Annotated in this window: 57 protein-coding genes and 1 tRNA gene; 22 read left to right on the forward strand and 36 right to left on the reverse strand. The window is 56.0% G+C overall.

Features of this window, described 5'->3' with window-relative positions:
- On the reverse strand, positions 1-1,439 hold a 1,439-nt coding region (locus tag ACKVOS_RS04690; RefSeq protein WP_409210857.1), incomplete at its 3' end, for a carotenoid oxygenase family protein.
- Between the two features lie 16 nt (positions 1,440-1,455).
- Positions 1,456-2,946, reverse strand: coding sequence for an aldehyde dehydrogenase family protein (locus ACKVOS_RS04695; RefSeq protein WP_409210858.1), 1,491 nt, complete (start codon positions 2,944-2,946; stop codon positions 1,456-1,458).
- Positions 2,947-3,107: 161 nt separating this feature from the next.
- On the opposite strand from ACKVOS_RS04695, the gene ACKVOS_RS04700 reads away from it, so the two are divergent.
- Positions 3,108-4,292, forward strand: coding sequence for an acyl-CoA dehydrogenase (locus ACKVOS_RS04700; RefSeq protein WP_409210859.1), 1,185 nt, complete (start codon positions 3,108-3,110; stop codon positions 4,290-4,292).
- Between the two features lie 143 nt (positions 4,293-4,435).
- Here the strand turns inward: ACKVOS_RS04700 and ACKVOS_RS04705 are convergent, their stop codons facing one another.
- The 13 genes from ACKVOS_RS04705 to glmU all read right to left on the reverse strand — a co-directional run bounded on the left by ACKVOS_RS04705 (position 4,436) and on the right by glmU (position 14,434).
- The gene (locus tag ACKVOS_RS04705; RefSeq protein ID WP_409210860.1) at positions 4,436-4,852 is read right to left on the reverse strand and encodes a hypothetical protein; all 417 of its coding nucleotides are present in this window, start codon (positions 4,850-4,852) and stop codon (positions 4,436-4,438) included.
- 143 nt (positions 4,853-4,995) lie between these two features.
- Complete coding sequence (locus ACKVOS_RS04710; protein WP_409210861.1) at positions 4,996-5,916, reverse strand: Hsp33 family molecular chaperone HslO; 921 nt, start codon at positions 5,914-5,916, stop codon at positions 4,996-4,998.
- Positions 5,917-5,941: 25 nt separating this feature from the next.
- Positions 5,942-6,871, reverse strand: a complete 930-nt coding sequence (gene argF, locus ACKVOS_RS04715; protein ID WP_409210862.1) for an ornithine carbamoyltransferase — start codon at positions 6,869-6,871, stop codon at positions 5,942-5,944.
- Positions 6,868-8,055: an aspartate aminotransferase family protein gene (locus ACKVOS_RS04720; protein WP_409210863.1), complete on the reverse strand. Its 1,188-nt coding sequence runs from the start codon at positions 8,053-8,055 to the stop codon at positions 6,868-6,870. Before ACKVOS_RS04720 ends, argF begins: the two co-directional genes overlap by 4 nt.
- A 117-nt stretch (positions 8,056-8,172) precedes the next feature.
- A complete protein-coding gene (locus ACKVOS_RS04725; protein ID WP_409210864.1) occupies positions 8,173-8,592 on the reverse strand; it encodes an OsmC family protein in 420 nt (139 codons plus the stop codon).
- The gene (locus ACKVOS_RS04730; protein ID WP_409210865.1) at positions 8,589-8,711 is read right to left on the reverse strand and encodes a hypothetical protein; all 123 of its coding nucleotides are present in this window, start codon (positions 8,709-8,711) and stop codon (positions 8,589-8,591) included. The genes ACKVOS_RS04725 and ACKVOS_RS04730 overlap by 4 nt, the downstream gene beginning before the upstream one ends.
- Positions 8,708-8,908, reverse strand: coding sequence for a hypothetical protein (locus tag ACKVOS_RS04735; RefSeq protein ID WP_409210866.1), 201 nt, complete (start codon positions 8,906-8,908; stop codon positions 8,708-8,710). The genes ACKVOS_RS04730 and ACKVOS_RS04735 overlap by 4 nt, the downstream gene beginning before the upstream one ends.
- 13 nt (positions 8,909-8,921) lie before the next feature.
- Positions 8,922-9,755 (reverse strand): division plane positioning ATPase MipZ, encoded by an 834-nt coding sequence (locus ACKVOS_RS04740; protein WP_409210867.1) that lies wholly within the window; start codon positions 9,753-9,755, stop codon positions 8,922-8,924.
- Between the two features lie 213 nt (positions 9,756-9,968).
- Positions 9,969-11,792, reverse strand: a complete 1,824-nt coding sequence (gene glmS / locus ACKVOS_RS04745; protein ID WP_409210868.1) for a glutamine--fructose-6-phosphate transaminase (isomerizing) — start codon at positions 11,790-11,792, stop codon at positions 9,969-9,971.
- Positions 11,793-11,804: 12 nt separating this feature from the next.
- Positions 11,805-12,173, reverse strand: a complete 369-nt coding sequence (locus ACKVOS_RS04750) for a type II toxin-antitoxin system VapC family toxin (protein WP_409210869.1) — start codon at positions 12,171-12,173, stop codon at positions 11,805-11,807.
- A 3-nt stretch (positions 12,174-12,176) separates the two neighbouring features.
- Positions 12,177-12,422 carry a ribbon-helix-helix domain-containing protein gene (locus ACKVOS_RS04755; RefSeq protein ID WP_409210870.1) on the reverse strand — a complete coding sequence of 82 codons (246 nt, stop codon included), beginning with the start codon at positions 12,420-12,422 and terminating at the stop codon, positions 12,177-12,179.
- A gap of 189 nt (positions 12,423-12,611) precedes the next feature.
- Positions 12,612-13,001 carry a DUF3224 domain-containing protein gene (locus ACKVOS_RS04760; RefSeq protein ID WP_409210871.1) on the reverse strand — a complete coding sequence of 130 codons (390 nt, stop codon included), beginning with the start codon at positions 12,999-13,001 and terminating at the stop codon, positions 12,612-12,614.
- 86 nt (positions 13,002-13,087) lie between these two features.
- Entirely contained in the window at positions 13,088-14,434 is a 1,347-nt protein-coding gene (gene glmU, locus ACKVOS_RS04765) for a bifunctional UDP-N-acetylglucosamine diphosphorylase/glucosamine-1-phosphate N-acetyltransferase GlmU (RefSeq protein ID WP_409210872.1), read from the reverse strand.
- 166 nt (positions 14,435-14,600) lie between these two features.
- On the opposite strand from glmU, the gene ACKVOS_RS04770 reads away from it, so the two are divergent.
- Entirely contained in the window at positions 14,601-15,278 is a 678-nt protein-coding gene (locus ACKVOS_RS04770) for an HAD hydrolase-like protein (RefSeq protein WP_409210873.1), read from the forward strand.
- A gap of 254 nt (positions 15,279-15,532) precedes the next feature.
- Here the strand turns inward: ACKVOS_RS04770 and ACKVOS_RS04775 are convergent, their stop codons facing one another.
- Genes ACKVOS_RS04775 through ACKVOS_RS04790 form a run of 4 tightly spaced genes read right to left on the reverse strand, consistent with a single transcriptional unit; the run spans position 15,533 to position 18,121 of the window.
- Complete coding sequence (locus ACKVOS_RS04775) at positions 15,533-16,543, reverse strand: nucleotidyltransferase family protein (RefSeq protein ID WP_409210874.1); 1,011 nt, start codon at positions 16,541-16,543, stop codon at positions 15,533-15,535.
- Positions 16,540-17,394, reverse strand: coding sequence for an HprK-related kinase A (locus tag ACKVOS_RS04780; RefSeq protein WP_409210875.1), 855 nt, complete (start codon positions 17,392-17,394; stop codon positions 16,540-16,542). The genes ACKVOS_RS04775 and ACKVOS_RS04780 overlap by 4 nt, the downstream gene beginning before the upstream one ends.
- Positions 17,387-17,680 carry an HPr-rel-A system PqqD family peptide chaperone gene (locus tag ACKVOS_RS04785; RefSeq protein WP_409210876.1) on the reverse strand — a complete coding sequence of 98 codons (294 nt, stop codon included), beginning with the start codon at positions 17,678-17,680 and terminating at the stop codon, positions 17,387-17,389. Before ACKVOS_RS04785 ends, ACKVOS_RS04780 begins: the two co-directional genes overlap by 8 nt.
- 39 nt (positions 17,681-17,719) lie before the next feature.
- Positions 17,720-18,121 (reverse strand): hypothetical protein, encoded by a 402-nt coding sequence (locus ACKVOS_RS04790; protein WP_409210877.1) that lies wholly within the window; start codon positions 18,119-18,121, stop codon positions 17,720-17,722.
- A gap of 150 nt (positions 18,122-18,271) precedes the next feature.
- Here ACKVOS_RS04790 and ACKVOS_RS04795 point away from each other — a divergent pair, with 150 nt between their 5' ends.
- The 7 genes from ACKVOS_RS04795 (at position 18,272) to phoB (ending at position 25,628) form a co-directional block, all read left to right on the forward strand.
- Entirely contained in the window at positions 18,272-19,513 is a 1,242-nt protein-coding gene (locus ACKVOS_RS04795; RefSeq protein WP_409210878.1) for an ATP-binding protein, read from the forward strand.
- 98 nt (positions 19,514-19,611) lie between these two features.
- Positions 19,612-20,664 (forward strand): substrate-binding domain-containing protein, encoded by a 1,053-nt coding sequence (locus tag ACKVOS_RS04800; RefSeq protein WP_409210879.1) that lies wholly within the window; start codon positions 19,612-19,614, stop codon positions 20,662-20,664.
- A 126-nt stretch (positions 20,665-20,790) separates the two neighbouring features.
- A complete protein-coding gene (gene pstC, locus ACKVOS_RS04805; protein WP_409210880.1) occupies positions 20,791-22,179 on the forward strand; it encodes a phosphate ABC transporter permease subunit PstC in 1,389 nt (462 codons plus the stop codon).
- Complete coding sequence (pstA, locus tag ACKVOS_RS04810) at positions 22,172-23,437, forward strand: phosphate ABC transporter permease PstA (RefSeq protein WP_409210881.1); 1,266 nt, start codon at positions 22,172-22,174, stop codon at positions 23,435-23,437. The genes pstC and pstA overlap by 8 nt, the downstream gene beginning before the upstream one ends.
- A 22-nt stretch (positions 23,438-23,459) precedes the next feature.
- The gene (pstB, locus tag ACKVOS_RS04815) at positions 23,460-24,233 is read left to right on the forward strand and encodes a phosphate ABC transporter ATP-binding protein PstB (protein WP_409210882.1); all 774 of its coding nucleotides are present in this window, start codon (positions 23,460-23,462) and stop codon (positions 24,231-24,233) included.
- Between the two features lie 12 nt (positions 24,234-24,245).
- A complete protein-coding gene (phoU, locus tag ACKVOS_RS04820) occupies positions 24,246-24,917 on the forward strand; it encodes a phosphate signaling complex protein PhoU (protein ID WP_409210883.1) in 672 nt (223 codons plus the stop codon).
- Between the two features lie 15 nt (positions 24,918-24,932).
- Positions 24,933-25,628 (forward strand): phosphate regulon transcriptional regulator PhoB, encoded by a 696-nt coding sequence (gene phoB / locus ACKVOS_RS04825; RefSeq protein WP_409210884.1) that lies wholly within the window; start codon positions 24,933-24,935, stop codon positions 25,626-25,628.
- An 11-nt stretch (positions 25,629-25,639) separates the two neighbouring features.
- On the opposite strand, the gene ACKVOS_RS04830 is transcribed toward phoB, so the two are convergent.
- A complete protein-coding gene (locus ACKVOS_RS04830; RefSeq protein ID WP_409210885.1) occupies positions 25,640-26,962 on the reverse strand; it encodes a porin in 1,323 nt (440 codons plus the stop codon).
- Positions 26,963-27,156: 194 nt separating this feature from the next.
- Between ACKVOS_RS04830 and ACKVOS_RS04835 the strand changes: the two genes are divergently transcribed.
- Entirely contained in the window at positions 27,157-28,059 is a 903-nt protein-coding gene (locus tag ACKVOS_RS04835; RefSeq protein WP_409210886.1) for an SDR family NAD(P)-dependent oxidoreductase, read from the forward strand.
- A gap of 47 nt (positions 28,060-28,106) precedes the next feature.
- On the opposite strand, the gene ACKVOS_RS04840 is transcribed toward ACKVOS_RS04835, so the two are convergent.
- Positions 28,107-28,451: a DUF2794 domain-containing protein gene (locus ACKVOS_RS04840; RefSeq protein ID WP_409210887.1), complete on the reverse strand. Its 345-nt coding sequence runs from the start codon at positions 28,449-28,451 to the stop codon at positions 28,107-28,109.
- Positions 28,448-29,167: a serine O-acetyltransferase EpsC gene (gene epsC / locus ACKVOS_RS04845; RefSeq protein ID WP_409210888.1), complete on the reverse strand. Its 720-nt coding sequence runs from the start codon at positions 29,165-29,167 to the stop codon at positions 28,448-28,450. The genes ACKVOS_RS04840 and epsC overlap by 4 nt, the downstream gene beginning before the upstream one ends.
- Before the next feature lie 148 nt (positions 29,168-29,315).
- On the opposite strand from epsC, the gene ACKVOS_RS04850 reads away from it, so the two are divergent.
- On the forward strand, positions 29,316-30,215 hold the full coding sequence (locus tag ACKVOS_RS04850; protein WP_409210889.1) for a LysR substrate-binding domain-containing protein: 900 nt from the start codon (positions 29,316-29,318) through the stop codon (positions 30,213-30,215).
- A gap of 78 nt (positions 30,216-30,293) precedes the next feature.
- Here the strand turns inward: ACKVOS_RS04850 and ACKVOS_RS04855 are convergent, their stop codons facing one another.
- From ACKVOS_RS04855 to pgsA, 3 genes are read right to left on the reverse strand one after another with little or no spacing between them, the layout of a single operon-like run.
- A complete protein-coding gene (locus ACKVOS_RS04855; RefSeq protein ID WP_409210890.1) occupies positions 30,294-30,755 on the reverse strand; it encodes a molybdenum cofactor biosynthesis protein MoaE in 462 nt (153 codons plus the stop codon).
- Positions 30,752-31,003 carry a MoaD/ThiS family protein gene (locus ACKVOS_RS04860; protein WP_409210891.1) on the reverse strand — a complete coding sequence of 84 codons (252 nt, stop codon included), beginning with the start codon at positions 31,001-31,003 and terminating at the stop codon, positions 30,752-30,754. The genes ACKVOS_RS04855 and ACKVOS_RS04860 overlap by 4 nt, the downstream gene beginning before the upstream one ends.
- Before the next feature lie 5 nt (positions 31,004-31,008).
- A complete protein-coding gene (pgsA, locus tag ACKVOS_RS04865) occupies positions 31,009-31,581 on the reverse strand; it encodes a CDP-diacylglycerol--glycerol-3-phosphate 3-phosphatidyltransferase (protein ID WP_409210892.1) in 573 nt (190 codons plus the stop codon).
- Positions 31,582-31,705: 124 nt separating this feature from the next.
- Here pgsA and ACKVOS_RS04870 point away from each other — a divergent pair, with 124 nt between their 5' ends.
- Both ACKVOS_RS04870 and ACKVOS_RS04875 read left to right on the forward strand, forming a co-directional pair.
- Positions 31,706-33,001, forward strand: coding sequence for an MFS transporter (locus ACKVOS_RS04870; protein ID WP_409210893.1), 1,296 nt, complete (start codon positions 31,706-31,708; stop codon positions 32,999-33,001).
- Between the two features lie 689 nt (positions 33,002-33,690).
- Entirely contained in the window at positions 33,691-34,413 is a 723-nt protein-coding gene (locus tag ACKVOS_RS04875; RefSeq protein ID WP_409210894.1) for an SDR family oxidoreductase, read from the forward strand.
- Between the two features lie 23 nt (positions 34,414-34,436).
- Here the strand turns inward: ACKVOS_RS04875 and ACKVOS_RS04880 are convergent, their stop codons facing one another.
- The 6 genes from ACKVOS_RS04880 to ACKVOS_RS04905 form a co-directional block, all read right to left on the reverse strand.
- On the reverse strand, positions 34,437-35,027 hold the full coding sequence (locus ACKVOS_RS04880) for a mobile mystery protein B (RefSeq protein WP_409210895.1): 591 nt from the start codon (positions 35,025-35,027) through the stop codon (positions 34,437-34,439).
- Complete coding sequence (locus ACKVOS_RS04885; protein ID WP_409210896.1) at positions 35,024-35,488, reverse strand: mobile mystery protein A; 465 nt, start codon at positions 35,486-35,488, stop codon at positions 35,024-35,026. Before ACKVOS_RS04885 ends, ACKVOS_RS04880 begins: the two co-directional genes overlap by 4 nt.
- A gap of 181 nt (positions 35,489-35,669) precedes the next feature.
- Positions 35,670-35,754 (reverse strand) — tRNA-Leu (locus ACKVOS_RS04890).
- 73 nt (positions 35,755-35,827) lie between these two features.
- Entirely contained in the window at positions 35,828-37,249 is a 1,422-nt protein-coding gene (locus tag ACKVOS_RS04895; RefSeq protein WP_409210897.1) for a coniferyl aldehyde dehydrogenase, read from the reverse strand.
- 75 nt (positions 37,250-37,324) lie between these two features.
- Positions 37,325-37,966: a hypothetical protein gene (locus tag ACKVOS_RS04900; RefSeq protein ID WP_409210898.1), complete on the reverse strand. Its 642-nt coding sequence runs from the start codon at positions 37,964-37,966 to the stop codon at positions 37,325-37,327.
- Positions 37,963-38,178: a helix-turn-helix transcriptional regulator gene (locus tag ACKVOS_RS04905; RefSeq protein ID WP_158902645.1), complete on the reverse strand. Its 216-nt coding sequence runs from the start codon at positions 38,176-38,178 to the stop codon at positions 37,963-37,965. Before ACKVOS_RS04905 ends, ACKVOS_RS04900 begins: the two co-directional genes overlap by 4 nt.
- 152 nt (positions 38,179-38,330) lie before the next feature.
- On the opposite strand from ACKVOS_RS04905, the gene ACKVOS_RS04910 reads away from it, so the two are divergent.
- From ACKVOS_RS04910 to ACKVOS_RS04945, 8 genes are all read left to right on the forward strand, one after another.
- Positions 38,331-39,515 carry an acetyl-CoA C-acyltransferase gene (locus ACKVOS_RS04910; RefSeq protein ID WP_409210899.1) on the forward strand — a complete coding sequence of 395 codons (1,185 nt, stop codon included), beginning with the start codon at positions 38,331-38,333 and terminating at the stop codon, positions 39,513-39,515.
- 5 nt (positions 39,516-39,520) lie between these two features.
- Positions 39,521-40,195, forward strand: a complete 675-nt coding sequence (locus ACKVOS_RS04915; RefSeq protein WP_409210900.1) for a DJ-1/PfpI family protein — start codon at positions 39,521-39,523, stop codon at positions 40,193-40,195.
- A 356-nt stretch (positions 40,196-40,551) separates the two neighbouring features.
- On the forward strand, positions 40,552-42,741 hold the full coding sequence (locus tag ACKVOS_RS04920) for a PQQ-dependent dehydrogenase, methanol/ethanol family (RefSeq protein WP_409210901.1): 2,190 nt from the start codon (positions 40,552-40,554) through the stop codon (positions 42,739-42,741).
- 99 nt (positions 42,742-42,840) lie between these two features.
- Positions 42,841-43,191 (forward strand): ATP-dependent Clp protease adapter ClpS, encoded by a 351-nt coding sequence (gene clpS, locus ACKVOS_RS04925; RefSeq protein WP_409210911.1) that lies wholly within the window; start codon positions 42,841-42,843, stop codon positions 43,189-43,191.
- The gene (locus ACKVOS_RS04930; RefSeq protein ID WP_409210902.1) at positions 43,188-43,916 is read left to right on the forward strand and encodes an SDR family NAD(P)-dependent oxidoreductase; all 729 of its coding nucleotides are present in this window, start codon (positions 43,188-43,190) and stop codon (positions 43,914-43,916) included. The genes clpS and ACKVOS_RS04930 overlap by 4 nt, the downstream gene beginning before the upstream one ends.
- On the forward strand, positions 43,916-44,515 hold the full coding sequence (locus tag ACKVOS_RS04935; RefSeq protein WP_409210903.1) for a 2-hydroxychromene-2-carboxylate isomerase: 600 nt from the start codon (positions 43,916-43,918) through the stop codon (positions 44,513-44,515). Before ACKVOS_RS04930 ends, ACKVOS_RS04935 begins: the two co-directional genes overlap by 1 nt.
- Before the next feature lie 26 nt (positions 44,516-44,541).
- Positions 44,542-45,822, forward strand: coding sequence for a UDP-N-acetylglucosamine 1-carboxyvinyltransferase (murA, locus tag ACKVOS_RS04940; protein ID WP_409210904.1), 1,281 nt, complete (start codon positions 44,542-44,544; stop codon positions 45,820-45,822).
- Positions 45,823-45,888: 66 nt separating this feature from the next.
- Complete coding sequence (locus tag ACKVOS_RS04945; protein WP_409210905.1) at positions 45,889-46,515, forward strand: LuxR C-terminal-related transcriptional regulator; 627 nt, start codon at positions 45,889-45,891, stop codon at positions 46,513-46,515.
- A 282-nt stretch (positions 46,516-46,797) separates the two neighbouring features.
- Here ACKVOS_RS04945 and ACKVOS_RS04950 read toward each other — a convergent pair whose 3' ends face one another.
- The 5 genes from ACKVOS_RS04950 to ACKVOS_RS04970 form a co-directional block, all read right to left on the reverse strand.
- Complete coding sequence (locus ACKVOS_RS04950; protein ID WP_409210912.1) at positions 46,798-47,040, reverse strand: ribbon-helix-helix domain-containing protein; 243 nt, start codon at positions 47,038-47,040, stop codon at positions 46,798-46,800.
- A 55-nt stretch (positions 47,041-47,095) separates the two neighbouring features.
- On the reverse strand, positions 47,096-47,818 hold the full coding sequence (gene phbB, locus ACKVOS_RS04955; protein WP_409210906.1) for an acetoacetyl-CoA reductase: 723 nt from the start codon (positions 47,816-47,818) through the stop codon (positions 47,096-47,098).
- A gap of 91 nt (positions 47,819-47,909) precedes the next feature.
- Positions 47,910-48,908: a ferrochelatase gene (gene hemH / locus ACKVOS_RS04960; RefSeq protein WP_409210907.1), complete on the reverse strand. Its 999-nt coding sequence runs from the start codon at positions 48,906-48,908 to the stop codon at positions 47,910-47,912.
- Complete coding sequence (locus ACKVOS_RS04965) at positions 48,908-51,184, reverse strand: molybdopterin cofactor-binding domain-containing protein (protein ID WP_409210908.1); 2,277 nt, start codon at positions 51,182-51,184, stop codon at positions 48,908-48,910. Before ACKVOS_RS04965 ends, hemH begins: the two co-directional genes overlap by 1 nt.
- Positions 51,181-52,155 (reverse strand): Mrp/NBP35 family ATP-binding protein, encoded by a 975-nt coding sequence (locus ACKVOS_RS04970; RefSeq protein WP_409210909.1) that lies wholly within the window; start codon positions 52,153-52,155, stop codon positions 51,181-51,183. Before ACKVOS_RS04970 ends, ACKVOS_RS04965 begins: the two co-directional genes overlap by 4 nt.
- Positions 52,156-52,226: 71 nt before the next feature.
- On the opposite strand from ACKVOS_RS04970, the gene ACKVOS_RS04975 reads away from it, so the two are divergent.
- The coding region (locus ACKVOS_RS04975) for an SPFH domain-containing protein (protein WP_409210910.1) at positions 52,227-52,845 on the forward strand (619 nt) is incomplete at its 3' end.

Raw genomic sequence — 52,845 nt, forward strand, 5'->3', positions numbered from 1 at the left:
TCGACCCAATGGGCGTGGGTGCCGCTGGATATCTTATGCGGCAGGGCGATGCGGCATATGGGGCCGTCGGCGAACCGCTTGCAATCGATCAGGATACATTCCGACGTGCCGCGGTTTTCGTCGATCACGAAACTGACCAGATAGCCATCATCCTCGTCCTTTGCGTCGGTGCGCGGGGCGAAGGGGGCTTCGCTGCCGTAACGCCCATCCTCCAGCATCACCTGTTCGGACGCACCGGTTTCCAAATCATGTTTCACAAAACCATTGAAGAGGAACCAGCCTGGCTTCGACGTCGTGCTATAGGCATAGCGGTAAGGAAGACCCAGATAGCGCTGGTTCATCATCCCGAATTCGAGGATACGGTCGTCAAGCCGTTCCTCTTTCGTGGTCCCGTCCGCCAGATTGAAGCGCCAGCGGTGCAGCTTCGGCTTGAAGCTATGCTCATCCACATAGGCCATCATATGCGCATATTCGCCTGCGCTTTCGATCGGCGGCGGATAGGGATCTTCTTCGAAATAGCCGTCGAGGATGACTTCATCACCCGCTTCATAGGCGTTGATGAAATGCAGGACGAATGTGGGGTCGGCTTCGAACCAGCGGATCTCTTCGGGCTGGCCATAGCGCGGGATCAGCGCAAAGCGGGATGGCATCCCTTCGTGAAGGCGCGTGACGTGCACATCGCGCTTCAACAATTCTTCGTCCCAGAACAGCGGGAAGTCGCACAGGATGGACCAGTTCGGCGTGAACATCATATCGTGCGGAAGGCGCGGCCCCGGCAAGGGAACAGGAACATAATGCGCCAATTTCCCATCCGGACCGACAACGCCATAATGCATATAGGGCGCGTGCTTCGAATAGTTGAAAAACAGAAGTTCGCCTGTGCGTTCATCGACCTTGGGATGGGCCGAGATGCCATCAAGCGGAACCCAAGATGCGACGCCCGATTGGTCCAGCGTTTCGGGGTCGAGAACATAACCCTCCCCACATTGGTAAAAGGTCGACACGGCCTTGCCGGCATGGACGATAATGTCGGTGCTGGACGAATCCTTGAGGCCGCCATGCGCACCGAAGCCGGGGCGCTTGGAAGTGCCAGTGCGGTCCATCAGCCCGCCCCAAAGCGAGCCGCCCGCATCCTGCTCCGCCGCGAAGCAGCGGGTGCGGACGAAACGGTTGCGGTAACTTGCCTTGCCACCCGAAAAGTCAATCTGGTGGATCATACCGTCGCCATCAAAGGGGTGATAACGGCCAAGTGGCTGATGCAACTGGTTTTCGGTGTTGCGCAGATAGATGCCGTCAATATCGTCGGGAATGGCCCCTTCGATCACGTCAAGGTCAAAGGCGGTCACCTCCTCATGCTGCGGGGTCCACGCCCCGTTCAGATAAGGATGATTACTGGGCTGCAGCGTGGCCTTTACCGGCGGCAATTTTTCGACAAGCATAGATCTCTCCTGCCCGTCAGCCTAGGTCAAAAGTCACACCTTGCGCAAGCGGCAGTTCGTTCGAATAATTGATCGTGTTGGTGGCCCGGCGCATATAGGCTTTCCAAGCGTCCGACCCGGACTCGCGCCCGCCGCCGGTTTCCTTTTCACCGCCGAATGCACCGCCAATTTCCGCGCCCGATGTGCCGATGTTGACATTGGCAATGCCGCAGTCGCTGCCCGACGCAGACAGGAAGCGTTCGCATTCGCGCACATCAGTCGAGAAGATCGAAGAGGACAGACCCGCGCCGACGGCATTCTGCAAGGCGATTGCCGCGTCCAGATCAGTGTAGCGCATCACATAAAGGATGGGCGCGAATGTTTCGCGCAGCACCGGGCCTTCCTGCGCGGCCATCTCCAAAACCGCCGGGCGAACATAGACGCCGTTCCCCGGCAGGCGTTCCCCGCCGGACAGAATGCCGCCAAGGGCTTTCGCTTCCTCAAGTGCCGCCTGCATCGCGGTCAGGGCTGCCTCGTCAATCAACGGTCCGGCAAGATGTGCGCTGTCCAGCGGGTCGCCGATGGGCATCGAAGCCGCCGCGGCCTTCAATGCGGGAACGAAGCTGTCATAAAGCTTGTGATGCACAAAGAGCCGCCGCAAGCTAGTGCAACGTTGCCCTGTGGTGCCAAAAGCCGAAAACAGCACTCCGCGCAGGGCAAGCGCCACATCGGCCTTGTCGCTGATGATTGCGGCGTTGTTGCCGCCGAGTTCGAGGATGGACCGGGCAAAACGGCCGGCCGCCACCTGCCCCACTGTGCGCCCCATAGCCGTGCTGCCCGTTGCAGAAATGAGCGCGATGCGCGGGTCGGCGACAAGCGTGGCACCGACATCGCGTCCGCCCTGCACCACCTGGGAAAGATGCTCCGGCGCATCGCCAAAGGCGCGCACGGCTTGCTCAAAAATGGCCTGAACGGCGAGAGCGGTCAGCGGGGTTTTTTCCGACGGTTTCCAGATAACACTATTGCCGCAGACCAGTGCGAGCGCGGCATTCCATGCCCAGACCGCAACGGGGAAGTTGAACGCCGAAATAACGAGCGTCGGTCCCAGCGGATGCCATTGCTCCATCATCCGGTGGCCGGGACGTTCGCTGGCGATGGTCAGCCCGTGCAACTGACGCGAAAGACCGACGGCGAAGTCGCAAATGTCGATCATCTCCTGCACTTCGCCCAAGCCTTCGGACAGGGGCTTGCCGCAATCGATAGTGACAAGGCGCGCAATGCTGTCCTTATGGTCCCGCAACGCATTGCCGAAAAGGCGCACTAATTCGCCACGGCGCGGTGCGGGTACCGTGCGCCATGCCTGAAAGGCGGTGCCGGATTGCGTAATCGCTTTCTCGATCTCAGCCGGGCTCGCTTCGGCATAGGTCGCAACCTGGCTGCCATCGATAGGGCTATGCACCGGCTGCGGACCATGCGCGGCTACGCCTAGCCCATTTAGAAGATTTTCGACCTCATGTTGCAGCGGCACTGCATTCTCCTTCGCGTCATTCTGGCGGCGCCATATCCGCTTGTTGGGCCCGTCATAGCTTTACTATGGATGCCGAAACAAGTTCAGGTTGAAACTATAAACACAAACTTGTGGAACGCGCACAAAAAGTCTAGCGAGCGACCATCACTTGGAGACAATCTATGGCCGAAATGGCAGCTTTTAACTGGTCCGATCCGTTCAATCTGGACGCGCAGTTGACCGAAGACGAACGTATGATCCGTGATACCGCCCACGCCTTCGCGCAAAGCGAACTCCAGCCGCGCGTGATCGATGCCTATCGCAGCGAGCGCGACGCGCCCGAACTATTTCCGCTGATGGGCCAAACCGGGCTTCTTGGCGCGACAATTCCGGAACAATATGGCGGCGTTGGCGCATCCTATGTCGCCTATGGCTTGATCGCGCGCGAAATCGAGCGCGTCGATTCAGGCTACCGGTCGATGGCTTCGGTGCAGTCCTCGCTCGTGATGCATCCTATCTATGCTTATGGCTCCGAAGAACAACGCCGCAAATATCTGCCGGGTCTGGCGGCAGGCACGCTGATCGGCTGTTTTGGCCTGACCGAACCCGATGCAGGCTCTGACCCTGCCGGAATGCGGACCTTCGCCAAAAAGGTGGACGGCGGTTATGTGCTGAATGGCACGAAGACCTGGATTTCCAACGCACCCTTTGCAGATGTGTTTGTCGTGTGGGCCAAGTCCGAAGCGCATGGCGGTGGTATTCGCGGCTTTGTGCTGGAAAAGGGAATGAAGGGTCTGTCGGCACCCAAGATCGAAGGCAAGCTCTCGCTTCGCGCCTCCACCACCGGCATGATTGTCATGGACAATGTCGAAATCGGCGAAGATGCCCTGCTCCCAGATGTCCAAGGGTTGAAGGGACCTTTTGGCTGCCTCAACCGCGCCCGTTACGGGATCAGCTGGGGCGCACTGGGTGCGGCCGAGTTTTGCATGCACGCCGCGCGGCAATATGGCCTTGACCGGCACCAGTTTGGCAAACCGCTTGCCGCCAACCAGCTGTATCAGAAAAAGCTGGCCGACATGATGACCGATATCGCGCTTGGCTTGCAGGCCAGCCTGCGCGTCGGCCGTCTGATGGACGAAGGCCAGTTTGCGCCCGACATGATCTCGATCGTCAAACGCAACAATGTCGGCAAAGCGCTCGACGTTGCGCGCGCCGCGCGGGATATGCATGGCGGCAACGGGATCAGCGACGAATATCAGGTCATGCGCCACATGGTGAACCTCGAAACGGTCAACACCTATGAAGGGGCACATGACGTCCATGCGCTGATATTGGGCCGCGCCATTACCGGGATTGCGGCATTTTAAGAAAACAGGGACCGCTTGCGAAAATCGCCAGCGGTCCAAGGCTTAGGCGTGTCAGCCTGCTAGGGAGGAAAATGTATCTTAAAAAAGATACAATCTGCGTCTAATCAAATTTGGTAAATATCTGGTTATCGGAACTACGATCTTTAGCACGCCCCGACGTGACGCCCCTCTACCGCAAATGAAAATGGCGAATTGTTGCGGATTCCTTGTGACTGGATATGGATCAACTTGCCTGATTCCTTGCGGATCGTCGTCAGGCCTTGCCCGGCGCCTTTGCAGCTATAACTGACGGTCACCGATGTCGGGCTTGACCGAACCACATAATGTTCACACAGGGCCGTTCCGTGCTGAATCTGCGTCAGTTTTACAGGGTCGCCCACACAAATCTGGTTGACCGACGCGCCTGATGGTCCGCCGCCTACTGCGCGCAAATGCCACATTCCGCGATCAATGGATTGCAAAAGCGACAGGTCGCCCCCTTGCGCCCATGCCATCGCAGCCGTTCCGGCGCATAGCAATAAAACGCCGGTCATGGCCTTATAAACAATATTCATTTTCATAAGCTTCTGTACCGTAAACCCTAGACAGTTTTAGCGAAGCGGCCCCGTTATTACCTGCGTTGTAGCAGAGGTTGTTACAATTATCACGATAGAATGTGGTATATGAACGATGAATGACTGATATTTTGCGACAAAGGTCGAATTCAGTTATTCAGGCTGGCCAGACTGATCGGAAAACGACGCGAACAAAACTCGCAGTCGACGACAATATCGCCCGATTCATCGGCCATTTCAGCACGGTCTTCGGAAGGAAATTTTGCGATAACGTCCCGGATATGCACCGGATCGCAGCGACAACCCTTGGTCAATTTACCCGCCTGTTCAACGCGCACCTCATCCTCTTCATGGAAAAGTCGCCAGACTATTTCTTCTAACGGAAGCGTGGGATCAGCCAATTCTTCGGGTAAAACCGTGAAGGCCAGCATTCCAACATGCTCCCATTCGGGATGGTCGAGGCGGACGTGCAGGCGCTCGCGCCCTTCTTCACCTTCGGGCAGGTGCTGAACCAATATGCCACCTGCAACACAACGGCCGTTAATATGGTCGACGGCAGTTCGGATGAATGTCGGTATTTGTTCGGATTGCACAAAATAATTTTGCGCCGCTTCCGACAGGCAGGAACCTTCGAGGGGCACGATCCCCTGATATCGCCCGCCACCTTCTGATGCGGGCCTGACGCGGTCGAAAGTGATGGCAAGATAGCCTGTTCCGAAAATTCCAAACAGCGTCGAATCTGCGGGCAAGGCCGCAACGGTGGCGGCATCAAATTGTGCATATCCCCGCAATGCGCCGTCCTTGTAATCGCATACCAAAAGGCGAATGGCACCCTTTTCGGTTTGTACCTGCATCGTCATTTGGCTGCCCTGATCTTTCAACGATGCCCCCAACATCGCCGTCAGGACCAAGGCTTCGGCCAGCGTTTTTTCGATCAAAGGCGGATAGGCATGGGCCGCCAGAATCTCGTTCAGGACATTATCCAACCGCACCAATCGTCCGCGTGCATCTCGCGCGGGAATGGAAAATCGCAGAGGTTGGTCGCCAAAAGTTTCGGGTTGTGATGCCATCAGAACGCAGCGCCGCCGTGCAATTTCATGCCAATAATCCAAAGCACCACAGCAGAATTGACTTCTGGCCATGCAGACGATTTTCTGCCTCGTCCCAAATGACCGACTGCGGTCCATCCAGAACGGCGTCGGTGACTTCTTCGCCGCGATGAGCAGGCAGGCAATGCAGAAACTTGGCCTCCGGTTTCGCACCTGCCATTAAACGTTCGTTGACCTGAAAAGGCATCATGGCGGCGATCTTGTTATGGGCATGTTCCTGCCCCATCGACACCCAAGTGTCTGTAACCACGATATCCGCCCCGGCCACGGCCTCTGCCGCATCACGGGTCAGCGTTATGCGCGCCCCCGCGGCCTGCGCCACTTCGATGAAGCTGCCGTCGCTTTCATAACCCTGCGGAACTGCAATCCGGACGTTGAATTTGAATATGCCCGCTGCCTCGACAATGGAATTCAGGACATTGTTGCCATCCCCCAACCAGGCAACTTCCAATCCCGGCAAGGCCTTGCCTTGTTCGGTTATGGTCAACAGGTCGGCCACAATCTGGCAGGGATGCGACAAGTCAGTGAGGCCGTTGATAACTGGCACACTCGCATATTTGGCCAGTTCCTCAATCTTTGTATGATCGTCGGTGCGGATCATGATGGCATCAACATAGCGTGACAGCACCCGGGCCGTATCGGCAATGCTCTCGCCCCGCCCGAGTTGCATCTGCCCGGATGCCATGAAAATACTGTCACCACCCAGTTGTTTCATTGCCATTTCAAAAGATGTTCGGGTCCGCGTCGAGTTTTTCTCGAAAATCATACCCAGTGTGCGCCCCGCCAGAGGCGCATCGCTGTCGGGCTTCCCTTTTGGCGAGCCTATACGCGCCGCTTTCCTGTCTATTGCGTCCGCGAGCATCGCCGCAATAGCGTCCCCGCCAGCATCCGCCAGATTCAGGAAATGTCGTGTCATGCAGCTGCCGGCATCTGGTAGCTCGCGGCACCTGCCGACAGTTTTTCCATGAAGATCGAGATATGGCTGTCATCGATATTGAGCGGCGGCAAGACGCGGAAGGTGTTGTCCCCTGCGGCAACGGTCAGCAAGCCATGATTGTCGCGCAAATGGGCCACAAATGCGCGCGCTTCATGCGTCATCATGACGCCGAGCATCAGGCCCTTGCCACGCACGCCGATGAACAGATCGGGGTAGTTGCCGATAAACTGTTCCAGCGCCGAACGCAGCTTGTCACCCGTTGACCGCACTTGCGTCAGAAACTCTTCATTGGCCACTACGTCCCAAACCGCCTGACACGCGGCCATGGCGAAAGGATTGCCGCCATAAGTCGACCCATGCGTACCCACAACCATGCCGCGCGCGGCCTTTTCTGTTGCAAGGCAAGCGCCGACTGGAAAACCGCCACCCAAGCCCTTGGCACTCGCCATGATATCGGGTTCGATGCCATATTGTTCGTAGCAATAGAGCGTGCCCGACCGCGCCACGCCGCACTGCACTTCGTCAAGAATGAGCATCAAGCCATGTTCGTCGGCCAGCGCGCGCAGACCCTTCATAAAGGCATCCGACGCCGGACGCACACCGCCCTCACCCTGAATGGGCTCAACCAGGAATGCCGCAGTCTTCGGACCGATAGCAGCCTTTGCGCCCTCGAGATCGTCGAAGTCGACATATTTGAAACCTTCGAGCAGCGGCAGGAAGCCCTTGTGCATCTTTTCCTGATTGCTTGCCGAAATCGTGGCCATCGTGCGCCCGTGAAAGGCGTTTTTGAAGGTGATGATTTCGAACCGGTCGCTGCCTTGGCTCTGGTGGTAAGCGCGGGCGGTCTTGATCGAACATTCGACAGCTTCCGCCCCCGAATTGGTGAAAAACACCGTATCGGCAAAGGTCGTGTCGACCAACCGCTGGGCAAAGGCCTCGCCTTGCGGGCTGCCGTATAGGTTGGATACGTGCATCAGCGTAGCCGCCTGATCCTGAATCGCCTTGGTCAAATGCGGATGGCCATGGCCAAGAAGGTTCACCGCGATACCCGCGGCAAAATCCAGAGCGCGGCTGCCATCTTCGGAAATCAGCCAAGCGCCTTCGCCACGCACTGGCCGGAACCCACAACGCGGATAGACTGGCATTAAAGGCGTAATCGACATGGCTATTTCCTTCCCATAGGACCAAAAGGCAAAAAGCGGCCCCACGGGACCGCTTGCTTCTAAGCATTCGCTATAAGCCTCCAAAAAGGGCAAATCAACCCACAGGCTGGAGTCAGATCAACCCAGAAGTGTGTTGATCGTGATCTGGTTGGTAAGGGTACGATGGACCGGGCATTTTTCGGCGATTTCGATAAGCTTCGCCCGCTGACTTTCATCCAACGGCCCATCCAGACGAACGATCCGGTCGATCATATCGACGGGCTTTCCATCATTTTCACCCACGCGATCTTCTTTGGAATGCTCTAGCGTGACATACACCTTTTCCAGCGGCCACTCCTTGCGCGCTGCATACATTTCGAGTGTTATGGATGTACAAGCACCGAGCGCGGATAGTAACAGTTCATAGGGCGTCGGGCCATTGTCGACTCCTCCTACTTCGGTCGGCTCACCTGCAACCCATTCATGCAATCTAGCCTTAATAAGCTGGGCATATTTTCCATCCGAGCTTTCGACGGTGGTACTGGGATTTTCGTTCATGTTTCCTTGTCCTTTTCTCGCTTTGCAGCAGCAATCCGGCGGCGAAGATAGCCAAAGAGCAACAGATGAAACGCCAGCGAGAGCAGGACAATAATGGCTATGATTTTAGTAGCGCTCAATCGCCGCCTCCCCCGCCGCCGTCGCAACCACCAGCGTCACCCGGGCCGCAATCGGTTCCACCATCAGACGAAGACGAGTAACCGTCCGTGCCACTGTCACCTTTTTTCCTTCGCGTCTTGCTTTGCGATGCGACTTTAACAATTACGAACAAGCAGATCGCGACGGCAATCAACGCCAGTATCAATGCCATGTTCATATATTTCGCCCTTTCATTCTATATCGGACTTTGCGTCGTCGGGTACTGCAATCGCCCGCTTCAAGGCGGCGCTCGGCAGATTGAGTGCACGTAGCATCGCCCAAATCTCCTCACGGGCATTGGGCTGGGCCTTGCCAAGGTCTGGCAGTGTATCCAGGTCGAACAAGGTAAGGCCCAAAGGAAATAATTCGCGATAGGTCACGCGTTCGCTTAATCCCGGTACGATCCTGAATCCAGCGGCAGGCGCAATCTTGTCCAGCGCATCGCGCACCTTGCGTTCGTTGTTGGTGGCAAGACTGCGGGATCTGTTCTGCATCACGACCCAGTCAAGGGCTTGAGCACGCAGCGCAATGCCAGGGTCCTTGAGATGTTCGACCAGCCGGGCAAAATTGCCCAGCGTTTTGAAATCGCCCGTGCGAGGGTCGATATGGCCGAGCATGTCGAGGTCGATGAAACTGTCGTTCACCGGCGTCACGATTGTATCGGCCATGAAGATGGCTTTTCGCGCAATCGGCGAGTCATGTCCGCCGACGTCGATTACGATGAAACTATTGTGGATCCGCGCCATACGGAGCTTTTCGGCCAGCTCATTCTCGTTCTGCTGCGCGAGCATGATCTGTTCGGGACCGGGAAGCTTCACGCCATATTCGCGCTCGCTTTCCTGTCGTGCCCACAGCGCGCGGTGCAGCGTCAACTGACGCAGGTCGACATCGAGCGCAGCGACCCGCTCGCCTGCATTGCACAGCGCGATGCAGGTATGGAAAGCCGATGTCGACTTGCCCACCCCGCCCTTTTCGTTGGCAAAGACAATGATGTGCCCCTTGGGCGCGGACACCGGATATTTCATCCAAGCCGGCTGGACCGGTTCAGGCGGAGGTTCGAAACTTTGAAAAGCAGCCCCAAGCTCTAACGGTGGTGGCGGCCAAGGCTGTGAGGATGCAGGCGGGGACAATGCCGCCTTCATCTTGCGCCTTTTGAAGCGATCAAATAATCCCAACTGGCCTTGCCTCCGATTGCGCTGGTGATGGCGGAAGGTGGCTGGGGTTTCAAGGGTTTTGGTCTACTCCACCGTCACCGACTTCGCCAAATTCCTTGGCTGGTCGACATCGGTGCCTTTCGCGCAGGCCACATGGTAGGCGAGCAACTGCACCGGAACGGCATAGACCAAAGGCGCAATCAGTGGATGGACTGTGGGCATTTCGATGGTCGCAAGGCAGCCTTCGCCTGCCTCCGCTATGCCTTCGGCGTCGGAAATCAGCACGACCTTGCCGCCGCGAGCGCGGACTTCTTGCATGTTGCTGACGGTCTTTTCGAACAGCGGGCCGGATGGGGCAAGCACGATGACAGGCACCGCCTCGTCGATGAGCGCAATGGGGCCATGTTTCATTTCGCCGGACGCGTAGCCTTCGGCGTGGATATAACTGATTTCCTTGAGCTTCAGCGCGCCTTCCATCGCCAGCGGATAGTCGGGGCCACGGCCCAGATAGAGCACGTCGCGCGCCGGCGCGATCAGATGCGCCATCGCCGCAATATCCTCATCATGCGCCAGCGCGGCATTGAGCGCGGCGGGTGCCTCGATCAGGTGGCGGACGATTTCGCGTTCCTGCTCCGCCGACAGCTTGCCTTTCACCAACGCCAGGTGCGCCGCCAGCGCGGCGAGAACGGCGAGCTGGCAGGTGAAGGCCTTGGTCGACGCAACACCGATTTCGGGGCCAGCATGGGTGGGCAATAACAGGTCGGCTTCGCGGGCCATGCTTGAGGTCGGCACGTTGACGACGACGGCAATGGTCTGCCCCTGTTCCTTGCAATGGCGCAGCGCCGCGAGCGTGTCAGCGGTCTCGCCCGATTGGGAGATGAACAGGGCGAGGCCCCCTTCTTCCAACACCGGATCGCGATAACGGAATTCCGATGCGACATCGATGTCGACGGGAACGCGGGCAAAGGTTTCGAACCAATATTTGGCGACCATCCCTGCATAATAGCTGGTGCCGCAGGCGACAATGGTGATGCGCTTTACGCCCGCAAGATCGAAATCCATCTGCGGCAGGGCGACCGTCTGTTCGAGTGGGCGGATATAGCTGGAAAGCGTCTGGGCAACCACGGTGGGCTGCTCGAAAATTTCCTTTTGCATATAATGGCGGTAATTGCCCTTTTCGATCGCCGCTGCCGATACGCCCGATGTCGTGATTTCGCGGGTGACCGGATTATTGTCCTTATCGTAAATCTCCGCGCCTTCGCGGGTTACGATGACCCAGTCGCCTTCATCCAGATAAGCGATTTTTTGTGTCAGCGGGGCAAGCGCCAGCGCGTCGGAGCCGAGATAGGTTTCCCCGTCGCCATAGCCAACGACCAGCGGGCTGCCGAGACGCGCGCCGATGAGGAAATCGGGGAATTGCCGGAAAGCGATGGCGAGCGCGAAAGCACCGCGCAGACGCGGAAGGACAGCCTTGACCGCATCGGCAGGTGCAAGGCCTGCTTCGACCTGTTCGGACACCAGATGCGCGACAACTTCGGTATCGGTTTCGCTTTCAAAAGTCCGGCCGCGGGCGGTCAGTTCATCGCGGAGCTGCTTGAAATTTTCGATGATGCCATTGTGCACCAGCGCCACTTCCTGCGTGGCGTGCGGGTGGGCGTTGCTGGTGGTTGGCGCGCCATGAGTGGCCCAGCGGGTGTGGGCGATGCCGATATTGCCGGGCGCATCATCGGATTTCAGCACCTGCACCAGATTGGCCAATTTGCCCTCGGCGCGGCGGCGGACCAGTTGCCCCCCATGCACGGTGCAGACACCGGCGGAGTCATATCCGCGATATTCCATCCGCTTCAGCCCGTCGACCAGCCGGTCCGAGACTGCTTCTTTACCTACAATGCCAATAATTCCGCACATGAATATTTGCCTTCAATCTAATTTGTAGGGGACACGAATACCCGGCATTTCGACCGGGAAATCTTTAATGTTTCGAGTAATTAAAATAGCGCCGTTCACTTGAGCTGTGGCCAAGATATACGCATCCATTAGTTTCAATTTCGTTCGATGCCTTATGTCCGCCGATGCCATGGCAATACGCTCATCCAATTCGACAATTTCGAAATTGGCAAGTGCCTGGCGAACCATGTCGCGAACGTCTAGCGATTCACCTGCAAGCACTTCGGTCCAAACAATGCGGCTGATCCGGTGGCCTTTGTATCTCGACAGCTCAGCAATCCCTTGAGGTTTGCGTTTTAGCCAGTCGATTACAATGTTGGTGTCGAAAAAAGGGTGAGCCACAAATCAAATATCTTCGTAGGGCCTGCGATCTTCGCGCATCGCCCTTTGATATTCTACGCCATCGGGAATGTCGTCACGATGCTCCCACAGCCCGGCCCAGCGCTCAATCCAGTCATTATTGTCGGTATTTTGAACCAGATAAAGTTTCACCGCATCGCGGATCGCCGCAGCGCGCGAGCTATTTTTCTTGCTCGCCAGCGCGTCGAGCTGCTTCACGTCGGCATCCGGGATTTCGGTCAATATTCTCATTTTTTACCTTCAATATGCTGGCGATACTAGCAGATGATCATGCTCAAAACCGCCCCATAAGACTTGCCCTGCTCAGCCGCTAACTGGTCGAGCCATTTAATATCTTCATCGGGCAAATCAGCAAGGATGCGAGTCATGATATATTGATATCATATCATGATATCATGTCAACATTTTTTCCGAAGACCCTCACCCCGGCAGCGCATAATCCAGCACGTAGAAATGCGCGCCCTTTTCGATGATGATGTCCAGAGTCCCGCTGATCCCGGCGAGGCCATCGGTTCCGGAGTCGGGCACGATTTCGATGCGCAAATGCTGCTTCCCGCGGTTCATGGTGCCGAAATGCTGCAGGGCAAAGCTGCCTTTTTTGCCGCCTAAGGTGCCGGTGACGCGCTCCATCGCGACATAGCCTGCTGACCCTTCGGTCGGCGTACGGACGGCGATCATTTGGCCGATGCTGCTTGCTTCCAGATCGCCGTGGAATGTCTTGTCGAGCGTCATGCGGCCGACATCCGCGGTGTCGTCAGCTTGTGGCACCATTTTGACATCGAATGTGCCCTTGGCCTGATGTTGCACCATATGCTGTTCCTTTTGATCCGTGGGAGCGGTCCCGGCGGCGGGGGCCGAGAGCAATGCTAGGGCTAGAAATGTCCCGCGCAAAGGCTTCACTTCTTCTCCGCCTTCTTTTTCCGCATCGCATCGTGAAACCGGTCTGCCCAGCCGGGTTTCACCAGCTGTTCGGCCCGCACCATGCGCAGGTCGCCATCGGCGACGTCACGGCTGACCGCACTGCCGGCGGCGACAATCGCGTCGCGGCCGATTTTCACAGGCGCAATCAGGGCGCTGTTGCTGCCAATGAAAGCGCCCTCGCCGATCACCGTCTGATATTTGAAATAGCCGTCATAATTGCAGGTAATCGTCCCCGCCCCGATATTCGCACCCGCGCCGATGGTGGCATCGCCCAGATAGGTGAGATGATTGGCTTTCGCGCCTTTGCCCAGATGCGCCTTTTTCGTCTCGACGAAATTCCCGATCTTGGCCTTTTCTTCAAGCACCGTGCCGGGGCGCAATCGCGCAAAGGGGCCGACTTCGCAACCCGAACCGATGGTCGCGCCCTCAATATGGCAGTTGGCGCGGATTTTTACATTGTCGGCGACCGTCACGCCGGGGCCAAAAAAGACGTTCGGCTCAATCAGCACATCGCGGCCGAGCTTGGTATCCCAGGAAAACCAGACCGTCTCAGGTGCGATCAGGCTCGCGCCGTCCACCATGGCCTGCACACGACGCCGTGCCTGCCACTCGCCCTCCATCGCGGCGAGTTCACCGCGGCTGTTGATGCCGGTTACGTCATAGGGGTCGGTCTTGACGACATAGCCATGGCGTCCGTCTTGCGTCGCGATGTTGACGATGTCGACCAGATAATATTCACCCGCGGCATTCTCGTTGGACACCCGCGCCAACAGAGGGAAGAGATCCTTTGCCTTCACCGCCATCAGGCCACTGTTGCACAGCTTTGTCGCCCGCTGCGCTTCGGTCGCGTCTTTGTGCTCGACCATCCATTCGATCCGGTCATTCTGCGTGACGATGCGGCCATAGGCTTGCGTATCTTCTGGTTCAAAGCCCAGAACGACGACGGCGGGATCGTCGTCGGCGTTCAGCCGGTCAATCATCATCTGCATTGTGGATGTGGGGACAAAAGGCACATCGCCGTAGAGAATCAGGACGTCGCCCTCAAAACCTGCCAGTGCCGCTTCGGCCTGCTGGACGGCATGGCCCGTGCCATGCTGCGGTTCCTGCACGGCCAGTTCTGCCGATCCTGCCAGCGCAGCTTCCAACTGTTCCTTGCCGCTGCCGACGACCACAACCTTCTTGGCCGGATTCAACGCGTCGACCGCGTCCATCAGGTGCATCAGCATAGGGCGGCCCGCGATGGGGTGCAGCACCTTGTGCAAGTCGGATTTCATGCGGGTGCCTTTGCCCGCGGCGAGAATGATGGCGGCGATCTGTGTCATGCGCCGCCTCATGCCAGCAAATTGTTGCGGTTTCCAGAACAACGCTCCATTCACCTCAACATATTCAATCCCGTTCGTATCGAGCGAAGTCGAGATACCAATAAGTTAGGCGCGCTCTCGCGGTGTCTCGACTACGCTCGACAGGAACGGATTAAGGAGATGAGGTTTGAGTATTCCTTTCGACATTATCGGATTCGATCTCGACGGCACGCTCGTCGACACCAGCGGCGACCTGACTGCGGCGGTCAACCATGTGCTGGACAGCGTGGGGCGACCGCTGCTCTCCACCGAAACGGTGAAGCAGCATATTGGCGGTGGCGCAAAGCTGATGCTGCAACAGGGGCTGGAGGCAACGGGCGGCATACCGGGCGACGATTTCCGTCCGCTCTATCGCCAGATGCTCAGCTATTATGAAGCCAATGTCTCGGTCCACAGCCGCCCGTTCGACGGCGCGCTCAACCTTTTGGACCAACTCGATGCCATGGGCGTGCGTTATGCGGTAGTCACCAACAAGTTCGAAAGCCTTGCGGTCAAGCTGCTCACCGACCTGAACCTCGCCCACCGCATGGTCTGCATTTTGGGGGCGGACACTTTGGGTAAGGAAAATGCGAAACCGTCCGGCGCGCCCATATTCGAAATGGTGAAACGCGGCCAAGCCTTGGGCGGCGGCTGCCGGGCGGCCTATATCGGCGATTCCATTTATGACGTCATGGCGGCGAAAAACGCCAATGTGCCCAGCATCGCCGTCAGCTTCGGCTTTTTGCACGGCCCCGCAGAAGAGATGGGCGCCGATGCAATTATCGACCATTTTGACGAGCTTATCCCAACACTTTCAAAGTTATGAAGCAATGCAAAGCCGATCCATCTCACAGCGCATAGTGCGCGATCTTAATTCTACTCAACTCGTCACCCTGAACTTGTTTCAGGGTCCATCGTGCAGCTGCTCCTGCAGTTTGAATCAAAAGCAACCGTGCGTCGCCACCTGGCTCGACACAATTTGGGTTTCCTATTGCTGAAAAATGGACCCTGAAACAAGTTCAGGGTGACGACGAAAAGGAGAAGTCGAGTTCCTTCAACGCATAGGTCTCAATTCCGAAGTTAAGTCTTCCGCCATTTCGTCCACAAATGCCGCGCCAGCATCAGCGGCGGCATGCGCAGCCAGTGGGACCGGATGTAAAAGAGCAGGCGCGTGAATTTATGCGTGCCCCGCCCCCAATGGTCGCGCGCGGTCAGACGGCGGATATAATATGTGTCCTGCCAATGCCCGCGCTGCCATCCGCTTGGGATGTCTGTCCCATATAGTTGATAGGCCAGGCGCACGGCGCGTTCCACCGGGGCAAGCAGCTGGTGATTTGCCGCACGACTTGCGAGTGCGGGCCAAAATGCATCATCGGCCCGCTCGTCGATCAGGCAATGAATATCCCACAGGTTCCGCAATCCGCCGTCCAGCTCACCATCTGCAAACAGATGCGCGACACTGTGAATCAGCATGTCGGTCGGGCTCAGGACATAAAGGCCATTTGCCAGCGCATCCGCATCGGACAGCATCGCCTCCGCATCGGGCCGGGGTCGCGCCGTCAGGGGCAGGATCGTGTGGTGCACATCGATCATGCGGTCCCGCTCCTTGTGGATCAGCGGGGGCAGCTCATGCATATGGTCGCGATAATAGGCGTCATCATAGGCGTCTTCTTTCACCCATTCCCACCCGGCGTTTAGCAACGCAGTCTCGACCTGCGGCAGATCGGCCTGTGCGACCATGATATCGAGATCCCCGATATGCCGCCCCTCGCCCGCTTTCAGACCAGCCGCCACATAAGCCGTTCCCTTCATCAGCACGACCTTGCCGGGATAGTCCGCCAGTGCCCGCCGCGCGCAGTCGGCCTCCCACAAGGCAGAGCGGCGCTGATATTCGGCGTTGACCCGGGCCTCTTCCAATATGTGCGCCACCGCGTCCGGCACCGGCAAACCCGATAGCTTGCGCGCCAAGGTGCCGAGTAGTTGTTCGACCCGCGCTACGGTCAGCAGCGCGGTCCATCCAGCCGCGTCCAAACGCGCTGTCCCCGCCGGATTGCGCAGCGCATCGACCAGAAGCATGCCGTCATGGGTCATGCGCATTCCGCCCATAGCTGGTTCACCAACGCTTCGGCCTCGATCCCGTCGCGATAATCAATCGCGCGGGCGGGAACCGTCTGGACAAAGCGGGTCAGCGTAGAGAAGCCCTTTTCACCCAGTGCGACATAATTGGTCGAGGCTTGCGTCAAGCGCATGAACACCTCGCTCGGCCCGACCTCACGCACAGCGGCGTCAAATCCGAAGCTGGGGAAAAGCAAGAGCGCTGGCCGGGCCGGACGCGCCATATGGGCGATCGCATCGGAAGGCGGAACCAGATGCCGGATGTCCCCCTTGGGCGTGGACGGCATCAAGGGGCCAAAACGACCATCGAGCGCGGTGGCCAGCATCGCGCCAATGGCTTCGTTTTTCAGGCTGATGAGCCGGGGGAATGGCACCGCATCGCCGCTGTCCAGATCGACCAGTACAAATTCATCACCCATGAAGCGCCAGCCCCTATGACCCAGCATGGCAGCCAAAGTCGATTTGCCCGACCCCGATTGGCCCGTCATGATGAGGGCCTTGCCATCCTTTTCGACGGCGCTGGCATGCAGCAACACATGCCGTCGCCAGCCGAGCGCCATTTGCAGGTTCATCGCCATTTCGGCCGCCAGCAAGCCTTGCTCCAAAGGCAAAGGCGCCGCATCCGGCAACATATAGTCCCCGTTGATCGCCACCGATGGCCGGATAAAACGGCGCAGCAGGCTGACCGATTCCAGTCGCACCGAATAATCGGGTATCTGCGGCACCGGATAATCGCGGTACAATTCCGCCAGTTGATCCAACGGTCGCTTCCACTGCGAACCGATGCGAAAGGCGGCTGGCCCTACCTGAACCCGGAATTCATGCATAGCAGCGCTCGACCAGCCCGAGATCGGCCAGCTCGTTCAATCGCGCGGCTATGATGTCCGCCGCTTGCGCGCTGTCAAAATCAAATTGCGCCGCCAACCGCTGCGCAACCTCGTCGGCGGTCAACGCGTCCGCACCCATGGTGGCGAGTATTTCGGGGGCGGGTTCGGCCACGATATGGGTGATCCCCGACCGGCGCTGATACACCAATGTCAGCGAATCCAGCGGCGTAACCAAAATCTGGTCCGCCGGTTCCGCTTTATATTTTATGCTTGGCGACGCTGTCATGGGCGCATGGGGTAAAGCCCCAGCGTTAAAATTCAATGTTTAGCGCGACATCTGCAGGCTGGCGTAGCAGGTGAAGCCGCTCTGGCCGCTTTGCAGGCGGCGGATGTAATTTACATAGGCCTGGCTTTGGTCGGCGCTGGTGCCGGGCAAGCTTCGTCCGCGTAAGGCAGCTTTGACCTGTTCGCCTGTAAATTTCTGTCCCGTCGCAGGGAATGAACCCGGTGTGTCGCGCGGTACCAATTTGCCGTAGCTGTTGATGTTCATTCCGGTGCCATGCGGGCCGGGAACAGGTATGTCGCAGTTTACAATCGACGCGGCCGACTGTGCCAATGCAGGTCGCACCGATACAATAGCCGATGCGGACACAGCGCTCAGCATCAACGCGCGGCGGCGATTTGTCGGGCTATTCAGCAAATTGGCCGGGTTTTTATCTTCGCTCATCAGACACGCCTACCATATTCCCTATCGTTTTCCAGCCGTCGCGCTTGCGCGGTCGATGTACGTCTATATGTGGGACATAATCTGCGGTAAAAGCTAATATAAGATTTCATCGGTGCCCGTCGCCCGATTAACTGTAAGGACGTTTCGATCGTGAACAGCTGGTTGTCGCCCCGCGTTCTATTTGCCGTTGCATTGGCAACCGCTGGCGCAATAATCGCCGGGCAACTTGCAGGCGATGTCGAACGGACACTTGTGACAATTGTGTCTTTGCTTACCGCATTGTTCATCGCGGCCGATCCCCACGATCCGATCAGTGACCCTGTTCCAAATAGAAATCTGAGTGCCCATATTGACCCGGACGCGATAACCAGTCACCCCCAATTGCAACCCTTTATCGATGCATCAACCGACGCGATCTTGATCGTCGATCATTCGAAAGTGACTGCAGCCAACCATTTTGCGCGGCAATTGCTCGGCACGAATATTGTGGGTCAAAACGTCCGCATGGCATTCCGTCATGCCGGCGCAATCGAACGGCTATCGGATCCTGATATCAACCATACCGGTCACCCGATTCGCCTCACCGGAATCGGACAGCAAAACCAGATGTGGGATATGCGGATCCAGTCGATCGGACCCGGAAAAAAGATGGTGCATCTTGCCGACCGGAGCAGCGCACAAGCCGCAGAGAAAATGCGGGTCGATTTCGTTGCCAACGCCAGCCACGAACTGTTAACACCTTTGGCCGCTGTGAAGGGTTTTATCGAAACGCTCGATGACCCCGCGGCCAGCGAAGACCCGGTTACGCGCAGTCGTTTTTTGGGCATCATGGCCAAAGAAACCGACCGGATGCAGGCGCTTGTCCGCGACCTGATGTCATTATCTCGCATCGAGGCCGAGAAATATGATCCTCCGCAAACCCCGGTCGATTTTGCCCACATCGTCGTCGACACTGTTGACCAATTGCGAAACAGTCAGGAACGGGGCGGCGACATTGCGCTTGATATGACCGTAGATACATTGCCTGTCATGGGGGATGCGGGCCAATTGCGGCAACTCGCGAGCAACATCATCACCAATGCCATGAAATACGGGCGGGCCGGAACGCCGATCATGGTGTCGCTGGCGCATACCCGTTCGGGCGCGATGTTGGCATTTGCAGTTGTCGATCAAGGCGACGGAATCGCTCCGGAACATTTGCCCCGTTTAACCGAGAGATTTTACCGCGTCGATTCAGGCCGCAGCCGATCGGTGGGTGGGACGGGCCTGGGGCTTAGCCTTGTAAAACATATTGTTGACCGCCACCGCGGTCACCTCGAAATCCGCAGCACGGTAGGCAGCGGAACAAGCGTGTCGGTTTTATTGCCCGTTGCACCTGTCGATGTAATATAAATGTCATACAATAGTCATTTATCAGCCATCTATGGCGGCTAATTGCGCGGGTGAGCATGGGCCGGCCATGAGTGCTCCACAAAAAGGGAACTAGCCAAATGATACAGAAAATCTCGCTTATCGCCATCAGCGTTCTCGCGCTATCGGCATGTAATGACCAAGCCAGCACAGGTGGTGCAGCAGGCGGTTCGCGTCAGGAAATTCGCATCGTTGGCTCTTCAACCGTATTTCCGTTCGCCAAGGCTGCAGCGGAAGCATTTGCAAAGGCAGACGCCACACGCAAATCGCCCGTGCTTGAATCGACCGGTACCGGCGGTGGCATGGAGCAATTTTGTAAGGGTATTGGCGCGGAAACGCCCGATATCACAAACGCATCACGCCGCATGAAAAAGAGCGAATTTGAAGATTGCCAGAAAAATGGCGTGAAAGAGATTGTAGAAATCCAAGTGGGTATCGATGGTCTTGCGCTTGCCCAATCGAACAAGGGCGACAAGTTCGCGCTTTCGACCGTAGATGTTTACAAAGCGTTGGCAGCCAAGCCTTTTGGCGAACCGCAAACTGCCAAGCTCTGGTCGGACGTCAACCCTGCGCTTCCAAAACTGCCAATTTCTGTTTTCGGCCCTCCAACCACATCTGGCACACGCGATTCATTTCATGAGCTGATCATGGAAGCCGGTTGCAAATCGGATGCGGCGACCAAGGCGTTGAAGGAAACGGACGAAGACAAATATAAAGCCATTTGTACCGAAATCCGTACCGACGGAGCATTCAAGGAACAGGGCGAAAACGACAATTTGATCGTTCAAAAATTGGATGCCAACCCGAACATGGTCGGTATTTTCGGCTATAGCTATATGGAAGAAAATGCATCGAAAGTGCACGGCATCACCATGGACGGCGTCAATCCGACCATCGCGACCATTTCGGACGGCAGCTATCCTGGCGCCCGCAAGATGTTCATCTATGTGAAGAAAGCCCATATCGACAAAATCCCGGGGATTAAGGACTTTGTTCTTGAGTTTCTGAAGGGTGGCGTCGTCGGCGGTTATCTGACCAAATTGGGTATGATTGCATCCACGGATGACGACTATAAAAAGGCTATGGAAGCTGCAAATGGCCTAAATGCCATGGACGGCTCAGATTTGAAATAAATCTGCAACATACATCGCGTCTATGGGCATGGATCGAATCTCGTTTTGATCCATGCCCCGTTTTTGTTCGGGCAGAAAATTTCTTGAATGTCCGGCCTGTGGGTCGAAGGGGGCAGGGTTAAGTATATGACTGGAACAGCATTGCTATTCCTTGTCCTTGGCCTCGGTTTGGTCGCTTGGATTGCTGGTCGCGCACGTGCGGCAGCATTCGTACGTGCTGCAAAAGGCGGGCCACGCGGTCAGGTAAATAGCTTACCTTCATATCATGGCTGGTTTGTTGCCGTTTGTGCGGTGGTTCCTGCTGTTCTATTCATGTTTGTCTGGCAGACGATTTCCCCTGCGCTGGTCACCAATGCGGTTCTTTCGGCTCCTGTTGCAACCGACTTGCCGCAAGACGGCTTCGCAAGAGCTGCGATTTTATCGGAGGCGCGCGCGATTGCCCAGGGGTTGCAGTCAACGGCCTTTCAAGCGCAGAGCGAAAAGCTTGTGCCGCTTTATAAAAATGCACTTACCTATTATAGCTGGATGGGGATGGCCGGAACACTTGCGCTGTTGTTTGCCGGCGGCGCGTTTGCGTTTACCCGGCTGAAACCTGATTTTCGCGCGCGCAACAAAGTCGAATATCTGGTGATGCTCGCCCTCTTGTTTGCGTCGTTGATTGCAATTTTCACAACGCTGGGGATCTTTGCGTCGCTGATATTTGAATCTTACCAATTCTTCTCGATGGTATCGCCGTTCGAATTTCTGTTCGGAACCAATTGGAACCCGAAAAATGTGGTTACAGCCGGCGCTGATAATGGCTATGGCGCAATTCCTTTATTTTGGGGCACCATTTTCATCGGCGCCATAATCGCCATGCTGGTCGCGATCCCGCTAGGTTTAATGAGCGCGATTTTCCTGACCCAATATGCGTCGGCCAATGTCCGCAAATGGATGAAGCCAATCCTTGAAATTCTCGCGGGCGTGCCGACCGTAGTTTACGGCTATTTCGCCGCTTTAACGGTTGCCCCTGCCATTCGTGATTTCGCGGTGATGCTGGGCGTCAGCAATGCGGCTTCAGACAATGCTTTGGCCGCCGGCATAGTCATGGGCGTCATGATTATCCCGCTGGTTTCATCGATGTCCGATGACAGTATCGCGGCGGTTCCCGGCGCGATGCGCGACGGCAGTCTTGCGATGGGCGCAACCAAAAGCGAAACGATCAAACAAGTGCTTTTGCCCGCCGCACTGCCCGGTGTGGTTGGCGGTGTTCTGCTCGCGGTCAGCCGCGCCATTGGCGAAACCATGATTGTGGTAATGGCTGCAGGCTATACCGCCAATCTGACTGCCAATCCCTTTGACACGATCACCACGGTGACCGTTCAGATTGTCGCATTGCTCACCGGAGATCAGGATTTCGGCAGCCCGCATACGCTCGCGGCATTTGCCCTGGGGCTTGCCTTGTTCATAACCACCTTCCTTCTCAACTACGTCGCACTCCGCGTGGTAAAACGCTATCGAGAAGCTTATGAATAACGCCGCACGTAATCGTACACCGACCGACTGGAACGGAACAGTGATGCAAAAACGCATTGCTGGCCGCTACGCTGCAGAACGCCGTTTCAAAGCAATGGGCTTCATCGCTGTCGCACTTTCAACGTTGTTTTTGGCGTTTCTTCTGTTCACCATGCTCGGCCAAGGTCTGCGCGGTTTTCAGCGCACCGAGATTGCGGTTGATTTCGATTTTCCGACCCTGACCGCAGGTGCAACTGCGGCCTCAATTACCGGGCCAAATGCCGATGGCGCGCTTAATTCCATGGACTTGCCCGGTATTGTCGATCTCGCGATGAGCCAGCAATATGGGGATCAAGGGGCCGAGTTGCTGACTTCCGCAGCTGCGGCCAATGTTCGTCAGCAGCTGCTGGACAATCCACAACTGGTTTCGGGCAAGCAGCGCCTTTGGTTGCCGGTCGATTCCCGATTGGATGTCGCGTACAAACGCAAAGGTGAGCCGGCTGCGGAAAAAACGATTGCGTCTTTGGAACAAGGCAATGTGTTGCGGACAGCATTCAACTGGACATTCCTGACTGGCGCAGACGCAACCGATCCATCTGCGGTGGGAATATGGGCCGCGTTCAAGGGATCGCTGATGACAATGGCAATTACGCTGCTGCTCGCCTTCCCCATAGGCGTGTTCGCCGCGCTCTATCTTGAAGAATATGCGCCGAAGAACAAGTTGACCGACATGATCGAAGTGTCGATTAACAATTTGGCGGCCGTTCCATCGATCATCTTCGGCCTTCTGGGCCTTGCTGTATTCCTGTCCATTTTCGGAATGCCCCGATCATCCGCTTTGGTCGGCGGTTTGACACTTGCGCTCATGACGATGCCTGTGATCGTGATTGCGGGACGCAATGCGGTCAAATCGGTACCGCCATCAATCCGGGAAGCCGCGCTTGGAATTGGCGCGTCGCCTGTGCAGGTTGTTTTTCATCATGTGCTGCCACTCGCACTGCCCGGTATATTGACCGGGACAATCATTGGCATGGCGCGCGCCTTAGGCGAAACTGCGCCGTTATTGATGATCGGAATGCGCGCGTTCATCCCGACCGCTCCGCAAGGGTTTACCGACGCGGCCACGGCATTGCCGGTGCAGATCTATCTGTGGTCTGATGAGGTAAATCAGGGCTTTGTCGAAAAAACCAGTGCCGCGATTATCGTGCTTTTGATATTCCTGCTGGGGATGAACGCCCTCGCCATTTACTTGCGCAACCGCTTCGAAACGCGCTGGTAGTAGAAAAGAAAAGGACGCCATAGTGGCCGAGACCCCTGCACACTCCAAAATATCGACACGCAACGTCAACGTGTTTTATGGCGAGAAAAAAGCAATCGATAATGTGTCGATTGATGTCGATATGGACAATGTAACCGCTTTCATCGGTCCCTCCGGCTGCGGTAAATCAACATTTTTGCGGTCGCTGAACCGCATGAATGATACGATTGTGGGCGCCCGGGTTGAGGGGACCATATCGCTCGACGGGCAGGATATTTATGCTTCGTCGATGGATGTGGTCCAATTGCGCGCCCGTGTGGGAATGGTGTTCCAGAAGCCAAATCCGTTTCCCAAATCCATCTATGACAATGTGGCATATGGTCCACGCATCCATGGCCTTGCCAGTGGCAAATCGGAACTTGACCAGATCGTCGAAAGTTCGCTGACCCGCGCCGGTCTATGGAGCGAGGTCAAGGACCGCCTTGCCGACAGCGGCACGGCCTTGTCAGGGGGCCAGCAACAGCGGCTTTGCATCGCGCGCGCGATCGCCGTTGATCCTGAAGTTATCCTGATGGACGAACCATGCTCCGCCCTTGACCCGATTGCGACCGCGCGCATCGAAGAGTTAATTCACGACTTGCGTGGCAAATATGCTATAATCATCGTGACCCACAATATGCAGCAGGCCGCACGCGTGTCGCAAAGAACCGCCTTTTTCCATCTGGGCAATCTGATAGAATTTGGAGAAACATCCGAGATTTTTACCAATCCACGTGAAGATCGGACAAAGGACTATATCACGGGCCGTTATGGCTAAAGGATAGATATTATGAGCACCGGCACCAAACACACTGTCACAGCGTTTGACGATGACATGGATGAAATCCGCGGATTGATCGCGGAAATGGGCGCACGCGCAGAATCCGCAGTCATGGCTGCGATGAAAGCTTTAAGCGAGCGTGACCTTGAATTGGCGGCTTCAACGCGAACCGATGACAAGATAATCGACAATCTTGAAACCGAAGTCGAAAAACTTGTCGTGCGGACAATTGCACTCCGCGCGCCCATGGCTGATGATTTACGTGAACTGATAGCCGCACTGAAAATGTCGGCGGTTATTGAACGTATTGGCGATTATGCCAAAAACATTGCAAAGCGTGTTCCGCAGATGGAGGCGAAATCCACCCTCGCCGCGAATGAAGAACTTTTGCGAATGGGCGGTATCGTGGTGCAGATGATCCGCACGGCCATGGAAGCTTATGCCAAGCGTGACGTCGATTTGGCCCGTGCTGTCACGGCACGCGACGATGATGTCGACCAGCTCAACAAAGATCTTTTTGTCGATTTTGTAGCGCATATTGCCAAAAATCCGAAAAATGCGACCGAAGTCGCTCACCTGCTTTTCACCGCAAAAAACCTGGAGCGGATTGGTGACCATACAACAACGGTCGCGCAAATGATTTACTTTACCGAAACCGGCGAAAACTTGCCTGACGCCTAATAGAAAGACCCTGATATGCCCAAGGCGCAACTGCTTTTGGTGGAAGACGACAGCGCGCTTGCCGAGCTAGTTCGCTGGCATTTCGAGCGAGAGGAATTCGACGTCCGCCACACCGGCGACGGCGAAGAAGCGTTATTGATGGCCCGCGAACGCGCGCCTGATCTTGTGCTGCTCGACTGGATGCTGGAAAACCTTTCGGGAATTGAGGTTTGCCGCCAACTCCGGAAAACCGACAACACCGCCAATGTTCCTATCATCATGTTGACCGCGCGCGGCGAAGAAGATGACCGGATACGCGGGCTTGAAATTGGCGCAGATGACTATGTGACCAAACCGTTCAGCCCCCGCGAGCTGGTGGCCCGGGCGAAAGCGGTTCTTCGCCGCGTTCGCCCCGCTTTGGCCGGGGAATCCTTGCGCTTTGGTGATGTCGAAATGGACACAGTTGCACATAAGGTCCGGCGCGGAGGTAAACAGGTTCCGCTAGGCCCGACAGAATATCGTTTGCTGAAGCATTTTCTGGAATATCCCGGTCATGTATTCTCGCGCGAGCGCCTGCTTGACAGTGTCTGGGGCCACGATAGCGATATCGAAATCCGGACCGTCGATGTGCATATCCGTCGCTTGCGCAAGGCTTTGAACGAAGGCTTTAGCAGCGATATCATCCGGACCGTGCGATCTGCGGGATATTCGTTGGATCAAGATGCTGTCTAAGGACCGGCCGATCAGAAATTGACCTGCGCGCGCATTGCCACGACATCAACGGCATAGTCGCGCGATACCCCCGCGATGATGGCCGCGTCCTTATAGGACAAATGCCCGTAATTGACCAAAAAGCGGATATAATCGACCGGGTTCCAAATCAGCGATGCCATATAGCCATCCTGTTTACCGCCACGAACGCCAGCATCGCTAAGATCGAGGTGGTCATAGCGCACGTTAAATTGCAAAGCGCCCAGGCCGCCTTTTCCGACGGGGTTGGTAACCTTGATCCCCCGAAAACTGCCATCTTTATAGGACCGGCTATCTTCAGTCAGAAAAATGCCAGCTTCGGCCATAACGCCAAAGAAGCTCGGGTCGGAAAGACCAATCCGGTTAACTTCCATCTGATGGGCCTCCACAACCGCATGGAAACGCCCAGAAACCATCGCCGCTTCAAGGCCGACGCTTTTTTCGGAACTGGCAAAGGTGATATTTCCGGTGTCGATAAATCTCGTGTCGGTGGAATGTACCAGAGGACGCTGTCGGTACCGCAGGCTTGTGATATTATCGCCCGGATTATTTACATGGAACGACGCGCCGAAGTGCAACTGTGTCTTACCGGCATGAGGGACAAAAACAGCACGTCCGTCGAAGCTGATCGAGTCATTTTCATCGTTGCTCAGATCGTCTATATTATCCGTAAACACACCGCCCTGAAACAGGACATCTCCGGTTGTGTATTGGGCGGACAAGCCAATGCGCCTCTGAAATCCAAATGCATCGGTAAAAGCCGCCCGTTCCATAAAGCTGCCGTCATTGCTGCTTGTCAGTTCGTCCAGTGATTGAAAATTATTATGCTGGCCAACGGTGAAAATCAGACCTTTGTCTTTATAGGTAAAATATGCATCGGTCAGCTCAACGCCGCCTGACGAAAAATCACCTTCCATCCGATAGCCAAAACCACCCGGCATCGTCCCTTCCACGCCCAACCGCGCGCGACGGACCTCGTTGGAAAAGCCTAAGCCAGGGTCAACCAAGCCTACAGGTGTCGAAACCGTCGCAAAATCATATTGCAGCCGCCCGCGCGGCTTGAATGACCAGCCACCATTTCCCGCAAATTCAGGTGCGCCTTTCCACTTTATGTCGCTTTGCGCTTTTGGGGTGTCTTTCTCCTTTTGGGCGGAAGCATCGACTTTCGCCGCAATCTTGGCCAACTGCTCCCTCAGCGCTGCGACCTCTTGTCGTAATGCCGCCACCTCGGGGTCCACTTCACTAGCAAAAGCAGGACTGGTAACGCTGGCCAAGGCCAAGACAAGCATTCCGGCCGCAGAGCGAACACACTTCATTCCCATTTTCCTAACATGATGTGCTGATTGATGACGCCTAAACAACATTTTTATGAATATAAAATGTCATATTTATTTCATACTTGTGTCTATTACAGGGCCATAGCTTTACGCTTGCGTAAACACCATCGTCATGCCAATGCGCGGTCAACTTCGGCACGATATATGGTGCCGCAAATCTATGGAGACAGCCAATGACCATCAGCTTTAAAGATAAAGTCGCAATCGTAACCGGCGCAGGCGGTGGCCTGGGCAAGGCTTACGCGCTTGAATTGGCGCGGCGCGGTGCAAAGGTTGTCGTTAACGATTTGGGCGGCGCGCGCGATGGCACGGGTACATCGGACGCAGCGGCTATGGTGGTTGAAGAGATCAAGGCTGCTGGTGGTGAAGCAATGGCCAATGGTGGCAGTGTGACCGAATATGACCAGATGGTGGAAATGGTCGCAAAAGCCAAAGAGGCATGGGGCGGCGTCCATGTCTTAATCAATAATGCAGGCATTTTGCGCGATAAAAGCTTCGCCAAAATGGATATGCCCGATTTCAATTTGGTGCTGCAGGTCCACATCATGGGATCGGCAAATTGCACCAAGGCGGTGTGGGATCTGATGCGTGAACAGGCCTATGGCCGCATCTTGATGACAACATCGTCCACCGGACTTTACGGCAATTTTGGACAAGCAAATTATGGCGCGGCCAAATTGGGCTTGGCTGGCTTGACAAAGACGCTGCATCTGGAAGGCGCGAAATATAACGTTCGGGTCAACTCACTTGCGCCGGTGGCCGGCACGCGGATGACCGAAGACATTTTTCCTGAGGGACTTTTTGACCAATTCACCCCCGAAAATGTTGTACCTGCCGCGCTATACCTCGTCAGCGAAGATGCGCCGACCAACATGATAATTGGCGCAGGCGGCGGTGGATATCATGCGGCTTATGTCACCATGACCCCGGGCGCGGCGCTGCACAAGGAAGACCGCACCGTCGAAGGCTTTGCTGCGGCATGGGACAAGATTATTGATCGCACCGGTGAAACCGTCCCGCAATCGGGTGGCGAACAGTCGGTGGCTGTAATGAAGGCGTTGCAAGCGCTCGGTTGAAACGCAGCATCTTGAATTTGAAAAGCCCGGACATTGTTCCGGGCTTTTTATTCGGCCACCAGCTTCATCAACTTGCGTTCAACCGGAGCCAAGACCGGCCCGAGTTCATGACCACGCTTTAGTACCGCTCCGCCTTCCCCCACCAACACCCATTGACCTTGCTTGTTTCGCAAGTCGGGACGCTTTTCAATGCGGTATTCGGGGCGCTCAGCTGCCCTTCGAAAGGCGCTGAAAATGGCGGCATCGCGGCCAAGATCAATGGCGTAATCGCGCCAGTTGCCTGCCGCAACCATACGGCCATAAAGGTTCAATATCTGGGTTAACTCAACCCGTTCAAAACCGACCTGATTCAGGCGACTGGTAAGTGGAAATGGGGTAATAACCGCGCTCAAGCGGTTTTAGCACCCTTGGCGGAACCACGCTTGGTGGGCGTTGCCGCAGCGGAATCGCGTTCAGCCATCAATTCGGCCACTTTCTTGCGGAGTGTCTCGATTTCGCATTGCATGATTTCAAGGCTCTGGGTGGCTGGATCGAATAATTCGCGGCAAGGCGTGCCATATGGCATGAAATCTTGTGCATATGTCTCGGCCTTGACGAGCGTCGAACGCGCTTTTTGACCGACCATTGTCGCACCGGCAGGCACGTCATCGGTCACAACCGCAGCGGCCCCAATGCGGGCGCGTTCGCCCACGGTAATAGGCCCCAATATCTGTGCGCCGGAACCAATAATCGCATTGTCCGATATTGTCGGGTGCCGCTTTCCCCCTGTTCCGTTTGTCGGATTGGTTCCGCCCAGAGTCACATTCTGGTACATCGTTACATTATCGCCAATTTCCGCAGTCTCGCCAATCACGCTGAACCCATGATCGATAAAGAAATTGCGTCCGATTTTGGCACCCGGATGGATGTCAATGCACGTCATAAACCGCGAGAAATGGTTGACCAATCGCGCCAGAAAGAACATCTGCCCCAAAAACAACCAATGCGCCACGCGGTGATAAGCAACGGCCCATACGCCAGGATACAGCAAAATTTCCCACCGGGTACGCGGTGCCGGATCGCGCACTTTTATCGAATCCAGATATTCGATTAGATTTGAAATGAACATGCGGCCCTACCTTTTATCCCGAACCCTTTTTGCAATTTAGGCGATATGTTGGAGAATTTCCAGTGCTACGCCTGCATCCTGCTCGAAAAAGCTGGAAATAATCGTCAAAATCGATTATTATTTAGTAATTGATTATGAGGTTCGATAAATGAGCACCTATCTTCCGACTCTGAAACAGCTCCAATATCTGGTTGCACTGCAAGAACACGGGCATTTCGGTAAAGCCGCAGACGCCTGCTTTGTGACGCAATCGACATTGTCGGCAGGCATCCGGGAATTGGAATCTCTGCTTGGGCTGATGCTGGTCGAACGTACCCGTCGCGTCGTGAGATTCACACCACTCGGTTTGAAAATGACGACCAAGGCGCACCGCATCTTGCGCGAAGCCGAAGAGTTGGCCGAAATGGCCCGATCCGCAGGCAAGCCGCTGGCCGATGACCTTCGGATGAGCGTAATTCCCACCATCGCACCATTTTTATTGCCAAAGCTATTGCCCGCATTGCGAAGGCAGTATCCGGACCTGAAGCTTTATCTGCGTGAGGAAGCCAGCGCCGCGGCGGTCGAGGCGTTGCATCATGGCACCGTGGACTGCGTTTTACTGGCGCTGCCCTTTGCCGCTGGAGACGTTGAAAAGGCGAAATTATTTGATGACCGTTTGTTCGTAGCATTTCCCAAAGATGACCCGCGCGACTTGCCGGAAAGCGTCAGTCCCGACTTGATCGATGAAAGCAAGTTGCTGCTTTTGGTGGATGGCCATTGCCTTAAGGACCATGCGTTGGCCGCCTGCAATCGTCCGGAACTGCGGGCTTCCGCAACGATGCTGGGTACGTCGCTGCACACTTTGGTACAGATGGTGGACAACGGGCTTGGCGTCACGTTAATTCCGGAAATGGCGGTCGATGCGGGCTTGCTAAATGGCACCGATGTGCAGGCAAGGCCGCTAAACACCGAACATGCCACGCGCGAGATCGCCCTGATCTGGCGGACCAACAGCCCACGCCGCGAAGAATTTGAATTGCTTGCCGTTGCATTGCGTGATGGGCAATAGTTTGGGGCCGCCCGCCCTCTAGAAAATCTTCACGCCTTTGCGTGCAACTATCCCTTAGCGAAGGTCAGCCACATCACTTCAAACCTCCCTCTCCCCGGCCACTTTCCATTTTTCCGCGCGGACATCGTCCGTATCTTTTGCCTCAACCCATAAGGCACTACCGTCCGCATGATGCTCTTTTTTCCAGAAAGCGGCATCGGTTTTCAGACAGTCAATCAAAAAGGCGCACGCATCCAATGCTTCAGCGCGATGGTGGGCGGCTGTGGCGACCACCACCACCCGCTGCCCCACGGCAATTTTGCCAACACGGTGAAACACGCTGCAACCTAACAGCGACCAACGGGCTATCGCCTCGTCCGCAAGCGCACTTAGATTATGTTCGGTCATGCCGGGATAATGTTCAAGTTCCAGCGCCACGACGCCGGAATCCGCACGCGCAATGCCGGTAAAACTCGCCAATGCACCCCCACCCAGATCCTCCAGCGGGGCCAGTGCCATTCCTGTAGTAATCGGATCGGAGGTAACCGCGATGGTTTTCATCCGCCTGTGACCGGTGGAAAAATCGCAAGCTCGCTATGTCCGGCGAGTTGCGCGTCGGCGTTGACCATCTGCTGGTCAAGCGCAAAGCGAAGCCGCGCGGGGTTGGCAAAGGCAGTTGCGTAGCGCGAATCGCATTGCTGCAACCAGTCAAGGCAGTCTTGGACGCTGTGTAAGGAGGCAGGCACGTCCCGTTCCTCCCCATCCAACCCGATCGCCTCTCGCACGCTTGCGAAATAGATAAAACGCATCCGGATCAATCCATATGCTTGATGCCGACACGCAGATAATCCCAGCCGGTAATCATCGTGAGGATCGCCGCAATCCAGAGCAACATGAGAGCCAAATTCTTAAGCAGTGCCCAATCAGGCAGCGCGCCCGCCAATATGATGCCGCCAAGAGCAACAATCTGGAATGTCGTCTTCCACTTGGCCAGTTTAGAGACGGGCACCGAAATCTGCAGTCCGGCGAGAAATTCGCGCAAACCCGACACGATCATTTCCCGCAGCAAGATTATAAGCGCGGCGATGACATGCCAACCATCAACATCGCGGGTAAAGACCAGCATTAAAATAACTGCCGCCACCATGATCTTGTCGGCAATAGGATCCAGAAAAATACCCAGTTTCGAAACTGTACCCTGGGCTCGCGCCAGATAGCCGTCAAAATAATCCGTAATTCCCATCAGACAGTAGAGAATGAAAGCAAAGGCATAATCCAGCGGCAATGGCTGGATACCAAGATTTTTGGTTCCCGGCCAAAGCAAGAAAACAAGAATTGGCACGGCCAATATGCGCGACAAGGTCAGGATGTTGGGCAAACTTAGCATTGCTTACCGATAGCTTCGTATTTCAGGAAAATCACGCGACGATTTCGCGAATTCAACAAAAGCGCTTTGCCGCTCGTATTCAGGCAGCTAAGGCAGGCCAAACATAGTGAGGTTTTCGAAAATAATGTCGACTTCCATGTCGTTGCTCAAACAACGACGGTTCCTGCCGCTATTCGTCACTCAGCTGCTGGGTGCGTTTAACGATAACCTCTTCAAAAACGCGATGGTGTTGTTTGTCGTTTACGGCGTGTATAACGACGAAAAAGCAGAAGCGTTATTCAGCGCCGTTGCCACTGCGGTTTTTATTCTTCCTTTCTTTCTGATGTCCGCGCTGGCCGGACAATTGGCCGATACGCGCGACAAGGCAAAGATAATCCGCGTCGTGAAATTCTGCGAAATCCTTATCATGATCGTTGGCGGGATCGGCCTTTTCATGGCGTGGCTTGGATTTGCAGTTAGCGTCATTGCCATACCTCTGATGATGCTGGCCTTGTTTGCTATGGGTGTTCATTCGACATTTTTCGGGCCCATAAAATATGCAATTTTGCCGCAACATCTGAAAGAGGATGAAGTGCTCGGCGGGACCGGCCTGGTGGAGGCGGGCACATATATCGCAATTTTGCTTGGCACGATTTTGGCCGGAATAATCGAGGTAGAATGGGCTGCAATTGGCGTCATCATTACCGCGATAATCGGTTATTTTACCGGGCGACAGGTTCCGCCTGCCCCACCCGAGCAGGCAGAAACCGGTATTGACTGGCACATCTTGCGATCCTCGATTAACCTGGTCAAAAGCACATTGCACATCCGCAAACTTTATCTCGCCATCGCGTCAATCAGCTTTTTCTGGACGATTGGTGCGGTTCTGTTCATTCAGTTTCCACCATTAGCAAAGAACGTCCTCGGGGCAGACAAGGAAGTCGCCAGCCTGTTTTTGGCGATCTTCTCGATCGGCATAGCCATTGGCTCGGTCGCCATAAATCGCATGCTCAAAGGGCAGGTTTCGGCGCGCTATGCGCCGGCATGCGTCATTGTCATGGGCCTGTTTGTTGTGGGATTTTATCTTGTGTGTCGCAACTGGCACGTAATTGGCACCGGAGAACTTTATAATATCAGTAGTTTTGTAGCGCACCCCGATGCGATCATGCTTTTGCTTTCTCTGCTTGGTATCGCAGTATCGGGGGGGATGTTTGTGGTGCCGCTCTATGCGTTTTTGACAACTACGGTGCCCAAAGACCAGACCGCCCGGACAGTGGCGGCCAATAACATCGTCAATTCAGGCGCGATGGTTATCGGCTCCCTTATAGCGCTGGGTTTAAGCGCGGCGGGTGTTAGTATCGTCAACCAGTTGCTCCTTGGCGCGGCGATGTGCCTGATATCCGCCTGGCTGGCGCAGCAACTGCACAGGGCTTGCGACTGAGGATTTGTTCGCGCGAAGGCGCGAAGAGGACGAGTCGGTCTTGGCCCTATCCGGGGATAGTTTCACGCAAAGGCGCAAAGATTTTCAAGAGGGCGGATGCCCCCTAAAATAAATCACGCGCGCTTTGGGTTGAGTGACTTTGATATTCTTGACTGCCCCCTTAAAAACCTTCGCGCCTTTGCGTGAAATATTCTGTTTCTTTGAGGACACCAAGCGGAGTTTCAACAACCACTCTGCACGCCTTTAGCTCCACAATGACGATTTGGGAAAAGGGGGTGAGTGTCAGACTCGACCTCTTTGAATCTTCGTGCAAGCCAAATCAAACTGTTCCACCGGCCGCACCTTGGTGCAAGCAACCCTTGAACAGTTCAGAGGATAAAGCTGCTGATCGCTACAAAGAACGCACTGAAACTGAGCATGAAAAGATGCGTATCTTCCTTGTGCCACCAACGCGCCCGGCGCGGTGCCGTTAGGGTTGCGTCAAGGACAGGCGGCGGGAGCATCCTGCGAAAAGGATGACGGGCGGCTTCGTTGCGACAGACGAGATTTCTTTTTAACATATCGGGATGTTAACGATTTGTTAGCCATGATGGCTATTGATAAAGATGGTTAAAATGGACATCATTTCAGACTGTCCCGAACTGTTACAGATGCTATCATCCCGTTAACCATGAATCGGGAGGATTTGCATGCAGTTGGATGGGAAATTGGCATTGGTGACTGGCGGCACCGATGGAATTGGTCTGGAAATCGCCCGACAGTTAAAGCGCAAGGGTGCAGATGTCATTGTGTGTGGTCGGCGCGAAGACTTGCTTGCCGCCGCCCGCGCCGAAGGCTTCGATGCGATCCGAGCTGATCTTTCAAATGCCGACGGGTGTCAGGCTTTGGTCAATATGATTGCACAGCGCCCGCTCGATATTCTTGTCAACAATGCCGGCATGAGCGGGAATTTTGGCCCCGAAGACCCGTTGGACCTCGCGCTGACAGACCAGGCGATATTTTTGAACCTCAATGCGCCGATGCATTTGATCGGACAATTGCTGCCTGGATTATCGACGCAGCCAGAGGCGGCGATTGTCAATGTGACATCCGGCCTCGCGATCGCCCCGCGTGCAGGTGGCCCTGTTTATTGCGCCACAAAGGCTGGTTTACGAAGCTTTACACAAGCGCTTCGATATAATCTGAGGCATAGTAAAGTGCGCGTTATCGAAGCCTTGCCACCGGTTGTCGACACAGCGATGACACGCGGACGCATTGGCGGAAGTAAAATGTCCGCCAAAGAATGCGCCGCTCAGATTGTCGATGCCATCGAAAGCAACAGCGCAGAAGCCAATGTCGGCATGGTGAAACTGTTGAAGATGGTCTATTCCATCTCGCCCGCGCTGGCGAGGCGGGTGATGATCAAATTTTAGGCAGTGAGGCAAACATATCTGATTTATGATCTTGCAAAGAATATCAAAGGCGCAATGTCATGGGCATCCGCTGCATGCAATGAAGCGACATATGCCTTGCGGGTTTCGTTTGGATCGACGAGATTGATGCTGCCCCACGAAAAGCGGGGCTGACCTAATTGCAACGCGATCAAGTCGCCAACCATGCGCGAAAAGCGCCCGTTGCCATTGGGAAATGGATGGATAGCGACCAAGCGATGCGAAAAGCGAATGGCGATTTCATCCGGCGAATAGGTGTCATTTGCGATCCAGAATTTTGCGTCATCAATGGCGTGTGCAACATCCATCGGAATGCGGTAAGCATCGACGCCAATATTGCGCGGTGTATGGCGGTATTTTCCCGCCCATTTCCAAACTTGGCCAAACATGTGCATGTGCAAATTGCGTAGGAATTTCTTGTGGAGCATCACGCGCTTGCGCGCTGCAAGCCATTTGGCTGCATCGGCGATGTTGATCTGTTCTGCCTCGTTCAACTCGCGGCGAAGTGTGATGTAGGATGGAATGAGCTGCTCACGCTCCTCGGCTTCGAGAGGTGTGTTTGCTTCATCATCCTCTTCGAATAGGGATGCATTCATTCGTCGACCCATAGGCGGCGAAGTGAACCGGCGAGCATGTCAGCAACAAGCCGCTCGCGCTCTGCGGCAAGATCGCGCGTGTCCATGGCCTGATTTTCAAGACGCATCGTGTGATGAATTCGCGTGAGTTCCTCATCGACTTTCTTCGCCGCCTGCCCAAGCAAAATGCCTTCAAACGTCGTCGTGGGCACGATGGCATAGACCAGCGTGCAATGCATCGCCTCCGCCGCTTCGCGAAGTGTTTTAAGCGAAGGCGTACCGTTTAGCTCAGCCTTTTCCAGTGTGCTTACGCGCGATTGGACGACACCCATACGGTGTGCCAATTGCGCTGCAGTCATGCCCAGCGCTTCGCGAGCGGCCTTGATCCAGCCATGAGGTGGCGCAATCAAAGGCTCCACGCGTAACGGTACGAGCCGTCGGTCAAGGTTTTTACGGGCTAAACGGGCTTGGACTGGACTCATGATTTACAACCTTCGAGACATATATATCACCGATAAGTGATAATAATCAACATTTACATCACTTATCGGTGATAATAAATATCGATAATAATCACATATAGGTGATATATTCAGTACAAGGCAGATGCTTTGCTGAAGATTTCCAATGATTCCAGCTGCAGTGACTCCGAAGAGTTCGAATTGGTGCCCCAGGCCGGACTCGAACCGGCACTCCTTTCAGAACAGGATTTTGAATCCAGCGCGTCTACCAATTCCACCACTGGGGCACAGCTTGTCGGGGCGGACCCTTCGAAGCGGAGGCCCCTCTAACCGAGCCTCCGTCCGGATGCAAGTGCATCCTTATTTCTTTAATTCCTTTGCCAGGGTCTTGTGCGTCGCCTTGCCATAGGGGGCCTTGAAACCGCCGATGCCGGCGACATCGACACCGGTCTGGCGATAGACGGCGCGCATATGGCTGAAGGTTTTGAAGCCGTCCTGCCCGTGGTAATTGCCCATGCCCGACGGGCCAACGCCGCCAAAGGGCAGGTCTTCCATCGCATTGTGGAAGATTACGTCGTTCACCGTCACCCCGCCGGAAATGGTGCGCGACAGGACGCGCTCTTCTTCCGCCTTGTCGCTGCCGAAATAATAGAGGCCGAGCGGACGGTCATGGGCGTTCACATAATCGATCGCCTCGTCCATCGACGAATAGGTCATCACGGGCAGGATCGGGCCGAAGATTTCCTCCTGCATCACCTTCATATCGTCCGTCACATTGCGCACGATGGTCAGCGGCATCTTGTTGCCGTTGGATGAGGCGAAGTCTTCGCCCGCCGGGTTGACCTCGATCAGCTCCGCACCCTTGTCGCGCGCGTCGGCGAGATAGCCCTGCAGCCGCTCATAATTGCGGCCATTCACGACCGAGGTATAATCATCATTGTGCAGCAGCTTGGGATATTGCGCCGCAACGCCCGCCTTGACCGCATCGATCACGTCGGTTTCCTGGTCGGAGGGCACCAGCAGATAGTCGGGCGCCAGACAGATTTGTCCGGCGTTCATCATCTTGCCGAGCGCAATCCGCTCGCCCGCCTTTTTCGTATCCGCGCTGCGGCCGATGATGGTCGGGGATTTGCCGCCAAGCTCCAGCGTCACGGGCACTAGATTGTCCGCCGCGGCGCGCATGATATGGCGGCCCACGCCGGTTGCGCCGGTGAAGATCATATGGTCGAAAGCCAGTTTGGAGAACGCCATGCCAACCTCGGCATCGCCGGTGAACACGGCCATTTCCTCTTCGGCGAAATATTTGGGCACAATTTCTTCGAACAGCGCCGATACGCGCTCGGTATATTCGGACGGTTTCACCATCGCACGGTTGCCCGCCGCCAATATGCCTGCCATCGGCACCATCACCATGCCCACAGGGAAGTTCCACGGCGCGACCACGCCGACCACGCCCTTGGGCTGATAGACCACCTCGGCCTTCGCACCCAGCAGGCCGAGCGGAAAGGTCGGCTTGCGCTTTTCACCGCGGGCCCAGCTTTCGAAATGCTTCTTTGCATGTTTCATCGCGCTAACCGAGGGCATGATGTCGGTCATCAGCGTCTGTTCGCGGCTGCGATGGCCAAAGTCGGCGGAGACGGCCTTTGCGAAATCTTCCGCATGGTCGACGAGCAGCGCAATCGCCCGGTCAATCCGGTCCCGCCGTATCGACATGGATTCAGGAAGCGCGGCGGTAAAGCTGGCGCGCTGCTTTTCCAAAATGGCTTGCATATTCTTGGTCATCGCTCTCTCCTCGCTCGCGTTCCGCTGTTAATCGACTGATTAACGGCAAGGCGGGAGAATGCAATGGCATTGGACCTATTTCGGCGCGAGCAATCCGACCCGACCGGCGGCCACAACACTGGAGAGCAAATAGCCGCCCGAGAATAGCGCAACCAGCGCGGCTGCACTTGGCGCAGGCGACAGGCCCGTCATCGCCAGACAGCCCCATGGCACCAGCACAAGCCACAGGCCGCAAAGGCAGATGAAGCTGGCGTCGAGGGACATTTTCATCATCATCTCGTCATAGCGATGACGGTCGCGGATCCAGATTACCGACCCGAACAGCATGGACAGCAGCATCGCGACAGCACCCGCCCAGGCCGGAAACATCCTGCCGTCGCCCGACAGCACCAAAATAATCTGCGCCACACCGAAGGTCAAAAGCATGAGGCTCGATCCCAGCAAGATCTCCCGCTGTTCAAGCAGGTCTTCCTCATCACTGACATTCAGCATCTTCGCGCCCATTTTCGGCACGAGGCTGCCCGCAAGTACGATGAAACCGGTCAACACATAAACGAAGCCTATCGCCGCCAATATCAGCCGGTCCGTACCCAGCGTGTTGAGCGACAGAAAATGGTTGAGTGCGATCACGCCGGTACCACCTGCAATGCCGCCGCCGATCATCTGCAGCACCATCTTTTTGGTTTTGCCAGCCTTCGCCGTAATATCAGTCGTCATTCTGCGTCCTCCTGCGGTTGCCAATGGTCGATGAAAATATCGCATACGGGCATCCCGAACAGTTTCGACATGCGCAGCGCGAGCGGAAGGCTGGGGTCATATTTGTCGGTTTCGACCGCATTGATCGTCTGCCGCGAAACACCCAGTTTGCGGGCCAGCTCACCCTGACTCCAGCCCTTGGCCTCGCGTATTTCCCGTAATCGACTTTCCAAATCACTGGCCCTTCCTGTAAAGAGCTCTTTACAGGGCATGATTCGGCCTGTCAAGAGTTCTTTACAGGCTGCTTTTGCACCAAGGCGCATTGCAAGCAGGGGGCGTAGCATTTATGGATGCCCCAGCATTTCTGTCAAAAAAGGATTCTGCCATGAACACCGATCCCGTCGTCATCCTGTCCTACGCCCGCACGCCCATGGGCGGTATGCAGGGTGCGCTTGCCGATGTGGCCGCCACCGATCTGGGTGCGACGGCGGTCAAGGCAGCGGTTGAGCGCGCCGGTGTCGATGGTGCGGATATCGAGCGCATCTATATGGGCTGCGTCCTGCCCGCTGGATTGGGTCAGGCCCCTGCGCGTCAAGCAGCGCTAAAGGCGGGTCTGCCCATGTCAGTGCAGGCAACCACGGTCAACAAGGTATGCGGCTCGGGCATGCAAACTGTCATAATGGGCAGCGAAGCTCTCGCTGCAGGGTCGGTTGATTATGTCATCGCCGGCGGCATGGAAAGCATGACCAACGCCCCCTATCTGTTGAAAAAGCACCGCAGCGGTGCGCGGATCGGCCATGACACCGCCTATGACCATATGTTCCTAGACGGTCTGGAAGATGCCTATGAGGCGGGCCGTGCCATGGGCACCTTCGCGCAGGAAACCGCGAACGAATATCAGTTGACCCGCGAAGCGCAGGACAATTACGCGATTGAATCGCTCCGCCGTTCGCAGGCCGCGATTGCCGATGGCGCGTTCAAGGATGAAATCGTCGCCGTCACTGTTGCCACCCGCAAGGGCGATGTGGTTGTCGATACCGACGAACAACCCGGCAAGGGCATGCCCGACAAGATCCCGGGCCTGCGCCCTGCCTTTGCCAAGGACGGCACCATTACCGCCGCGACCAGCTCGTCCATCTCCGATGGTGCAGCCGCTCTTGTCCTGACGCGTCAGTCGGTCGCCGATGCCAAAGGTCACACCCCTGTTGCGCGCATCGTTGCCTTTGCCGCCCATGCGCAAAAACCATCGGCCTTCACCACCGCTCCTGTCGGTGCGATCACCAAATGTTTGGCCAAAGCCGGCTGGACGATAGGTGATGTCGACCTGTTCGAAGTCAACGAAGCCTTTGCCTGCGTTGCGATGTTCGCGATGCACGACCTTGGCATCCCGCACGACAAGATCAACGTCCATGGCGGCGCAACCGCATTGGGTCACCCCATCGGCGCTTCGGGCGCGCGCATCATCACCACGCTGATCGCCGCGCTAAAGCGCCACGGCAAGAAGCGCGGTGTCGCCTCGCTGTGCATCGGGGGCGGCGAAGGGACGGCGCTGGCGATCGAACTGATTTGAGCGGCATGAACATTGTTTTTGTGTTGTTTGACAATGTAACCCAGCTCGATTTTGCCGGGCCGGTGCAGTTCCTGTCACGCTTGCCCGGCGCCACCGTCCAGATTGTCAGCAAGGATGGAAAGGCGGTCACGACCGACTGCGGTTTTTCGATCATCCCCAATGCCAGCTTTGCCGATTGCCGCCCTGCGGACATCATTTGCGTTCCCGGCGGCCATGGCGTGCGTCAGGCGGTCGGCGATGCCGCAATCGTCGACTTTGTCCGGCAACAGGGTGCGCAGGCGAAATGGGTGACCAGCGTGTGCACCGGCGCTTTCATACTGGGCGTCGCCGGACTGCTTCAGGACAAGCAGGCGACCTGCCATTGGGCCTATACGCAGCTTCTGCCTTTAGTTGGGGCAACATATGAAAAGGCTCGTGTGGTGCGCGACGGCAATGTCGTGACCGCAGGCGGCGTGACATCGGGCATCGACTTTGCGCTCGAACTGATCGCGCTGATTGCCGGAGAGGATGTTGCCCGCACGCTGCAACTCTCGCTCGAATATAACCCCGCCCCGCCTTTCCAGGGCGGCACGCCCGAAACCACATCGCCCGACATCCTCCACAATCTCCGCGCCCGTGTCTACGACAGGGCGGCCGCGCAGATGGAGGAAGCGTTGCGGGATAGCGGGATGGTGGGGTGAGCTATTGTGCCCCCTCTCCCCTTTAGGGGAGAGGTACGCCGTCTTATGGCTTCAGCCATTAGACGAAGTGGAGAGGGGGCGTTGGCGCACGAACTTCACCGTTTGAGCCCCTCACCAACTGCGCCTAGGCCTGTCGGCCAAGGCTTCGTATCCTCTCCCCTGAAGGGGAGAGGGTAATCTCACGCAAAGACGCAAAGAATAAGGAAAGAAGAATAGGGGACAGTCCCCGAGGTTGCGTTCTGCGGGGACTGTCCCCTTGGGGACTGTCCCCAACACCGCCAACTTAACCGCCCGCTTAAATTCCCACTGGACGAACCAGTCCTGCGCGCATAGCGTCCAGAATCGGGAGAGACATTATGATCAAAAAGCTTGGGCTGGTTGCTGCTGCGGCGGCGCTAATATTGATGACGGGTTCGTGCCAGAATACGGACGGACCAACGGACGTCCCCGGTTTTGCCGCCATTGATGGCGATTATCTGAAAACCGGCGGGGACGGGTCCAACTGGGCCATGACGGGCTTTAGCTATAATGAACAACGCCACAGCCCGCTGACGCAGATCAATGCGGACAATGTTAAGGATCTGGGCATTGCCTGGTTCGCCGATCTGCCCGATGCGCGCGGGCAGGAGGCCACGCCGGTCGTGGTCGATGGCAAGATGTTCGTATCGACCGCATGGTCCAAAGTGCTCGCCTTCGACGCCAAGACGGGCAAGTCGCTGTGGAGCTTTGATCCGGAAGTCGACAAGGCGCGCGGGGTGAAGGCCTGCTGCGATGTCGTCAACCGCGGTGTGGCATTCTGGAAAGGCAGCGTCTTTGTCGGCACGATCGATGGCCGGCTGATTTCGCTCGATGCCGCCACCGGCAAGCAGTTGTGGAGCGCGCAGACGCTCGATCTTGAATCCAACGGCACCATTACCGGCGTTCCGCGCGTGGTGAAGGACAAGGTTGTCATCGGTTTTGGCGGTGCGGAATTTGGCGCGCGCGGCTATGTCACCGCCTATGATGCCGCCACCGGCAAACAGGCATGGCGTTTCTACACAACGCCCAATCCCAAGGGCGAACCCGACGGCGCGGCGAGCGACGAAATCCTGAAGACGGCGGCGACCAAGACCTGGAGCGCCACGCCCAAAAAGGGTGACTGGCGGGAAAGCGGCGGGGGCGGCACGGTGTGGGACGCGATTGTCTATGACGCCGAACTCGACCAGCTTTATCTAGGCGTCGGCAACGGCAACCCGTGGAATCATGGCGTGCGCTCCAATGGCGAAGGGGACAATCTGTTCCTGTCGTCCATCGTCGCGCTGAAACCCGATACCGGCGAATATGTCTGGCATTATCAGGAAACACCGGCGGAAAGCTGGGACTATACGGCGACCCAGCCGATCATCCTCGCCACCGAAAAGCGCAACGGCAAGAATGTGAAGGTCCTCTACCACGCGCCAAAGAACGGCTTTTTCTTCACCATCGACCGGGTGAGTGGCAAGATGTTGTCGGCCGAACCCTTTATCGACGGACTCACTTGGGCGACAGGCTATGACCTGAAAACCGGTCGGCCGATTGAAAATCCCGAAGCCCGCTATGAAAAGACCGGCAAGCTCTATTTGGCGAACCCGTCGGCGCTCGGGGCGCATAACTGGCATCCGATGAGCTATAATCCGGCGACAGGGCTCGTCTATATTCCGGCGCTCCATATTGGTGGCGCCTATCTGCCGCCGGTCGCGCCCAATGAACAGGAGCGCAAAGCCCTCGGCTTTAACACCGGAGGGGCAATGGCCACTGCCGATCTGCCCGACGACATCAATTTCGTGAAAGCGGTCAAGGCCGCCACCAAGGGCAAGCTGGTCGCTTTCGACCCAAAGACGGGCAAGGCGAAATGGACCGTCGATCATCCTGCATCGTGGAATGGCGGCACCATGACGACGGCAGGAAATCTGGTCTTCCAGGGCACCGCCTTGGGTGAATTCAGGGCCTATGCCGCCGATACCGGCAAGCAATTGCTGAACCTGAATGTGCAGTCGGGCGTCCTGTCGGGTGCCTCGACCTATACCGTAGATGGCGAACAATATGTCGCCTTCCTGACCAGCAAGGGCGGCGCTTTCCCGCTGGTATCGGGCTATGCGGGTTCGGCCAGTTCGGCGGTGCCGAATATCCCGCGCCTGATCGTGCTCAAGCTTGGTGGCAAGGTCGCCCTGCCTGTCTTGCCCGAAACGCCCGCTTATGTGTGGGACCCGCCCGCGAAGTTCGGAACCCCAGCCGATATTGCGGCCGGGCAGTCGAACTTCCAGCGTTACTGCCTCGTCTGCCACGGGCCAGGTGCGGTCGGCAACGGCGTGCTGCCCGACCTGCGTAAATCGGCTGCTATTGCAGATGCCGGTACGTGGAAATCGGTGGTCATCGAAGGCGTGCTGAAAGGCAATGGCATGGTCAGCTTTGCCTCGGTCCTGACACCCAAAGAGGCCGAGCAAATGCGCGCCTATGTCATCAGCCGCGCGCATTATGCCAAGGCGAATGACGCAGGACTTGGCGGGGGCGTAAAAGCGGCAAAATAGACAAAATAAAACGAAAGCGACCACGAACCAATGCAGGCGGGTGACGAATTGCAAATTCGCCCCTTGCACTCTGCCCCTGCCCTATCCTATTTTAGGGTGATGCAGATAAAGATGATCGATGACGAGGATGGCGATGACAAGGGCGGAACTGGACGCCCCGGTGTCGGCCTTGCCACACGCACGCGGCCCAAGACGCAGAAACCCAGCCAGTATAAAGTGCTGTTGCTGAACGATGATTATACCCCGATGGAATTCGTCGTTCATGTTCTGAAGGCCTTTTTTTCGATGGACACCGATCAGGCCACCCGCGTGATGTTGCATGTCCACCAGAAAGGCGTCGGAGTTTGTGGTATTTTCACTTACGAAGTTGCTGAAACCAAGGTAACTCAAGTTATGGATTTCGCTGCAAAGAACCAACATCCATTACAGTGCACGCTTGAGAAAGCGTGACCAAAGCTGCGCTAATTGTTGGGGCTGGCGATGCCACCGGCGGGGCGATTGCAAGGGCTTTTGCGCGCGAAGGTTATGCTGCCTGCGTGAATCGCAGGGCGCGTAACGTCGCGCAACTTGATGCATTGGTCCAGTCGATACGCGAAGAAGGCTATTCTGCACATGCCTATCCCGCCGACGCCCGCATTGAGGATGAAGTGCAGACGATGGTCGACGCCATCGAACGCGACGTCGGCCCAATCGAAGTGGCTGTCTTCAACATCGGTGCGAATGTAAACTTCTCGGTGCTCGAAACCACTGCGCAAGTGTACCGCAAGGTTTGGGAAATGGCAGCATTTGCAGGCTTCCTAATGGGCCGCGAAGTGGCCAAACGCATGGTCGAGCGCAAGTCAGGCACGATTATCTTCACCGGCGCGACCGCTTCCCTGCGCGGCGGCCGTGGTTTTTCAGCATTCTCAGGCGCGAAGGGCGCACTTCGGATGCTGGCGCAATCGATGGCCCGGGAATTGGGACCGCAAAACATCCATGTGGCCCATGTCATCATTGATGGCGGTATAGATACCGACTTCATTCGTTCGATTCATCCGGATTTCGATTCGGCCAAGGCAGCGGATAAAGTTCTTTCGCCCGATGCGATTGCCCAACAATATGTCGCACTTCACAAACAACACCGGAGTGCATGGACCCATGAGATGGATTTACGACCGTGGGCGGAGACATTCTGATGACAAAGAAATTTGAATTTCTATTCGATGTCGGTGCGCCCAATGCCTATCTGGTGCACAAAATTCTTCCCGAATTTTGCGCGGCTCACGATGCCGATGCTGTTTATCAACCTGTATTGCTCGGCAAGATTTTCAAGGCGACCGGCAATCGCGCACCGATGCTGCGTTATGCCGACGCGCCTGCGAAGCTTGCTTATGAACAGCTTGAATTCATGCGCTTTATCCGGAAACATCATATTGATGCCTTTCGGATGAACCCCCACTTTCCGGTGAATTCCCAACTGGCCATGCGGGTGATATGTGCGGCGCAAGGCTGCTCTGATTTCGCACCCATCATTGATTTAATGATGCGTTCCATGTGGGAAGAAGGGCTCGATCTGGCGCAACCCCAGATTGTGGAAGAACTGCTTTCGGAAAATAAACTGGATGGGCGGCATTATGTCGCGTGCACCGAAAACGATGCAATCAAAGCGCGGCTAATTGAACAAACCGAGGCTGCAATCGCGCGCGGCGTATTCGGGGTTCCAGCCTTTTTTGCGGGCGAAGAATTATTTTGGGGCAAAGAACGTCTGTCGCAAGTTGCAGAGGCGCTTGCCTGAAAACCGTTTCCCGCTAAATACCGGGAATGGACAAGATAATAGTACGCGGCGGCAACGCGCTTAAGGGGAAAATTCCGATATCGGGGGCAAAGAACAGCGCGTTGACGCTTCTGCCCTGTGCGCTTTTGACTGACGAGCCGCTTACGTTGCGGAACTTGCCTCGACTGGCCGACATTGACGGGTTTCAGCATCTGTTGAATCAGTTCGGCATTTCCACCGCAATAGCCGGTTCGCGTCCCGAAGATTTTGGCCGCGTAATGACATTGCAGGCGACCCGACTTACGACCACTGTTGCTCCTTATGAGCTGGTCCGCAAAATGCGGGCATCGATCCTTGTGCTAGGGCCAATGGTTGCGCGAGCCGGCGAGGCAACAGTGTCGCTTCCCGGTGGATGCGCGATTGGCAACAGACCCATAGACTTGCACCTGAAAGCACTGGAGGCATTCGGTGTCACCATTGAACTCGCTGCGGGATATGTAAAAGCTATGGCGCCCGACGGCATTCCCGGCGGTACATACACGTTTCCGGTGGTTTCTGTGGGCGCTACCGAAAATGCATTGATGGCAGCAAGTCTTGCCAAAGGCACCTGTGTTTTGCACAATGCCGCACGCGAACCCGAGATTGTCGATCTGTGCAACTTGCTCGTCGATATGGGCGCAGAAATTGAGGGCATTGGCACTTCGGATCTTGTCATCCACGGCAAGGACCGTCTGCACGGCGCAACGTATCGCGTGATGAGCGACCGGATCGAAGCGGGCAGCTATGCTTGCGCCGCTGCAATTACAGGTGGTGATGTCGAACTGATCGGTGCAAAGGCCGACGAAATGGATGCCACGGTAAACGCTTTGCGGCAGGCCGGAGTCACCGTTGAAGAGACCAAGACCGGTATCCGCGTAACATCCGATGGCAAGCTCAAGCCTCTAACCATCTCCACTGCGCCTTATCCCGGTTTCGCAACGGATATGCAGGCCCAATTTATGGCGATGTTGTGCATGGCTGACGGGGCAAGTGTTTTGACAGAAACGATCTTTGAAAACAGATATATGCATGTGCCCGAGTTGAATCGTATGGGCGCGCACATAGAAACCAAGGGCCGCACCGCAATTGTACATGGCGTAAAAGGCCTTACCGGAGCTCCGGTCATGGCGACTGATCTTCGCGCATCGATGAGCCTTGTTATCGCCGGGCTGGTTGCTGCGGGTGAGACACATGTCAGCCGACTGTATCACCTCGACCGGGGATATGAGCGGTTGGAAGAGAAATTGCAGTTGGTTGGCGCCGATGTTGAACGGGTCGGGTCAGATTGATCGGATCAACAACGCCACTTGTCAAAACAAGATTTTTGCGTCAGTTTCCCGGTGAGAAATGACGCGATGACGATCCAGACCCTTCCGACCAAGCGACGACGCCATCCCGTTCTGGAATCCATCCGGCACAGCCCGATTGCAACGGTCGTCAGTGACCCGTTGCAGGCGGATAATCCCCTCATAGCCGTCAATGCCGCTTTTTGTGCGATGACCGGTTATACCGAGGAAGAATCAATCGGTCGCAACTGCCGCTTTTTGCGAGGCCCGGACACCGAAAATTCGCAGACAGAAAAGCTGCGCAAGTCGATTCATGCGCGACGTCCCGCGCTGGCGGAACTCATCAACTATCGAAAAGATGGCTCACCCTTTCGCAATGCAGTCATGATCGCGCCGCTGTTCAACGATCATGGTGACCTGGAACTTTTTGTCGGATCGCAGATCGAAGTCTTACCGGAAGAAGAAAGTATTGCGGTCGTGCGGCAACAACAGGCGGCGGAAATTGTTGACCGCCTGTCGCCGCGCCAGCGCGAGATATTGCAGCAAATGGCGCAAGGATTCCGGACCAAGCAAATTGCGTTCCGCCTGTCCTTGAGCGAAAAGACCGTTCAAATGCACCGGATGCTTATGTTCAAGAAACTTTCGACATCCAATGCCGCCGATGCTGTCCGTATCGCGGTGGAGGCAGGGCTGTAGGATCATTGCATGGGCGTTTACCGCAGTTCACCTATATAGGCCTAATCCGGTATTTTGTTTTTGGCGCTCGCAGGGCATTAGAGTGTTTAACAGGTGAACGGCAACACCATTCGGTACTGCGCTCCGTCTAACCCCTCCCTCGACAGTGTGGGCGCGTTGGTCAGAATGTAGCAACCCTCCGCTGCTCATGACTACCGATCGTTGCCGTCCGCCTGTAATCTTTTACCAAACGCATCATCCGGATATTGCTGCAATACCGGGTCGCAATTGTACCGCCATAGCCTAGCTATCGGCGGTACTTTTTTGCGTGGCTGTCAGCCAAAGACGAATTGCACTGGCCAAACCACAGGGCGTTTTGGAGTCAAGCCGTTCAACATCAATCCGGGCGACGAGCGCATTGACGGGCAATCCTCTGCTATCGGCCGCAATTTTTAACCTGTCCCAAAAAAGGGGTTCCAGACTGATCGATGTCTGGTGCCCCGCGATGGTCATGCTCCGTTTGACTGGCGGGTGATAAATTGAAATGCCTTTCACAATTACTCACCCCGCCATCATATCAAGAAACGCTTTGGGTCAGGCCCTAATACATATGCTGGCCACCGTTGATCGACAGCGTCGATCCGGTAATGAAACCGGCATTTTCGCTGGTCAGAAACTCGACACCGCGCGCGATTTCGTCCGCATTCCCCAACCGCCCGACGGGAATTTGTGCCACAATTTTTTCCATGACGTTTTCAGGTATCGTCGCCAACATTTCAGTGCCGATATAACCCGGCGCGATAGCATTGGCCGTCACGCCATATCGCGCGCCTTCCATTGCGAGCGATTTGGTAAAGCCATGAATCCCTGATTTCGCTGCAGCATAGTTGACCTGCCCAATCTGTCCGCCCTGCCCGTTGACCGAACCGATATTGACGATACGGCCCCATTTGCGTTCACGCATTCCCGCAAAGACGGCTTTTGCCATATTAAAGCATCCGGTCAGGTCGACGCGGATAACCTCGTCCCATTGTTCGAATGACATTTTCACCATTGTCGCGTCTCGGGTGATACCGGCGTTGTTGACCATGATTTCAATTGGGCCAAATTCAGCCTCGATTGCGGCACAAGAATCAATGCACGCTTCATGATTGCCGACATCAAATTTGCGAACGGCAATGCCCGTGCGGTCCGAAAAAGCTTTCGCTGCAGCATCATTTCCACCATAATTGGCGATCACGGTACGGCCTTTTTCTTTCAATTTCAGACTTATAGCTTCACCAATGCCACGAGTTCCCCCCGTGACCACCGCAATACGTGACATAACTCTCTCCTGTTTGTTGTCTTGTTATTTTACGTTGAATAACCAGACGGCAAGCAAGTGCAAGTTGACGCTAGCGTTAGCGCAGAGCATTTCAGACCCAGCCGGAAACTTCGCGTCGAATAACGGTTTCCAACATATCCATTCCAACGGCGCTGTCGTTCAAACAGGGCAGATATGCGAAGTGGGTCCCGCCTGCTTCTTCAAACTGTTCACGGCCCTGAATAGCAAGTTCTTCCAGCGTCTCGAGGCAATCAACTGAAAATCCGGGGGCAAATATCGCGATCGTTTTCTGGCCAGTGCGCGCCAATTGCATGATTGTGTCGTCCGTTGCCGGCTCTAGCCATTTTGCCCGACCAAAGCGCGATTGAAAACTGACGACCAGTTCGCGGCCCATCGCTTCCGACAAGAGCCGCGCGGTTTTTTGGCAATGGCAATGATAAGGATCCCCCAATTGCAAAGTCCGCTCGGGCATTCCGTGGAAGCTGATCACCAATGTATCGGGTATAAAATCGAGTTGCGCCAAAGACCCCTCGATCGACTTTTTCAGTGCATCTATATAGACCGGATCATCATGATATGGCGGCAATGTGCGGAGTGCGGGATGCCAGCGCATTTTTGTTAACGCGGCATATGCTTCATCCAGCACTGTACCTGTCGTCGCTCCCGAATATTGGGGGTAAAGCGGTGCGATCAGGATCCGATTGCATCCGGCCGCTTTCATGGCCGCCAATTGGTCGGAGACGGAGGGATTACCGTAACGCATGGCGTAACGCACATCTGCCGCGCCTTGCATTCGCAGCCCAAGGGCCTTGCACTGCGCGATTGTGAAAAACGCCAGCGGCGATCCGCTTTCGGTCCACACCTTTGCATAGGCCTTGGCGGATTTTTGCGGACGGGTATTCAGGATGATCCCGCGCAAAATCGGCTGCCAGATCAGCGGCGGGATTTCAACGACACGACGGTCCGATAAAAATTGCTTCAAATAGCGCTTAACCGCCGGGGCTGTCGGCGCATCCGGCGTTCCCAAATTGACAAGCAGGATGCCCACTTTGGGTTGTGGTACATCCGGATGATCGGCGGGCTTGTCCATTACAGCCCCCGTGACAATAATGGCAATTCACGCAAGCGCACACCCGCCGCGGAAAAGAGCGCATTGGCGACCGCGGGCGCAACGGCCGGGACCCCCAATTCGGAAACGCCGCCTGGTTCATTATCGCTGCGGATAAATTCAACGATGATTTCCGGAATATCGGCAAGAACGGGAAGATCGATCTCACGCAGTCGGCTGACTGTCGTCCATCCATTTTCGAAATCGGTTGCCACTCCAACCGCCTGTGCCAAGCCGAAGATAATACCGCCTTCAATCTGTTGCCGCGCCAGATCGGGGTTTATCAACCGTCCGCAGTCAACCATTGCCGAAATCCGTTCTACCCTTACGCCATTTTCGCTGGTCCGCGCGCTGGCGATGATGGCAATGTGGCTGCCCCGCATCGAATGGCAGGCAAGGCCATTGCTGCTTCCGGAAACGCCGCCGTCCCACCCCGCCATCGATGCCACACCGGTCAAGCATCGTGCAAGCCGTGTTTGGTCAACCAGCATCTGCATCCGGAATGAAAGCGGCTCGATACCCGCCTTTTGAGACAATTCATCAATGAAGGATTCGACAAAAAAGCAATTATAGCTGTGCGCCAGCGACCGCCAGGGCCCCGTAATAATCGGTAAGTCGACCGGAAAATGGTCGATTGTCATATTGCTGATCGCATAAGGCGGGACGGCGCCGTCGATCGCGAGGGCATCAAATTCACCGGCAGCAGATTTTCGTGCCTCGACAGCGCTTTGCCCGTCAATCCGATTGGCTAGTTCGCGCATGGATGATGCCGCAGCAACGCGCACGGACATCCCGGCTATGCGGCCTTCCTGATCGAGTGAAGCAGTCAGCCGCCCGATTGCCGGTGTGCGGACATGGTCGCGTACCAAATCTTCTGCGCGCGACCAGATGAGTTGCACAGGACGCCCGACTTCTTTGGCAATAACGGCAATTTGCGCGGCGATCAAATTGTCGAAATTTCTGTCAAAACTTCCACCGGCCATGACCGGGAACAACGTAACATCATCCACATCGACCCCGATGGCCGATGCTGCCGCTTCGCGCGCAGATTGTGGCGTTTGGCTCGCCAACCACAAATTCAACCGTCCGTTGCGAAACTCCGCCGTTGCCGATCGCGTTTCTATCGGCGCATGTACCGCCGCAGAAATGGTATAATCCGCATTTAAAACGCGTGTTCCCGCTTCTTTCGTCAACGTGGCATCGACATCGCCAAGGCGCACCATCCGGGTACCCGGACCGTTCGCAATAGCGGACGACAGGCTATCGGCAATTTTCCCGCTGTCGGCAACGCGCCCTTTGATCGAAAAAACCGGGGTAATATTATCAAGCGCCTTATTTGCCGCCCACCAATTGGTCGCCACAACGGCAACCCAATTATCCGTCCGCACAACATTGACGACGCCCTTTATCTTGAACGCGGCTTTGCTGTTCACCGATTTCAAGATCGTGCGCCCGATAGGGCCGCCTTTGACGGATGCAAAGAGCATATCGGGTAGCCGAATATCCCCTGCAAAACTGGCACTGCCATCGACTTTTGACGAAAGGTCGAGGCGCGGCGCATCGCGCCCGGACAACCGATTGCGCGGCGACGGATTCAACGGAACCGGCGATGGTGGATCAAGCCCTGCGGCTTCCGCCACCAGATCGGCAAAAGCGATACGCTTTTTCCCAAAAGTAACGAAACCTTTGTCCACCTGACACTGTTCCCAATCCGTATCCCATCGGGCGGCGGCGGCTTGACACAACAGAACACGCGCGGTCGCGCCCGCTTCACGGCACGGCTTTTCAAATTGCCGGATTGACGATGATCCCCCGGTAACTACGAATATGTCGCGGCTGGCCATTTCGTTCAAAATATGCGCTATTGGCTTCTGTCCCGCATCCAGCCCTATTTTTTCGGGTAAAAATGCTGGTGCCCATTCGCGTGCCAGAACACCATTGGCAAACAGCGGACTAGGCGACACAGGCTGAACCGCAACAGAACGCCAATCCGCACCCAATTCACCCGCCACGATTTGGGCAAGTGCGGTATAGACCCCCTGACCTGACTCACTTTGCGGGATGCCGATAATGACTTTGCCATCCTCTGCAATTTTCAACCAGGGGCCGAACAGATGCTCCCCCGGCGCGGGTCGTAAATTCGGCTGATACCGCCGCGGCCATGCGCCCCATGCCAGCACCAACCCAATTCCCAGGCCGCCGCCAACCAAAAGCTTGCGGCGGGTAAATCCGCCTGCGCCATCTGCGTTGCTATTCACGCGGTCGGGGCTTTCGGGCTATCGATCCAATCGATGACGTGCCGCGCAATGTCGGCATATGCGCGCGCAATCGGGCCATTGCCCAATGCAGGTGGGGTCCCGGCGTCGCTGGCCAATCTTATATCGATATCCAAGGGAATACGTCCCAAAAACGGTATACCCAGTTCGACCGCTGCTGCTTCGGCACCCCCTGTCCCAAAAGGATTGCTCATTTCGCCGCAATGCGGGCACACATATCCCGCCATATTTTCGACCAGACCGATAATCGGGACTTTGGCGGTATCGAAAAAGCCAATCGCCCGGGTCGCGTCCATCAGCGCGAGGTCTTGCGGAGTCGAAATGATAACGGCACCCATAGGTTTATGCTTTTGGATCATCGACAATTGGATGTCACCTGTACCGGGTGGCATATCCACAATTATGTCTCGCACTTTGCCCCAATGGGCATCAACCAGTTGCGACAACGCATTGCCAGCCATTGGACCGCGCCACGCAATCGCTTGGCCAGGCTTGGCCAATTGACCCATCGACAAGAAAGGCACTTCTCCGGCACCCATTACCGGGATCAGTTTCTTCCCTTCGGCTTCTGGTCGGCTGTTCTCCGCACCCATCAGCCGCGGCTGGGAAGGTCCATATATGTCGGCATCGACCAAGCCGACGGAACGGCCAGCCAATTTCATGGCAACCGCCAAATTTGTGGAAAGCGTTGATTTTCCAACCCCGCCTTTGCCACTCGCCACGGCAATTATCCGGGGGGCAACACGCTCCGCAGTCAACATGATACGAACGCTCTGCGCGCCTGCCTGTTCGCACGCGTTACGCAATTTTGCTTCGATCTGCACGCGTTCATCGGTGGTCATTTCGGATACATCAAGCATCATGGAAACGGCACCAGCGTCGACCTTCAGGCCGGTAGCCTGTGGCCCGGCGATGGCGAAAACAAGCTGTGAATATCTATCAAGTTCGGTCATCCATCGCCGAATAGAATCAGAATTGCGGGATTGACACTGTTTTTCTGAAAAACCGTTCCTATAAAGGCAATATGAGCAAAAAAATCGACCAACAGGGCAGCAATATTTTGGCAGTTGATGGCAAGGGGCCTTGGGATTCCCCTGCTTCGGGCGACCCGGGTAAAATCGGCAAGACCGACGGTTCGGGATCTGGCGAGAGCGGTTCGAAACCGGAGCCATCAAATCCTTGGGACCCTGTGCCTATTCGCGGCGGACAGGCTGGACGTCAGCGCGGCCCTTCGCTTGAGGATTTGCTGCGCCGCGCCGGCGGGGGCAAGAATGGCGGATTCAGTGGCCTTCCACCGCGCAGCAACGGGAAAAGCTGGTGGCCGATTATCGGTGGTGCATTTATCGCATTGTGGCTCGTTTGGAGCAGTGTCCATCGGATAGGTCCGGAACAAGAGGGCGTGGTAACGCAATTGGGCCGTTATGCGCGGACCTTGCAACCCGGTATCCAGTTCACTTTTCCTTCGCCGATTGAGACCGTTGAAAAAGTCGACACCAAACAGATCCAGACAACCGCCGTGGGATCACCCAAGGCGAGCAGTGAAAATCTGGTTTTGACAAAAGACCAGAGTATTATCGATATGGCCTACGATGTGCGTTGGTCGATCAAGGAACCGGAACTTTACCTGTTCCAGCTTGAAAACG

Source organism: Sphingorhabdus sp. (assembly GCF_046154385.1).
In the GTDB taxonomy this organism is placed as follows: domain Bacteria; phylum Pseudomonadota; class Alphaproteobacteria; order Sphingomonadales; family Sphingomonadaceae; genus Sphingorhabdus_B.

Coding starts and splice junctions, on each gene's coding strand:
- ACKVOS_RS04700 (WP_409210859.1), top strand. CDS start 3,108: ATGGCCGAAATGGCAGCTTTTAACTGGTCCGATCCGTTCAATCTGGAC.
- ACKVOS_RS04705 (WP_409210860.1), bottom strand. CDS start 4,852: ATGAAAATGAATATTGTTTATAAGGCCATGACCGGCGTTTTATTGCTA.
- ACKVOS_RS04710 (WP_409210861.1), bottom strand. CDS start 5,916: ATGGCATCACAACCCGAAACTTTTGGCGACCAACCTCTGCGATTTTCC.
- argF (WP_409210862.1), bottom strand. CDS start 6,871: ATGACACGACATTTCCTGAATCTGGCGGATGCTGGCGGGGACGCTATT.
- ACKVOS_RS04720 (WP_409210863.1), bottom strand. CDS start 8,055: ATGTCGATTACGCCTTTAATGCCAGTCTATCCGCGTTGTGGGTTCCGG.
- ACKVOS_RS04725 (WP_409210864.1), bottom strand. CDS start 8,592: ATGAACGAAAATCCCAGTACCACCGTCGAAAGCTCGGATGGAAAATAT.
- ACKVOS_RS04735 (WP_409210866.1), bottom strand. CDS start 8,908: ATGAACATGGCATTGATACTGGCGTTGATTGCCGTCGCGATCTGCTTG.
- ACKVOS_RS04740 (WP_409210867.1), bottom strand. CDS start 9,755: ATGAAATATCCGGTGTCCGCGCCCAAGGGGCACATCATTGTCTTTGCC.
- glmS (WP_409210868.1), bottom strand. CDS start 11,792: ATGTGCGGAATTATTGGCATTGTAGGTAAAGAAGCAGTCTCGGACCGG.
- ACKVOS_RS04755 (WP_409210870.1), bottom strand. CDS start 12,422: ATGAGAATATTGACCGAAATCCCGGATGCCGACGTGAAGCAGCTCGAC.
- ACKVOS_RS04760 (WP_409210871.1), bottom strand. CDS start 13,001: ATGGTGCAACATCAGGCCAAGGGCACATTCGATGTCAAAATGGTGCCA.
- glmU (WP_409210872.1), bottom strand. CDS start 14,434: ATGACACAGATCGCCGCCATCATTCTCGCCGCGGGCAAAGGCACCCGC.
- ACKVOS_RS04775 (WP_409210874.1), bottom strand. CDS start 16,543: ATGACCCATGACGGCATGCTTCTGGTCGATGCGCTGCGCAATCCGGCG.
- ACKVOS_RS04780 (WP_409210875.1), bottom strand. CDS start 17,394: ATGCATGAATTCCGGGTTCAGGTAGGGCCAGCCGCCTTTCGCATCGGT.
- ACKVOS_RS04785 (WP_409210876.1), bottom strand. CDS start 17,680: ATGACAGCGTCGCCAAGCATAAAATATAAAGCGGAACCGGCGGACCAG.
- ACKVOS_RS04790 (WP_409210877.1), bottom strand. CDS start 18,121: ATGAGCGAAGATAAAAACCCGGCCAATTTGCTGAATAGCCCGACAAAT.
- ACKVOS_RS04800 (WP_409210879.1), top strand. CDS start 19,612: ATGATACAGAAAATCTCGCTTATCGCCATCAGCGTTCTCGCGCTATCG.
- pstC (WP_409210880.1), top strand. CDS start 20,791: ATGACTGGAACAGCATTGCTATTCCTTGTCCTTGGCCTCGGTTTGGTC.
- pstA (WP_409210881.1), top strand. CDS start 22,172: ATGAATAACGCCGCACGTAATCGTACACCGACCGACTGGAACGGAACA.
- phoU (WP_409210883.1), top strand. CDS start 24,246: ATGAGCACCGGCACCAAACACACTGTCACAGCGTTTGACGATGACATG.
- phoB (WP_409210884.1), top strand. CDS start 24,933: ATGCCCAAGGCGCAACTGCTTTTGGTGGAAGACGACAGCGCGCTTGCC.
- ACKVOS_RS04830 (WP_409210885.1), bottom strand. CDS start 26,962: ATGAAGTGTGTTCGCTCTGCGGCCGGAATGCTTGTCTTGGCCTTGGCC.
- ACKVOS_RS04835 (WP_409210886.1), top strand. CDS start 27,157: ATGACCATCAGCTTTAAAGATAAAGTCGCAATCGTAACCGGCGCAGGC.
- epsC (WP_409210888.1), bottom strand. CDS start 29,167: ATGTTCATTTCAAATCTAATCGAATATCTGGATTCGATAAAAGTGCGC.
- ACKVOS_RS04850 (WP_409210889.1), top strand. CDS start 29,316: ATGAGCACCTATCTTCCGACTCTGAAACAGCTCCAATATCTGGTTGCA.
- ACKVOS_RS04855 (WP_409210890.1), bottom strand. CDS start 30,755: ATGAAAACCATCGCGGTTACCTCCGATCCGATTACTACAGGAATGGCA.
- ACKVOS_RS04860 (WP_409210891.1), bottom strand. CDS start 31,003: ATGCGTTTTATCTATTTCGCAAGCGTGCGAGAGGCGATCGGGTTGGAT.
- pgsA (WP_409210892.1), bottom strand. CDS start 31,581: ATGCTAAGTTTGCCCAACATCCTGACCTTGTCGCGCATATTGGCCGTG.
- ACKVOS_RS04870 (WP_409210893.1), top strand. CDS start 31,706: ATGTCGACTTCCATGTCGTTGCTCAAACAACGACGGTTCCTGCCGCTA.
- ACKVOS_RS04875 (WP_409210894.1), top strand. CDS start 33,691: ATGCAGTTGGATGGGAAATTGGCATTGGTGACTGGCGGCACCGATGGA.
- ACKVOS_RS04880 (WP_409210895.1), bottom strand. CDS start 35,027: ATGAATGCATCCCTATTCGAAGAGGATGATGAAGCAAACACACCTCTC.
- ACKVOS_RS04885 (WP_409210896.1), bottom strand. CDS start 35,488: ATGAGTCCAGTCCAAGCCCGTTTAGCCCGTAAAAACCTTGACCGACGG.
- ACKVOS_RS04895 (WP_409210897.1), bottom strand. CDS start 37,249: ATGACCAAGAATATGCAAGCCATTTTGGAAAAGCAGCGCGCCAGCTTT.
- ACKVOS_RS04900 (WP_409210898.1), bottom strand. CDS start 37,966: ATGACGACTGATATTACGGCGAAGGCTGGCAAAACCAAAAAGATGGTG.
- ACKVOS_RS04910 (WP_409210899.1), top strand. CDS start 38,331: ATGAACACCGATCCCGTCGTCATCCTGTCCTACGCCCGCACGCCCATG.
- ACKVOS_RS04915 (WP_409210900.1), top strand. CDS start 39,521: ATGAACATTGTTTTTGTGTTGTTTGACAATGTAACCCAGCTCGATTTT.
- ACKVOS_RS04920 (WP_409210901.1), top strand. CDS start 40,552: ATGATCAAAAAGCTTGGGCTGGTTGCTGCTGCGGCGGCGCTAATATTG.
- clpS (WP_409210911.1), top strand. CDS start 42,841: ATGCAGATAAAGATGATCGATGACGAGGATGGCGATGACAAGGGCGGA.
- ACKVOS_RS04935 (WP_409210903.1), top strand. CDS start 43,916: ATGACAAAGAAATTTGAATTTCTATTCGATGTCGGTGCGCCCAATGCC.
- murA (WP_409210904.1), top strand. CDS start 44,542: ATGGACAAGATAATAGTACGCGGCGGCAACGCGCTTAAGGGGAAAATT.
- ACKVOS_RS04945 (WP_409210905.1), top strand. CDS start 45,889: ATGACGATCCAGACCCTTCCGACCAAGCGACGACGCCATCCCGTTCTG.
- phbB (WP_409210906.1), bottom strand. CDS start 47,818: ATGTCACGTATTGCGGTGGTCACGGGGGGAACTCGTGGCATTGGTGAA.
- hemH (WP_409210907.1), bottom strand. CDS start 48,908: ATGGACAAGCCCGCCGATCATCCGGATGTACCACAACCCAAAGTGGGC.
- ACKVOS_RS04970 (WP_409210909.1), bottom strand. CDS start 52,155: ATGACCGAACTTGATAGATATTCACAGCTTGTTTTCGCCATCGCCGGG.